We start from the raw sequence: 57671 nt of genomic DNA on the forward strand, positions 1-57671 counted from the left end.
ATCATCTAAAAAGGAGGACATATCATCGAAGTGCTGAATTAGAGACATAAAAAATCCGATATTATTTCTAATATCGGATTTTGAAGCTATGAAAAGATCAGTCAAGTGATCATAAAAATATTCTTAACTGATCAGCATTATGCAAAATTGCAGGTTTTTTATTTGCTTTAATGACCTCGTTTGAGGTTGAAAGTAGGTGTTATCAACTAAAATCAACCAAGGTAATATCAACAAGCATGGGGCTATGGCAGCCTTGTTGATGTTTTTCTTCAATAAATACGCTGTACACATCACGCGCCAGATGTGGAGGGATTAAAACTTCAAAGCGACTGCCTTTATTCATTAATTGCAATGCTTCTTGCAAGCCCACTATCGCCTCTGCAATTTCGTACTCTACAGCAGCGCCTTGCTTGCGAGTATCAAATAACACCCGACCATTTGTAAGGGTAACGCGTTGATGCACAGTCACAGTAGCATCCCAACTAGGTTTATCCCCCTGACCTTGCTCAATCACTCGATAACCAAGCCCTGTGGGTGTTTGGTAAAAACTGTGTTGCTCAGCGCTGTTATCTAAAAGCGACGGTAAAACATGCTCTTTAGCCGTCGCAAACACATTGTTGCTTAACATAGCCAACTCTTTATTGTGCGTTGATTAAACGAATACCATAGATACCACCGGCAACAGAGTCTTTGTCGGCAGCAAAACGTAAAGTAAGCGTTTTCGACTTTTTCATTGCTTCTGTTAATGAGTAATCAATGGTGTAGAACTCATCCGTTGGTTTACCTACAGGCAAACTAACTCCAGCTAATTGCTCACCATTTAAATTAATTGAGAAATGACGGTTCACATCGCCAATAAAATAGCGAATACGCAAAGCAACCGCTTTTTGTTCTGGGTTACTAAGCTGATACTCAAACCAACCTGTCGCATCGCGCCAATGATGACCATTATTAACACCTGCACGGGTTCCCTCACCTTTAAAGTCGTGTTCGACTTCAGGTTGTTGCTCACCCGGTGTAATTTGATCAACGGTTAATAAACGAAGCTGTTCTTTCGCTTGCTCAGCCGCTTTTGCATCGGCAACAAATTGCGTGAACTCAGCTTCGCTTTGCTGCGGCCAATACACTTGATAGCGACTATCGTGTAAGCGGAAGAACGGAATTAGCTCTGTGCTCTTTGTGTTATCGATACCTTGCTTGGCAATCGCCACATTTTTATCGGCGATAAATGCGAGCTCTTGGCCCGGTTTACGAGTGAGATCGGCAATAAACTTTTCTGGCTCACTCAGCATGATTGGCAGAGCTTCTGGCGGACAAGTCGGCCCTGCGGCAATGTGGCCCATGCGGCTATTGTCAGCAACAAAGTTAAGCTGCTCATTTGCAAATGCTTGTACTTTAGTGGCCATTACAACAGGTCCGTACATCACCGAATAATAATGCTGACCATCAGGTAGCTGTTCAGTATAAAGCTTAGGACTAAGCTCAAAGGCAAGCTTATCACCGCTTTGCCATGCATAGCTGATGCTGTAGTAACCGTCTTTTTCGGTTGCGCTTACAGCTTGTCCATTTAAAGTAAAGCTCAGCTCACCTTGCTGCCAAGACGGTTTACGAATATGAATTACCGGCTCAGTGCTTTGCCCCTCAGACAAACGATTCACGGTCAGTGAGACCTTGTTATCATCTGGGAATTGGCTGTCTTGCGTGATCTGTAAGCCCTGCTGTTGCCAGTTTAACGTGCTTGGAATAAACAAGTTTACCCATAGCTCTTTACCGGTATTACTATAAATCAGCTCACCATATTTGCTGTGATTCTCAATACCTGAGCCTACACAACACCACATTGAATCTTGCACTGACGAATACATGCGGTAATGCCCAGGGCGCATTGAGGTAAAGTAAACAAGACCACCATGCTCTGGGTGTTGTGAAGATAAAATATGGTTATATGTGGCGCGCTCATAATAGTCTAAATAACGCGTATCACCGGTTTTTAAGAATAATAACTTACTCAGTTTCATCATGTTGTAAGTGTTGCAGGTTTCTGGGCCTTCAACATCTTCAACCATCGGCGTAAAGTCACTTTTATCATGAAAATGCTCACGTACCGAGTTACCGCCAATTGATACTGAGCGCTCTTGGCTGACTGTTTTCCAGAAAAAGTCAGCACCTTGCTGCCATGCTTTGTCATCGCTGGCATTTGCGACCTTCAACATACCAATAATTTTTGGAATCTGCGTATTGGCATGCAGGCCCGTTAACTTATCTTCTTTGTGTAATAAGGGTTCAATAATGATGTTATGAGAGAACTGGCGGGCTAGTTTTAAGTAGCGCTCATCATCACTAATAAAGTACATATCAGCAAACACATCATTTAAGCCACCATGCTCTGAATACAGCATTTGTTGAACTTGTTCATCAGTTAGCTTAGCAGTGGTCGCTAAGAGCCATTCGCCTAACTTAAATAGCATTTGTTTGGCTTTATCACTACCGGCTACATCGTATGCATCACGCAAACCATGGAAGATTTTATCTATGTTATAAAGCGGTACCCAGCGGTCGTTTAAACTGAATAAGTCGGCTTTGATTTCACCCTTTTCAATCTGCTGCCACATTTCATCGCCATTTGGGATACCGCCTAAGTAACCACCTGTAGCTTGCTGGGCGCGATCCAACTCGCTTAGCATATAATCTAAACGCTGCTTTAATTCTTCGTCACCTGTGGCTGCCCATGCAAGGCTCAAGGCTGAAAGATAATGACCGCCAATATGCCCATCAAGGCCTGTGCTTTCCCAGTTGCCATAGTTAGGCGCTTTTGGCTCAAGGCCAGCTTCACGCAGATAAGGAGCAAGCAGCTGATCAGGATGAAGTGCTAATAAATAACGCACATTCGTTTGCTGCGCATGTAAAAACGGGCTGGCGCTTAAACTTACTTGGTTTAGGGCAAATAAATGTTGTTCGCTGGTATGTTCAGCATGCTCCACAGCAGCAGTTTGTTTACTGTCTGTTGGCAGCTCACTGCAACCGGTCACAGTTAAAATTGCAGCGCAAACGCTTGCTAAATAGCTAACTTTGAATGTGTTCATACTGTTGTCTCCCAGCGAATTGTTATTTTAAAGAGCAAAACGCACACACTTAGTTAGTGTGTGCGTTTAAAGGGTGGTTATTTTGGTAGGCGTTTATGAATAACCATATCCGTATAGTACTCATCGGTAATTTTGTATTTTTTCAAAATCAAACCAAGTAAGGCGTGGAATACACCCGGAATGATAGTTAGCATCAGTGCTAAGCCCATAAGGGTAAATTCAGTTTGCTCAACGTTAGGCTTGTACTCAAAGAATGCCAGTAATAAACCACCTGCTAAGCCAGCTAAACCGCCCCCTGCTTTTTGGCAGAATGAAATACCACCAAACGATAAGCCCGATGCACGAACGCCGTCTTTTATTTCACCGTAATCTACGGCTTCAGCAATGGCAGACCAGAACACTGGCGCATGTAAATCAACCACAAATGACAAGATGATATAAAGCACAAACGCCATCATTACATCACCAGGTTGCACCACAAAATACATTAGCAATGAGATGAATAGCACGGCGATTTGCGATTGACGGAATAGCTTCATTTTACAGTAACGCTGGGTGATCCACGTACTTGCCACCATAGAGACAATAGATGCTGCAATACCCGCACTGGTAAAGGCACCCGCTAAATCTGGTACACCTAAGTAATAGGTTGCGTAATACATAGCAACACTGCCACGAATCGCATAGCCAAGCGTACCAAGCACACATGCTGCACACAGGAGTAACCATTGGTCGTTTTTAATAAGTACTTTTAATTGTGTAAGTACACCTTCGGTTTGTGGCTCATGGGTAATACGTTCGCGAGTAGTAAAGAAGCAAAACAAAAATAGTGCTACGGCACATGCCGATACCAATGCCATTGCCAGTTTATAACCATACGACAAGCTGCCATCTCCCCAATATGAGGCAAGTAGCGGCACTGAAAATACGATCACTACATTGGCAATCTTAGCGAAGAACATACGGTAACCATTAGCTGACAAACGCTCTTTAGGATCGGCAGTTAATACACCAATGTAAGAGATATATGGAATAGCAACACCGGTAAACATCAAGGTCGCAAACAAGTATGTGGCATAAGCCCAAGCTAACTTCATGTTGTAGTCGAAATCAGGCGTGGTAAATAACAGTACGACCGACAAACCATATGGCACAGATAAAAATAAGAACCAGTGACGGAACTGACCCCAACGGGTTTTCACTTTATCGGTGATCACCCCCATTAAAGGGTCGGTAAAGGCATCAACAAAACGCGCCACTAAAAACAATACACCCATATCAACCGGATCAAGCCCGTAGATATCGGTGTAAAAGAAAGACATAAAATAGAATAACGCTGCAACCATGACATTTACTGCCATGTCGCCGGCACCAAAGCCGACCTTTTCTACAACGGATAACTTTTGAGATTCCATACAACAACACCCTAATTGGTCAATAATGAGCCGCCGCTCACTATTTCAAGCAATGCTAAAAAGTTTTCAACACTGCGTATCAAATAAATTTACAGCCTTAGATATTACACAGCTTGGCCATTGCGTTCGTTATTTTTGTAAATTTAATGCTAATCTAATTAATAGTATTATCATACTTATTAAATCGCAACTCTTTTCGACCGATGGTTTGGTTTATAAAAACCAATAAAAAACCCCAGCAAAGCCGGGGTTTTTAGGTCTATAAAAGAAATTTAGAAAGAATAACGTGCGCCTAGTGCGAATGTACGTGAGTAGATACCGTTACCAAAGTTAAATAGGTTGTCGTTACCTTCACCGTAGTAGCTTTGATATACGTCATCTAGGATGTTCGTTGCATCAAAGGTTACGACAAAGTCATCATTCACATTGTAGCTAAATTGGAAATCTAAGCTTTGCTCAGGACGATTCCAGAACTGAATTGGGTTAGCAAAGATTGCCGCTTCGTTACCTGTGTAGAACTCAGAACGCCATACATATGATAAACGCATGTCGAATGAATCACGCTCGTAGATACCTACGATGCTGTATGATTCATCAGAAACACCGGCCATTTGCGAATCAACATACCCAGAGATTTCACCTAGCTCATTGAATTCAGGTGTATCTTGTGATGAATCAAGCATCGTGTAGCTTGCTTGCACACCAAAACCGTTTAAGTACTCTGGTAAGTTTTCTGGGAAGTAAACTAAACCAACTTCTAAACCAGACAGTTCACCGTTTGAAGCATTCACTGGTGCACTTAATACATATGGACGTGTTACGCCATCATCGCCTTCGCGTACAACTTGCTTACGACCTGCAACAACTAAGCCTTCAATTTCACGCTTAAAGTAAGCTGCGTAAAGTGAGCTTGTATCTGCGAAATACCATTCAAGTGATACGTCGTAGTTCTTTGATTCTGTTGGTTTAAGATCTGGATTACCACCATTACCTGTACCGTAGGTAGCACCTTCTGTTAATGGATCATACCAGTATTGCAGCGCGTTTAAGTCAGCAAAGTTAGGCATACGTAATGTTTCTGTGTACGCGACACGACCCACTACATCATCTGTGATGTTCCAGTTAAGCACAAAGCTTGGTAGTAATGCGCTGCTATCAGCACTTGCTGAGCTTTCTTCAAATACATTTGAGTTCATGCCGCCAGACTCAGCAACAAAGTCCATATCTTGCTCATAGCTAACATAACGTAAACCAAACTCACCGCTGATATCTTCTGTTAAGAAGAAGTTAGTTGTTGCATATAGCGCGTATGAGTTTTCTTCGATATCAAATGTTTTGTAAACGTCTTCAGCTTCAATGCCATATATGCTACGAACAGCATCGCCATTATCTAGCATGTAACCACCGTCTGCAGTTACAAAGCTGTCGAATACGTCAGCACGGCCATCGAAATAGTCATCAACTTGGAACACAATGCCAGTACCATCGCCAGATGCACCCGCCGCTGCTAGCTGTTCAATTAAGCTTGCTACAGAGGTGTTAGCAATACCTGCATCTTGACCACGCGTGTATTCTTGCGCTGTTCGTTTTTCGTAACGACCACCGAATTTCACTTTATCAAAGTAAGTACCACCAATTAGGTATTCAGCATCAAATGTGAAGGTTAATGCGTCACCCGCGTTACCGCCGCCATTGTCATAAATAGTACCTGCATTCCAGTTTTCGATAGCAGCCATATCTGCTTCGTTCACCGCTGTGCTTGGATCATCCCAAAACGCGATACCTGGTACGCCGTCTTTATCGTTAAAGTCTACATCTAAGCCATATGCAGTGCGGTCAAAGCGCATTGCGAAGAAATCTGTTTCGTACTCACTGTCTTGGTAAACAACTTCTGTATTAATGGTTAGGTAATCGCTTGCTTGCCACTCGGCACCTAACGCATATAAGTAGCTATCTGTTTTACCATACGAGTAGTCACCACTTTGGAAACCGCCAGCGCCTATCGCTTGCTTTTCTTTAACTACGTTAGTGCCATCAAACACGGTTGGTGTTTCAATAAAGCCGTTACCGTTTTCGAATGTATTTGAGAACCACATCGCGTTTTGCGATTCGTTTTCGTAACCTGTATAGAAGCCTTCAGCTGTGATTTCTAACGTTTCATTAGGTGCCCACTGTAAAGAGACAGATGCCGCAGGGCGTTTACGAAGACCAGTGAATGAAGTACCGAAGATAGCATCACGCGCGATTAGGTACTCAGTTGGCTCACCATTTACGTCTAAAGTAGAACCTGCCGCAGTAGGTAGACCTAACTCAGTACCTTGAGTCCAGAATTCATTTGGTACACGTGAATACGGTGAGTAGTTGTACTGTGGTTTATTAGTAAAGAATGGGAATGCAGCACCCGCTGTGATGGTGTCATCGCGGTAATGTGTTTCAGCATAAGAAATATTGAAAAGTGCGCCAAACTCACCAGCGCCGTCAATTTCCCAACGGTTAGAAAGTAACGCACTGATATTTGGATCAACTTCATCTGGTTGATCTGAGTAAATCGCACGTGCCGCTAAAACAACTTTTTCGCCTTCGAAGTTGAAAGGACGGTGGGTTTTAATATCAATCGCACCTGCGATACCACGTTCGATTTGATCCGCCGAACGGGTTTTATAAACGGTTACACCCGAAAGTAAACTTGCAGGGATGTCTTGCAGCGCCACATCACGACCCGCACCTGTAAAGATAGCGCGGCCATTCACTGTGGTATTAACATCAGTAAGACCACGGATTGAAACCGCACTTACTTCACCTGCACCACGGCCGGTTGTTTGTACACCTGTCACACGTTGTAGTGCTTCAACTACGTTGTTATCAGGGAATTTACCAATATCTTCAGCAACAATTGCATCCACGATTTGAACGCTTGCACGTTTTTCATCTAGCGCTTTGTTTAAACTGCCGCGAATACCTGATACTTGAATAACCTCCATCTCATCGACGTTATTCTCAGGAGTGTTTGGTGCTTCCTCCTGTGCAAAAGCAAATTGACAGGTAAATGCCATAACTACAGCACTGGCTATGTGTGTTCTTTTAAACATAAGCGGTGTTCTCCAAATTATAGTTATATCGGTCCGCTGAACTTTCCCCATTCAGTTACCGAAGAGTGACCACTGCATTGTGCATCGTGTGTTGTCAAAACGGTGCGCGAGTGTGTCTACATTTTATTATGTTAATACATTGCTGCCTGAACTTTAATCATATTGTATGATTATTTAACAGTCAACTCAAAAAGCCAAATTAAAATTAGTGCCATAGTGTTTACAAAAAACGTTGTAATTATAACACGTTACAAACTAAAAAAGGGCTGCGTTTTTATCTTGGGAATTTATGTAGACCCATTATTATCAGTCACTTAGCGTTTATTTGTTTGCTTGTTTTATTTGTCTTTTGTTCATCCAGAGCAACAAAAAAGGGCTAACAAGTTATTTACCTGGCGTTTTTTGGTGCTACTATGATAAAAATACAATAATACAATATAGAGTTATTTTTTGCTGCACTTTTACTGGTTTGTTTCGATGTAAACAATCAGTTACTCAGTATAATCAGGCATACACTGTGTATTATCTGGTCATTCAGAGCGAGCTCTAAGTACAAAAGCTGCAGTTCGAACAACAATTATTAGTCACAGAGGACACTCATGAAGAAATTGAAAGCGTTAGCGCTGCCATTGCTTTTTTCGAGCAGCTTAGCCGTTGCACAAAACCCATTATTCACCGATGTATTTACTGCAGATCCAGCAGCACTTGTTCACAATGACACCGTATACCTTTATACAGGTCATGATGAAGCACCTAATAATGATGTGTTTTTTGAAATGCACGACTGGTTAGTCTTTTCATCAACAGACATGGTGAACTGGAAAAAACACGGCCCAATCATGAAAGCAACCGACTTTAAATGGGCTAAGGGCGAAGCATGGGCTTCACACATGATTGAGCGTGATGGCACTTTCTATTTCTTTACAACCGTTCGTCACAACGACACAAAACCAGGTTTTGCAATTGGTGTTGCGACGTCTAAATCACCAACAGGTCCATTTAAAGACGCGATTGGCCATGCATTGGTTACCGATGACATGACCAAGCATACGCCAAATGATTGGGACGACATCGACCCTGCTATTTATACAGAAGAAAACGGCGATACTTACATGTTCTTTGGTAACCTAATGCCAAAATACGTAAAGCTAAGCGACGACTTACTGTCTCTTGATGGTGAAATTAAAACGCTAGATTTACCAAACTTTACCGAAGCGTTATGGGTTCATAAGAAAAACGACAACTACTATGTATCGTACGCATGTGAGTTCCCTGAGAAGATCTGTTATGCCATGAGTAAAAGCATTCATGGGCCGTGGGAATATAAAGGTATTTTGAATGAAATCGCAGGTAACAGCGAAACCAACCACCAATCAATCATCGAGTACAAAGGTAAAGACTACTTTATTTACCATACTGGTGCTGTACCACCGATTGATGGCAAACCAAGTGGCGGTCGTTTTCGTCGCTCAGTGGCGATTGAGCCACTTTACTACAACGAAGATGGCACACTTAAACGTATTATCATGACCACTGAAGGTCTAAGTAAACAAGACAAGTAATATCAAAAAGGGCTCTTTAAGAGCCCTTTTTAATGTTCAAATGTAATACAAATAAACAAATTTAACGGAAAATCCTCTCTTTCAGATAAGTAAAAAACTTCCCTAATAGCGCAAAAATACCGAAAAAAACGCCAAAAATGACAACTTGAGAAAATTAAAATCACACTGTACATATTGTAAACACTGATACTTCATGTTTACATACCAATTACCTTTGCAAAATTATTTGCACATTTTAAATCATACTATAAAATTACAATACTACGTTCTTATTAGTTTGATATAGGCACGCGGCAATTTTATTGACAACAATCGAATAAAAAAAATGAATCCCAGTTTCAAGAGGACACATAAAATGAAATTAAATAAATTAGCCATGGTCATAGCCTGCTCTTTGGCTGTTACAGGTTGTGGCAAAGAAGATGGTACTAAGCTTGACACAGCACCAGCGGTTGCCGACCCGCAAAGTGCAAAACCGACAGTAAGCAGCAGTGTTGAATACACTGAATCAGGTAGCGTAATGGTTACCAATGTAAGCGTGCACGATCCTTCTGTCGTTAAAGTTGACGACACTTATTATATTTTTGGTTCACACCTTGCTGCCGCTAAATCAACTGATCTCTTGAACTGGGAAATGGTTTCCTCGCCTTCAGTAGTAAAAGTAGACGGGCAAGATGTATTACAGGTCAATGAAAGCCCGTTGTTTGATTACAATTACTTAGCAGAAATAGCCGAAGGCGTTGAGTGGACCGATGGTTACCCTAGTAACTGGGCAGCCGATGTAATTCAATCACCAAATGGTAAATTTTGGTTCTACTATAATAGCTGCGGACAAGACAATACCAAAACGACTGACATAACTAATGATCAAATTTGTTGGGATAGAGGTTATTTAGGATTAGCTGAAGCCGACAATATTGAAGGCCCTTATACAAACAAAGGCATTTTCTTACGTAGCGGCTATCGCAATGAAGCTGAGTTTGCTGCGTACCCTCTAGATAACGGGCAAACGACCTATGATGGTGGCATAGATCCGAATGTGATCGACCCAGCGGCATTCTATGATACAGACGGCAAACTTTGGATGGTGTACGGTTCTCATCATGGTGGTATTTTTATACTGGCTATGGACGAAGAAGCGGGCATGCCAGAAGCTGGTCAAGGCTATGGAAAACACCTTCTTGGTGGTGCTGGGCGCTTCATCGAAGGTGCTTTCGTAATGTACAGTCCAGAAAGTGAATATTACTACTTATTTTATTCTACTGGTGGCCTTGACTTAAACGGTGGTTACAATATCCGTGTAGCTCGTTCAAAAACACCGGATGGCCCTTACCTAGACAACGCAGGTAACGATATTTCAACATTAGGCGGCTTAGAAGTTGGTGAAAAACTAATGGGCGGCTTTGAGTACACGCAAGAACTTGGCGAAACAGCACCTGCATGGGGCTACCAATCACCGGGCCATAACTCTGCTTACTACGATGAAGCGACAGGACGTCATTTATTAATCACGCATACGCGTTTTCCACAAACGTCTACTGAGTTCCCTGAAAATACAGAAGCACACCAAGTTCGCGTACATGAAATGTTCATTAACTCATTAGGTTGGCCTATGGCTTCACCGCAGCGCTACGTACCGCTTGAAGGCGACAACATGGTTGTGGCAGATGAACTTTACGGTTATTACAAATTTATCAATCATGGCACTGATGTAAATACAGATGCTATTCGTTCAATGCATATTGCACTAAATGAAGATCACTCAGTAACAGGTGATGATCCAGGTATCTGGTACATGATTGATGACTCAAATATTAAGCTTGAGTTAGATTCTGGTACGTACTTTGGTGTCGCTAAATGGCAATGGGATGATGCAACTAAAACGATGGTTGTCACTGTATCAGCAACATCAAGCGAAGGTGCAACCATTTGGGCAAGTAAACGTGATGAAATTACCGCAACTACAAACGTGCTGAGCACTGTTCAAGAAGCACTAGATATCAAAACTGAATTATCAATTGCTGACGAAGGTTACTCATTACCAACTAAAGGTAAAGACGGTGCTGTAATTAACTGGGAAAGTAGCGATGAATACTACATCACCAGTGAAGGCTCAGTATTCATTCCAACGCCAGATCGCGGTGATAAAGCGGTTACTTTAACGGCTAATATCTCTTTAAACGGCGAGAGCACAACCAAGACATTTAATGTAAACCTTGAAGCACGCCCTGAGTTTAAAAATGCGATTGCTCACTATGCATTTGAAGACTCACTAAGTGATAGTCTGGATAATCTTGATGATGCGGGTGTAACAGATAACAACCTACTAAATGTAGGTGCTGGTACAGCTGCATACGCAGAAGGTCAAACAGGTAAAGCATTTAACTTTGACGGTGCAACCGGCGTACGCTTACCTGATGAAATTATTAACTCTGACAGTTTTACAGTTTCTTTTTGGTCAAAACCAGACACTCTCAATCCTTACACACCACTATTCTTTGCAGCAGAAAATGTCAATCGTTGGATTAGCTACATACCTGCTGGAGCTGCTCATTTTACCGAAAATCCATTAATTTGGAGTTTTTATCTTGGTGATAATGGTGAAGAGCTATGGAATCAAATAGTCCATACGCAAAAAGCGACTCTAAGCGCATGGACTCATGTGGCTATTAGCTATGATGAAGGGGTTATGAACTATTACTCGAATGGGGTATTAGTTGGCTCTATGCCTCGCCCCGATATGTTCAGCCATGAATCTAGTAACTTTGCGCTGGGTGTGAACTACGGTTGGGACTTACCTTTCCAAGGTCAAATTGATGAATTCATTGTATATGACTATGCCTTGAATAGTTTTAATATTAATGCTGCAGCAATGACAAACCAAACCAACCCAGATAACTTCCCTGCATTCATAAAGAGTGCGCTTGATTTAGGTGATGTATCTGCAGTACGTGATAACTTTGAATTACCACGAGTAGGTCCATTTGTATCTGGTATTAGCTGGACGTCAAACAACGAAGAGTACTTAAAACCAGTTAACGGCACGGCTGTTGTGACACAACCAAGTGCGTCTGCTGGCGACCAAGTAGTGACATTAACTGCAACTATTAAGTACAAAGACTTTACGGATACTAAGTCATTCGATGTAACCTTAAAATCACTTGCACCTGCTGAATACAGCTTTGAAGGTGACCTAAGTGCATTAAACGGCGCATACGCGGCGGGTAAATCAACGGGGGGGTTCATCAATAATACTGGCGGTAGCGTAAGCTATGTTGACGGTGTTATTGGTCAAGCTGTATTCCTAGAAGGTTCAGGTGTTCGTTTACCGGATAACCTAATCACAACTAATGACTACTCAGTATCTATGTGGCTTAAACCAGAAAGCTTCACAGATTACACAACAGCGTTCTTTGCCGGCGCAAGTGCAAACGCATGGTTAAGTTATGTACCATCGATGGCTGACACAGCGCTAACGCGTTTATGGGCAAATAACGGTGCCTTCTTCGATAATGCAGAACTAGATAGCCGTATTCCAGCAAAAGAATGGACACATGTTGCATTCACTGTTGATGGTACGAACGGTGATGTACTGAAGATGTATGTTAATGGTGAACTACAGCTAGAAACCGATGGCTTCCCACGTGTATTCACGGTTCCTGGTGAAACAAATGAGTTTGCTCTAGGTGTTAACTACTGGGATACGCCATACCACGGTGCTATCGATGAACTGAAAATTTTCAACGGTGCGATTAGCGCTGAAGAAATAAAAGCACTCTTTGATGCTGCACCTGCACAAGAGTAACAAAGTGAGGTGAGCTGCCTCACCTCAACTATTTGTTGTCTGGAAAGGCCGGGTGAAAACCCGGCTTTTTTCTAAAGCTTTAGTACCTTTTGCCGATACATACATATCATTCACTTTCATCGCTCTCATTATGGCTATTAACTCATTAGCAAGTGCGCTAACTATCTCAAACGCAGATACAGCAGTTAGTAATACCAACTCAAAAGTAGGCTACAAACTCAGCAACCAAGAGATGAATAAACTCTCTGGTCGTGAAGTAGAGCCCGCTCAAAAAGAAGAAGTATCTAGCGAACTCCCCGCACATATTCGCAAAATGGTTGAACAACTTGAAAAGCTCAAAGAACAACTCGAACTTGCCAAAGAGCAATTAGCCAAACTGCAAGCACTCAAAAACCAAGAAGATGAAACTGTAAAAGTGCAAGTTGAAACACAGACCAAGATGGTTATGGAAATCCAAACGCAAATAATGTCTCTTAGCCAATCAATTAGCGATGCGCTAAAAGAAGCTGGTATTAGCGATCCCGGAGTGCTAATGAGTGTGTTAGTTTGATGAAGGCTTTGAGCTTTAAGTCTCAAGATTTGCTCTTGCAACTTTCCCCTTGCTCACTCCTCATATAACACCCAAAAGCGAGTCAAAACCCAGTGAATATGCGGGCTCTGAAATATCGAGTGCGGAAATACGAAACTTCCTTTGCGGCTAAAATCAGTTATCTCATCTGTCATCTAGGCACACTACCACAATAGAGAAAAGTTAAACATTTAACTTTAAAATCAAAGCCATAACATTAAGAAAACAAAAGATTTAACCTTCTAATAAGTTCGAAATTAAAGCTCTCCTAGAATTAAATCAAAGCTTAACCTTATCAAAACCCCGCTGAGCAATACTTTATTAGTATAGAAATTAGCCAACTCAATCGTACTATGGACTCCCCCTATCAACGAAGTGAGGGCGTGTTATGCGTCAAATTTTATTACTTTCTGTAAATGGATTTACGCTACAAAGGTTTTTATTAATGGCATGTCTTTGGATGTGCTTTTTTGCCACAGCCGATGAAACAAACCCAATTCTTACCGCAAGATCATGGTTAACTTTAGTGGACAATGCTGAATATATAAAAAGCTGGGAACAAACTGATCCACAATTTAAAGCAAAGACTCCACAAAGAAAATGGCTTAAAGCATTAGATTACGCGCGAGTTCCTCTTGGTAGAGTGATGTCTAGAACTTACTTTTCCACTTCAGAGTATTCATCACTTTCGGGATTACCTGATGGCGAGTATTTAGTTATTAAATTTAAAACCGAATTCATTAATCAAGACAGTGCCATGGAAACAATCAGTTTGAGTAAAAATAATGGCCAGTGGCAACCTTTAGGTTATTTTATTAATTAGGAGTTTGTAAAGGTTGAGATGGATTATGTTGGGTTTCGCTTCGCTCAAACCAAGCTACCCGAAGAATGAGTAGGGCAAGTAATATGGTAGGCGTCACGCTTGCTTGGCACGTCATGAAAGCAATACCCTACGAGCAGACAAACATATCACCAACATACCCCACCGCTCAGCTAAAAACTGACAGCTGAAGGCTGACAGCCACAAAAAAGCCACTCATAAATGAAGTGGCTTTGGTTGAGTCGATTTTTTACTTATAACTTAATTTGGTTCACGCAAATGGAACACTTGGCACTTATTACCTAAATCAGGTTGTTGTGCGAAGTTAGTGTTTTCAGCTAAACCACAGTTACTTAAGCCAAGCGCTTGTTTTGTGTAGCGGTTGATAAGCATCACACCACCACCTTCTACTGGAGCAATGCGCCACTGTGCCGTTTTCGCTGAACAAGACGCCATCTCTACGTTGGCACCTGGTACTAAGGCGTTATCAGCCACCGCAGCACAGAAATCGCTGTCAGCGCTTTGTTTAAGGCTTACATAGCCTGTATCTGTTGGTGTGAAGAACCATTGTTGTGCATCTTTATGCGTGTAAGCTTGTTGCTCAACATTGGTACCTGCTTTAACCGTACCAGCCACGCTAAGTGCTTTACCACTTTGTTGGCTTAATACGACAACACTGCCCATAGGGCGTAATTGCCAATCACCACACGCTGTTGCGTCACTTTGCTGTAAAACCGCTTGGTTTTGTGCAGCAGAACAACCAGCAACCGCTAATGGTTTGCCTGTGTAACGGTTAGTAATAGATACATTACCATCTGTGCTTGGTGCTACTTTCCATTGCTGACAGAAGTTATTGCGCCATGCTGCAGATTGTACTTTAGCGTTATCTGCATCATTACAGCTTTCAAGCTCTAAGAACTTGCTGTCTTCACGGTTCGCTAAACGAACAAAACCATCTGTTGTTGCATCAATAACCCATTGACCATTGGTGCTTGCACACTGACGTTGTACTGCACGTGCATCTTGTGGATCAGCTGCGATATCTAAACATAAGCCGCTTGTTGCATTCACTATTTGATAGCGCTGACCTTGTACTCGCGTTACCAGTGGACCGTATTCACCTGATGGCGGAGCTACTTCAACGCCTGGTGTTAATGGTTTACCAAAGCTTGGCGTGCCATCGTCGTTCCAAGTAAATTTTTGCGCACGTAATGAACGCGTCGCACTACAACCGTGCTCTACCGAATCATTACCGTGATAAACTAACCAGTCTTCTGTACCGTCTGGCGATGTGAAAAAGCCGTTGTGACCTGGGCCAAACACTTCTTCTGTACGCTCAAATACTGGCTTGTCGTATTTTTTCCAGCTGCTCGCTTTAAGTGGGTCGTCACCAACAAGCTCAAGCATACCTAGTTTGTAATCAGGAGTATTACAGAAGCTTGCTGAGTACGTCATAAACGTACGGCCATTGTGCTGTAAAATTTCAGCGCCTTCAGTTACTTTGCGACCACTGATTTCCCAATCTAACTCAGGACGCGTGATCACCGTATGCGGTGAGTTCTTCTTCAGAGTCCATGGGTTTTCCATTTCAGCAATAATGTTTAATTGCTGATCACCCTGCCATTGTGAGTAGATCACATACAACTTATCTTTGTACGTTAGGTAGTTACCGTCGATGTTCCATACGTTAGGCATTAATGCGCCCTTGTATTCGTATGGACCCATAGGATCGTCACCAGCACTTTCTAATACGTTTAAGTGTTGGTTATCTAAAGTGCCATCAGTACCCGCTGTGTACATCATGTACCAACGGTAGCCGTTTGGCCCTTTTAGACGATGGAATTCAAACGCCCAGAAGTTACAGCAACGCTCAGGGTTCGAATCAGACCAAACATTGATAGGTGTTGCATCAGCAAGGCCCGCTAATGTTGGTGATTTACGCATCACTAACTCAGAAGTCCACGTTGTTGTAGTTAGGTAATAGTTACCATCCCAATACTCAAGCCATGGATCGGCGCCATTTGGGAAAAGTGGATTGGTAAAAATACCATTATCTTGGATTGGCGCTTTTGCTGTGGCTGCCACGTCAGTTTTTTTAGCTGTGTTGTCTTCAGCTGTAGTCTGACAGCCCGTCAGAGCGCTAAACGACAAGGCAAATAGGCTAGCTAAACCAGCCTTTTGCATTGCGTTTTTAAGCTTTGTTGTTTTCACGTTTGTGTTCCTTTATTTTGTACCAAATTCGTACACGATGCGTGTTGAATACACGTCACCTGGCAGTAATGTTGTACTTGGGAACGTTGGCTGATTAGGTGCATCAGGGAAATGCTGTGGCTCTAAACAAAAACCACTTCTGAAATTATGCACTAAGCCAGACGCTTGCTGAGTACTACCGTCTAAGAAGTTACCTGAATAAAACTGTACTGCAGGCTCTTCTGTGTAAACTGTTAACGTACGGCCTGAGTTTGCTTCGTAAACCGTCGCAGCTTCTACAAGCTCATTGCTTGGCGTGTCTTTAAGCACAAAGTTATGGTCATAACCTTTACCAAGTTTCAGTTGTTCATTGCTTGCTTTGATATCTTGACCGATTGCTTTAGCAGTACGGAAGTCAAACGGTGTGCCAGCCACATCCATCAACTCACCAGTTGGGATCAAGCCGCCATCCACAGGCGTAATTGCTTTTGCGTTAATTTGCATTTGGTGATCAAGAATGTCGCCTTTACCCGCTAGGTTAAAGTAGCTGTGCTGCGTCATATTGATGATGGTCGGCTTGCTTGTTGTAGCAATAAACTGCATATCTAGCGTGTTGTTGTTCGTTAGCGTGTAAGTCACTTCTGTCGTCACTTCACCCGGGTAACCTTGGTCACCATCAGGGCTCACTAAACTTAAGGTAACACCTGCGCTGTTTTGCGTCGTGAACGGTGTCATGTTCCATACTTTCTTATCAAAGCCTTGCACACCACCATGTAAGTGGTTGTCACCGTCGTTGGTTGCTAATTGGTATTCAGTGCCATTTAACGTAAATTTACCGTTTGCGATACGGTTACCAAAACGACCGATGATTGCACCGTAGTAAGTTGTCGCCTTTGTGTATGCTTCTAGGTTATCTAAACCCAGTACAATATTACCCATTTCGCCTTTTGCATCTGGCGTTTCAATACGCGTGATAATGCCGCCGTAGTTAATTACATCAACGCTAATACCATTGCTGTTAGTCAACGTTACTTGATTAACTGGGGTCTGATCAGCAAGTACGCCATAGGCCGTCATTGATGCTGAAGGGGAAGTCGTCATATTGTCTCCTTGATGAGCACACGCTGGTGTAAGGGCAATCCCACATGTCACCAACAATGCATAAAGCCCGCGCGACTTTTTCGTGTTCGAACTGGCTGTTTGATGAGTTGTTTTTAAACCTTGGAAAACACATTGCAATGACATATGAATAACCTTTTTGTAATTGTATTTATAGTTTTATAATACAAATATGGGTGTCATTGCAAATTTAATCGCTAAAGTTGGATTTTGCCGTCCTTCACCATGATGCAATCCATCCCAGCGCTTTTAGCGGCTTGGTAGCCAATTTGCGTGTCTTCAAACACCACACATTGACTTGGTTCAACACCTAAAAGTGCAGCTACTTTTAAGAATGTTTCTGGGTTTGGCTTGCCTTTACTAACATCACTGGCAGTCACTAAGGCACCAATTTTATTAATTAAATTGGTATCAGTAAGATGATCAATTGCATGTTCGCGGTCAGCCCCCGTCCCCACACCCATTGGCAATACACCATGGTACTTTTCAAGTACTGCGACGGTTTCGTCAATCACCAGTGGTTGGTGCTGTAAATCAACCCAAAACTGGTGTTTATCTTTTGCCACAACTAGAGGGTCGTGTTCTAAACCAAATTTTTCGTTAAGCATTTCAATTGTTTTAACGGTCGGAATGCCACCTAAGCTGTACATATAGTCGTAATCGAATGGGTAGCCATAGGCTTCGCAAGCTTTTTGCCATGCCTGTAAGTGACTGCCCATTGAGTCAATTAAGGTGCCATCCATATCAAAAATAATGCCTTGGTAGGCGCTTAAATCGATCATATCTACTCCTAAAAAGTTTCGCTTCACAATAGCATAAGCCAGCGAAGAGCGAGGCTCATCACTGGCTTAATCGACAACAAAATTTGGGATGAACGTGCTCACACACAGCACGTTCTAGTACATAAAGTACTAATTCTTACAGGCCACGTTTTAGCATGTAGTAAGCTGCGTTATGACGAAGCTCTGTTTTAAAACCACGGATCGTCGTATCGTTATCGATGATCATCGTTTCAACGCCAGCCATTTCAGCAAAATCGATAATCATATCGGTTGTTACTGCTTGGCTGTATGCAGTGTGGTGTGCACCACCGGCGTGGATCCATGCAGCTGATGCTACAGATAGATTTGGTTTTGGTTCCCAAAGCGCTGAAGCAACAGGTAAGTGAGGTAAATCAGCTGGCGGAGCCACTGTGTCTACTTCGTTGATTAAGATACGGAAACGGTTACCCATATCAATTGGTGATACGTTGATTGCAGCACCCGGTTTTGCAGTAAACAATAAACGACCTACATCACATTTCACACCGATAGTGTGTTGGTGAACTTCAAGGCGTGGTTTTTGTGCTGCAATTGAAGGACACACTTCTAACATGTGTGCGCCAAGTACTTGGTCAGTCTCACCCATGTTGTAAGTGTAATCTTCCATGAATGAACAACCGCCGTCACGGCCTTCACCCATTACTTTCATGATGCGAACCATAGCAGCTGTTTTCCAGTCACCCTCACCACCGTAACCATAGCCTTTCGACATTAGGCGCTGTGTAGCAAGACCCGGAAGACCAGAAAGACCTGATAAGTCTTCAAAACAGTTTGTGAATGCTTTAAAGCCGCCTTTCTCTAAGAAACGCTCCATACCAAGCTCTAAACGTGCTTCGTTGCGTAGCATTTTCACTGCGTAGTCATCTTGTAGAGTTTCGTCAGCAATTACGTAGTCTTGCTTATATAGCTCTAACTGTGCATCGATTTCGTCTTCTGTGATTGTATCAACCACTTTTACAAGCTCAGCGACACCAAAGGCGTGTACTTCATAACCAAAAGTAATTTGCGCTGAAACTTTGTTACCTTCAGTAACCGCAACTTGACGCATGTTGTCGCCAAAACGCGCAACTTTAAGTGTTTGGCTTTCTGCCCAACCTTTTGCCGCACGACACCAGTCATCTAACTGCTGTTGTACGTCAGCACGTTGCCAGTGACCTGCAACAACTTTACGCTCTTTACGCATTACAGTACCGATGAAACCGAACTCACGGTCACCGTGTGCACTTTGGTGCGTATTCATGTAGTTCATGTTGATTTCAGACCAAGGAAGGGCTGCATTGAACTGAGTATGAAGGTGTAACCAAGGCTTACGTAATTCGCTTAGGCCAGCAATCCACATTTTCGCAGGTGAGAAAGTGTGCATCCATAATACTAAGCCAACACAGTTAGGATCCGTATTTGCCGCTTGGCAAACAGCGTGAATTTCTTCAGGTGACTTAACGGTAGGCTTACATACCAAGTTTACTGGTAGATTAGCTTCGCTGTTTAAGCCCGCTACAATTGCTTCGCTGTCTTTGGCAACCGTTTCTAACACCTTAGGACCATAAAGATGTTGTGAGCCGGTAACAAACCAGACTTCTTTCGTCATCGTCGTCATGTCAATAATCCTCTAAATTCTTGCTATTTGCTCTGACCGTAATACGCGTTTTTACCGTGCTTACGTAGATAATGTTTATCCATCACAGCTTTTTTAAGTTCAGCTGCGTGTGGATCTAAAGTGCGTGTTAAATACGCCATGCGTGCAATCTCTTCGAGTAGCGCGGCATGGTATACAGACTGAGCGGCATCTTTACCCCACGTGAAAGGCGCATGACCCGCAACAATCACCATAGGTGCAGCTTTCGGATCGCGGTCTTGATACGCATCAGTAATTTGAATACCGGTTTCTAATTCATAATCGCCATTCACTTGCTCATCGGTTAGCTCACGAGTACAGGTGATATCACCGTGTACATAGTCAGCGTGAGTTGTGCCAAGGCAAGGAATGCTTTGTTTTGCTTGCGCCCATGCAGTTGCATAGGTCGAATGCGTGTGTGTTACACCGCCAATTGCATCGAAGTGGCGATATAAATGAACATGCGTTTTAGTGTCAGAAGACGGACGCATAGACCCTTCAACAATGTTGTTTTCAAGGTCGACGATCACCATGTCGTCGGCTTTCATTTGGTCGTACGATACACCACTTGGTTTAATCGCAATAACGCCTTTGTCGCGGTCGATTTGCGATACGTTACCAAAGGTATAAATTACTAAGCCACGACGTTGCAGCTCCATGTTCGCTTCATAGACTTCACGTTTTAGTTCAGTAAAACTCATGCTTTGTCTCCGTTTACATAGCTTGCAAGTGCTTGGTAGTTGGCATAAAGCTCGTCATACACAGCAACGCGCTCTGGGTTTGGTAAGTACTGATGACATACTGACGACGCCATTACTTTTTGAGCATCTGCTACTGTTGCGTGCTCACCCGCAGCAACCGCAGCCATAATTGCCGCACCCAATGCGCAGCTTTGCTCACTTTCTAAAACGTCGATTGGACAGTTCCAAACATCAGCACAAGTTTGCATTACGTAGTCTGATTTTTTAGAAATACCGCCGATAACGACCACTGACTCGATTGGCACGCCTTCGCTACGGAAACGCTCAGTGATAGCACGTGCGCCAAAGGCTGTTGCTTCAACAAGCGCTTTGAAGAACTTAGGTGCATCAGTGCCCATTTTTAAGCCTGTTAGTGCCATGGCAACGCTTTGGTCAGCATCTGGCGTACGACGACCATTTACCCAATCAAGCGCAGTTACATCGTTGCTTGTTACAGGCAGTGCTGCCGCCGCTTTTGATATATCAACTAAGATTGAATCTTCTAGCTTGTTAACTAACGCTTGTTCAGCGTCAGATAGATTTGTAAGTTGGCGAGTTGGCCAAAGTACTAGGTTTTTGAACCATGCGTATAAATCACCAAACGCAGATTGACCGGCTTCTAAGCCAACCATTCCAGGGATCACTGAGCCATCAACTTGACCACAAATACCTTTAACGCAAGTATCACCTAGTTGTTCTTTAGACGTTACTGTGATGTCACACGTTGAAGTACCCATTACTTTGGTTAGAACACCAGGGCGAACATTGGCTGCTACTGCGCCCATGTGACAGTCAAATGCACCGTAACCAACAACAATACCTTGTGGTAAACCAAGCTTCTCGGCCCACTCAGCAGTTAAGTTGCCAGCAACTTGGTCGCTTGGCTCTGTGGTTGCATTTAACGTATCAACAACACCATCTAATAGTGGATCGATATTGCTGAAGAAGCTGTTTGGTGGGAAGCCGCCCCACTGCTCGTTCCACATTTGTTTGTGGCCCGTTGCACAACGCCCTAGCTTTAATACTTCAGGGTGCGTTGTGCCGCACATTAGCGCGGTCATCCAATCGCAGTGCTCAACCCATGAATAAGTGGCTGCTTTTACACTGCTATCAACGCGGAAAATATGTAATGCTTTGGCCCAGTACCACTCAGAAGAGTAGATACCGCCCATGTGTGAAAGGTAGTTCACATCGTTGTTAGTGGCAGCTGCAGTAATTTCATTTGCTTCTTTAATAGACGTATGGTCTTTCCACAAAATGAACATTGCATTTGGGTTTTCTGCAAATTCTTCAGTTAATGCCAGTGGTGTACCTTGGCTATTAATTGCCACAGGCGTTGAGCCAGTTGTATCAAAGCTCATACCCACTACTTTGTCTGCAGTACCCGCTGGAACTTGTGACCATAGACCATTAACTACTTCTACAAGGCTATCAATATAGTCTTGTGGATGCTGACGAAACTGATCCTTACTTGGGTCACAATATAAGCCTTGTGCCCAGCGCGGGTAGTTTACTAAATGGCTGGCAAGTTCTTCACCAGTCGCAACATCAACGAGTAATGCTCTTACCGAGTCTGACCCGTAGTCTAATCCCAACGTATAACGAGACATAATTACCTTTCACTAATTGCTTACTAACATTGTTAGTCATTATCTTTATTTGTATGATAATATCAACAATACCAGATTGTAAAGGTATTATAAAAATATTATTAACAGGATTATTTGCTGCTGGCGGGCGATTTATTGCGCAGTATCTCTGGAAGATTAGATTGTTTTTTCAGCACAAATAATAAGTTAAAGCCACTACATTAACTTTTGTATGATAAGAATGGGATAACTATGTCTAGTCAATTAGAACAACTTAAAGCAGTAACAACCGTTGTTGCTGACACGGGTGATTTTGAAGCAATCAACGAATATAAACCGCAAGATGCAACAACAAACCCATCACTAATCTTAAACGCGATTCAAATTGAGAAATATCGCCCACTTGCTGCAGAAGCCGTATCATGGGCAAAAGCACAAAGCAGTGACGCAGCTGAAGTTGTAACAAAAGCAGCTGATAAGCTAGCGGTATTAATTGGCTCTAAATTAATGGAGCAAGTGCCAGGTTTAGTTTCAACAGAAGTTGATGCGCGTTTATCATTTGATACTCAAGCAACGGTTGATAAAGCACTTGAGCTTGTTGCTTTATATAAAGAGCAAGGTATCGACACATCGCGCGTGTTAATCAAAATTGCTTCAACATGGGAAGGTATTCAAGCAGCTAAGGTACTTGAAGCACAAGGTATCCGTTGCAACCTAACACTGGTATTTGCATTTGCTCAAGCACGTGCTTGTGCCGAGGTAGGTGCTTACCTAATTTCACCATTCGTTGGTCGTATTCTTGACTGGTACAAAGCACAAGATGCAAGCGCTGATTTCGACGGTGCTAACGATCCGGGCGTTAAGTCAGTAACGTATATCTACAACTACTTCAAAAAGCACGGCTACGACACGATTGTAATGGGCGCAAGCTTCCGTAACATCGGTGAAATCCAAGAATTAGCAGGTTGTGACCGCTTAACTATCAGCCCTAAGTTACTTGCTGAACTAGCCGCAACTGAGGCACCGTTAACTCAAAAGCTATTACCAGCAACAGAAAAAGCAGAAGCGCCAGCTGCTATGACTGAGCAAGCTTTCCGCTGGGAAATGAATGAAGATGCTATGGCAACTGAAAAGCTAAGCCAAGGTATTCGTCAGTTCGCAATTGACCAAGAGAAACTAGAGTCAATCTTAAGCGAATTAGTTTAAACCGATTGTTTAAGCAGCAAAAAGCCCGCAAACCAAAGTTTGCGGGCTTTTTTATTGTCTGCCTTTTAGTAAAAGCAGGCTTATCGTGTTGCGATTACGATAATTTTTTACCAGTCATTTTATTCAGCAAGTAATGCGTTTGCTTTTGCAACTAGATTTGCCACTGTGAAACCAAAGTGCTCAAGCAATACTGCGCCAGGCGCTGATTCACCAAATGTCTCCATGCCTAGTACATCACCATCTTGGCCAACATACTTGAACCAGAAGTCACGGTGTGCAGCTTCAACAGCAATCTTAGGTGTACCCGCTGGTAACACGCTTTGACGGTATGCTTTATCTTGGCTATCAAACTGATTCGTTGATGGCATAGATACCACGCGAACTTGTTTGCCTTGTGCTTTTAGCTCAGCAGCAGCATTCACAGCTAACTCTACCTCAGAACCTGTTGCAATAAGGATAAGCTCTGCAGCTTGTTCGCTATCAACAAGTACATAACCCCCTTTTGCAATATCAGCAACTTGCTGTGCATCACGTGCCATTGCTTTGGTACCCTGACGGCTGAAGATCAGTGAACTTGGGCCTGTTTCTTTTAATAACGCTTGGCGCCAAGCTACCGCTGTTTCAGTTTCATCACACGGACGCCATGCAGTCATGTTTGGTGTCATGCGAAGATTAGCGATTTGCTCGATTGGTTGGTGAGTAGGACCATCTTCACCTTGACCGATAGAGTCATGGGTATACACAAAAATGCTCTGCGCTTTCATTAATGCAGCCATACGTACGGCATTACGTGCGTATTCCATAAACATTAAGAAGGTTGCGCCAAATGGGATAAAGCCACCATGTAATGCAATACCATTCATGATTGCGCTCATACCAAACTCACGTACGCCATAGAATACGTAGTTACCATCAGCTGCATCTTGTAAACCTTTTGCTTCTGGCCATAAGGTTAAGTTAGAACCGGCAAGGTCAGCAGAGCCACCCATTAATTCTGGAAGCTGGTTAGCAAAGAAAGTGATCGCATTTTGTGATGCTTTACGTGTCGCAATGTTTTGCATGTCGGCTTGGCATTTAGCAATGTACTCATCAGCTAATTCAGCGAAGTTAGCTGGTAATGCTTTTTCAAGAACACGACGTGTGTATTCTTTTGCTAGTTCAGGGTGTGCTTTGCTATAAGCTGCAAACTTTTGCTGCCATGCACCTTCAAGCTCTTGGCCTTTCGCTTGATTATTCCACTCGTTATAAACCTCTTGTGGAACTTCAAATGCTGGGTGTGGCCAATTTAGCTGCTCACGTACTGCAGCGATTTCGTCGTGACCCAGTGGTGCACCGTGACAGTCGTGGCTACCTGATTTATTTGGCGAGCCAAAACCAATCACTGTTTTACAACAGATTAGTGTTGGTTGCGTAGTGTTGCTTTGTGCCGCTTCGATTGCACCCGCAATTGCATTCATATCGTGACCATCAACATCACGGATAACTTGCCAACCGTAAGATTCAAAACGTGCAGGTGTATCGTCGGTAAACCAACCTTCTACTTCACCATCGATAGAGATGCCATTGTCATCCCAAAATGCGATTAGCTTGCCTAGACCTAACGTACCCGCCAGCGAACATGCTTCGTGCGAGATACCTTCCATTAGACAGCCATCACCCATAAAGCAGTAAGTGAAGTGATCAACAATATCAAATTGTGGCTTATTGAATTGTGCCGCTAAGGTTTTTTCAGCGATTGCCATACCAACTGCGTTAGCAATACCAGAACCTAATGGGCCTGTCGTTGTTTCAACACCCGGTGTGTAACCATATTCTGGGTGACCCGGTGTTTTAGAGTGAAGCTGACGGAATTGCTTAATATCTTCAATACTTACGTCGTAACCGCTAAGGTGTAACAATGCATATTGCAGCATTGAACCATGGCCATTCGATAACACAAAGCGGTCACGGTTAGACCAGTCTGGGTTTAATGGGTTATGACGGTGAAAGTTTTGCCACAATACAGCTGCAATATCAGCCATACCCATCGGCGCACCAGGGTGGCCAGAGTTAGCTTGTTGAACGGCATCGACAGCAAGTATGCGAATAGCATTTGCAGATTGAGAACTAGGCAGAGTCATCTTATTAGCTTCCTGTTAATATTATAATATAAATAATATCGCAAAAACTCACCCAAATAGCAACTTAATAAAGCGCTATGCCAGTAATGACGTGTATTTAGGCCCATTTTGTACCGCTAAGCGCAGGTTTTAACACCATTTCATTGTTAATAACTTTTTCTAACTAAAGAAATGAAAACACCGCTCAAAATAACCAAGCAAAAGTAGTGAAATATGCTTTTTTATCAAGCAATTCCCTTAACTAATTTAGATTACAAGAGCCAGACCTTGCTACAATTTGGTACATTATTTCATTGTTCAAGCCATTAATAACAACTTAATGTTAACGAGATTTTTCATTTAGGTTGTTTATTTGTGACTGTTCTAGGTAGTTGCTCGCTTGGGCTACGAGTTTTATTTCTAATTAGTGCATTTTTCCTTTCACCAACGGCAAGTAGCACTGATTCTGCGTATTTAGCAGATGAAGGAGTAAGCCTTGGAGTAAGCTTAGGCTATGGTCAGCTCGCCAACCCAGTTTATAAAAAAGACGATATTCCTCTTTATGCCCTACCGCGTATTGAGGTATTTGCCGGTGACTTTTCATTTGCAAATACTCAGTTTGCTTGGACCCCCGTGTGGGGCGATAACTATCAAGTGTCGTTATTCACCCAACTTAATGAGGATGGCCTATATTTTACTAAGCATTCAGCTATATTAGCCGCGGTTAGAACAGCTAGCGGTCGCCCCTCAATGACGCCACCACCACCTGGTTCAGGTGTCGAAACACCAGTGGTGATAAAACGCCGCGGTGATATTACTAAAATATCAAAACGTAAACTGTCGGCCATGAGCGGTATTGAAGCAATCGTTGACTGGCAAAACTGGCGTTTTAGCGCGTATTGGTCAATGGAACTCACCAACTATCACAAAGGGTTACAAGGCGCATTGTCTGCACAGCGCTTGTTTTTATTTGATCAACATCTGGTTTTGCTCGGCGTAGAGTTACAGCATTTAAGTGCTGGTTTAGTGGATTACTACTATGGTAGTGCGTTGCAAGAAATGGGCGCTGGATTTAGCCCTTATTTAGGTCGCTCTAGTCAAAAATATAGCCTTAAAGCCAGTTACCAATATCAATTTAATCAACAATGGCAATTTATAAGCGATATAAAATACCAACGCTTATCATCAGGTTTCGCCGATAGCCCCCTTATCAATGACAGCAACTTACTGTCTTTTTATGCTGGCTTTGCATGGAATTTCTAATGATGTTACTTAGCAAGCTTCTCTCATTTTTACTCATCTGTAGCCTCGTATATATCGACAGCACATTCGCAAAAGCAGGCTACATTGAAGTATCACCAGAAAACTGTGTGACGGCAGAGCAAGACTGTGTGATGGATGTCTCGATTAATTGGTACACCGAAGTCAGCAAAACAGTGTGCATTCGCGTTACTGATCAACAAATTAGACTATTCTGCCATAAACCAAGCCAAGGACAGAACTTTGCAATCACAGTGCAAAACAATCGCAACATTGTGTTAGAACTACTCAGCGAACAGCTCGAACCCTTAGAAAGCACTGAAATTAGTTTATTCCACCAGCACGTAAAAAAACGTCGTCGTGATATCGCATGGAGTATTTTTTGATGAGCCAGCATACTATTTTATACATTGAAGATGATTTAAAACTTGCCCAGCTAGTCTCTAATTATTTAAGTAATCATGGTTATATCATTGAACATTTTGACAGTGGTTGCCATGCTTGTTACCAAGCAAGTAGTAAGAAATACGATTTAATTTTGCTAGATATCGGATTAGGTTCAGAAGATGGTTTTGAGGTATTTAAAGAGCTAAAACAAGCCCAAGATACACCCATTATTTTTATGACTGCAAGACAGAGCCAAGTCGATCATATCACGGGCCTTGAACTAGGCGCCGATGATTACCTAACCAAACCCGTTTCCCCGTCAATTTTATTAGCGCGAATTAACAATACCATTCGCCGCAGCCTAGCTGTAAAGCCAACAAGTACCACTCACAACGCCCATAACATTCGCTTTGGTTCTTTAAGCATTAATACCATTCAGCGCGAGGCTTACTTGTATAGCCAACCACTTGAACTAACCAGTGCAGAGTTCGAAATACTGATCCAACTAGCTCAATCAGCGGGTCAGTTGGTCAGTCGAGACCAATTATTTGATGGCACCATTGGCCGTAAATACGATGGTCAAAGCCGCACTATCGATGGCCGCATTAGCCGCTTACGCAAAAAGCTCGGTGACGAAGCTGTGCCAGCACAAAAAATTGTAACCGTTTGGGGCAAAGGATATATTTTTTCTCCACAAGCATGGGGGTAATGCAGTTTGCTACGCCTATTTTGCTATTTGTATTTAACGCTAGCAGTTTGTCTGGGGAGCGCCGCTTGGTTACTAGAAACCTATTTTCCAAGCCCACCGAGTTACAGTACAGAACAGCAATTAGCAGAAAGCATCTTAAGCCTTACGCCCAATAATCCTGCTATTAAACACACACCTCTTGCAAACTTTTACCTTGGCGAACAACTACAGGCATCACTTTTAGCAGGTCAAGTAATTAGTGTTAACGATGCCAATAGCAACCTTTACTTTCATAAGTTAGCTGATGAGAGGCACACCTTATTAAGCATTGGCCCCTACAGCCAGCCTGCTGATCAGGGTTATCAGTCTTTAGTGAGCCTACTGTTTTACTCTAGCCTTGCCTTAGCTGTGGTGATTTTTACAGGTCCACTGCTGTTTGACTTAAATAAGCTACGCAAAGCCAGTAGTAAAATATCTAACGCCGACTTTACAGCACAAGTGCACTTCACACGTTTTAGCCTGCTAAAGAGCATTGGCGATACCTTTGATAACATGGCATTAGCACTTCATAACCGGAATCAAAGCCAACGCGAATTGATCAATGCTGTTTCCCATGACTTTTTAACGCCTATATCACGGGCTAAATTCGCCCTCGAAGCAGTCGTTGATAACAACGCTTACCGACACAGTGTGTTGCAAGACATTATTGAACTTGAGCTATTAGTCGAAGAGTTTTTAACCTATGCCGAGCTTGAACAATGTGAACCCGCCTTGCTAGTGAAAGACTACTGCCCAGACGAACTATTACAGCCCTGCATTACTAAGTTCCAAAGCTATTGTCCTTTGGCTATTCGTCTTGACTGCGAATTAACAGCAATTTGCGTTGATAAACAAAGCTTTCAACGCTTATTGCAAAACTTACTCGGGAATGCGGTTCGCTTTGCTAAAACGCAAATTCTTATCAAGCTTTCACAATGCAAAAACGGCACTTTGTTAGTGATTGAAGATGATGGTCCGGGGATCCCAGAACACAAGCGCGTCAGCCTTATGCAGCCATTTTCAAAAACCGCTTCGGTGCACCAAACAGGCTACCAAGGTGTTGGCCTAGGCTTATCAATCGTTAAGCAACTGTGCCTATGGAATAACGCAAAATTTAGCTTAGATAACGCACAAACCTTAAGCGGAGCAAGAGCAAGTATCCTATTTAGGCCCGCCTCTCCTTTATAGAAATGTATCAATCTGTATCAAAGTGAACCATTTATTCACGTTTTATTGATGAAAACACATACATATTTAACCATTCAGCAAGGTTTTTAAGCGAAAAACCCAATGTTTATAGCTTTTCGCCAAAACCGCTCGTTTGTTGGCTAAAAAAGATTTGTTATACCATAACATTTAGTTTGTATTTCAATTCATATAACTACAAGCCAACTTGCTATTCCGCTAGGAATAGCCCCAAAAAAATAAAATCCATGGGAAGTTAGATCACATGTTCAATATGAAAAAAGTATCAGTGATGGTCGCATCTGCACTTTACTTAGGTGTAGGTACGTCTACTGCTGCGCTAAATGACCAAGTATGGCCAGAACAGCCGGTAGGCTATGCGCCAAAGCAAACCGTTAGCAATGAATTTGTGTGGGAAGACAAGGTTAACAACACAGTTAAAAAACAAAGCCGCGTTTTCACACCAGAGAAAAATGTTAGTGGTATTCAAACTTATATCGTGCAACTAGACGACGCACCAATTTCAACTTACCAAGGTGGTATTAAAGGGCTTACAAGCACAAAAGATGTAGTAATGCAGACGCAACAAGCAACTACGCGCTCAACGCTTAATATGGCGCAGCCTGCTATCGCAACTTACGCTAACCACCTGGCAAGTAAGCGCCAGTCAGTACTGAGTACTGCGATGAGTCAGCAAGGCTTAAACCTAAATGTTGAGCGCACATTCAATGTGACATTAAACGGTTTCACCACCCAAATGACACAAGATGAAGCGAAGCGCCTAGCTAAAGTGGCTGGCGTGAAGAAAATCACTCGCTCAAAAATCTACAGCCTAAATACCTTTAATACCATTGAGCAAACAGGTGCTTCTGCACTTTGGAGCACAAGTGCTAGCAATCCTAGCAGCAACAAAGGTGAAGGCACGGTTGTAGGTATCATTGATACGGGTATCAACACCGATCACCCATCATTCGCAGCAGTAGGCGGCGATGGCTACACTCACACCAACCCACTAGGCGACAAGTACCTAGGTGACTGTGCAACCGCTGAATTTGCTGATCTGTGTAACGACAAGCTAATTGGTGTTTATTCTTATCCTGAGATCACCGCAGCTTATGTGGATTCGGTATTTGAAGAGACTCGCCCAGAAAATGGTGAAGACTATCATAGCCATGGCTCACACGTTGCTGGTACAGCAGCGGGTAATATCCTATACGATATTCCTTACAAACTGACTGAGTATGAAAGCCAATCACCAGGTTTAGAAACCAATGTAACTTTCCCGCAAGTATCAGGTATGGCACCCCATGCCAATATCATTTCATATCAAGTATGTTGGCCGGGTAATTCTGGCGACCCTTATGCAGGTTGTCCAACAAGCGCTATTTTAGCCGCCGTTGAACAAGCTGCTATTGATAATGTTGATGTACTTAATGCTTCATTAGGCGGTCTTGAAGAAGATCCATGGAGCGATCCAATTGAGCAAGCGTTCATGAATGCAGCCGAAAGTGGTGTATTTGTCGCTGTAGCGGCAGGTAACAGCGGCCCTGAGTATTCAACAGCCGATCACTCTTCTCCTTGGGTTACCACTGTTGCAGCATATAGTCCTGCAAGCAAAGTTAACTTTGGCAATAAACAACTTAAAAACTTAACTGGTGGTGATAATTCAGCGCCTGGTCCTTTTGAAGGTGCTGGTGTCAACTTTAACGAGTTAACAGGTTTAATTGTTGCTGCGACTGATTTTGAAAATCCGAATGAAAGTTCTAGCTATGCACTTGCTAACTGTGACAAACCATTCCCTGAAGGTACATTTGATTTAGTTGATGATCCTGCAACCGCTATTGACGAAAGCGCACAAGATGTCATTGTGGTATGTAAGCGCAGCTCTTATCCGTTATATTCTAAATCATTAAATGTACAAGCGGGCGGTGCTGAAGGCCTCATCGTGTATAACCAAAGTGCCTTTTATGATCGCTATACTATTCCTTCTATTTCCTACCCAATCCCTACAATACATATAAAAAATGTTGATGGTACAAGCTTACTAGAATGGTTGAGCGTAGGCGACAGCCACGTAGGCACCATTGAAGCAACCGAGGGCACCGTAGACGCTGTGGATAAAGACCGCATTGCTTATTTCTCTGGTCGTGGTCCATCATACTTTGGCTTTGATACTTTACTCGTTGATGTAGCAGCCCCTGGGGTCGATATTTACGCACCATCATCAGACGATCAACCGTTTACAAATAATCCTGCAACTTCAGATTGGCAATCTATGTCTGGTACATCAATGGCGAGCCCACACGTTGCAGGCGCGGCAGCATTGTTAAAACAATCTCATCCTGACTGGTCGCCAATGCAAATTCAATCTGCATTGATGTTAACTGCAAATAATCAGCTAGGAGTTGCTCAATACTTAAACAACTATGCAGACGATGGCTTTGATGCGGCACTTGCTGAAATGGGTGCGGGTAAAATGCAAGTTGAGCGAGCAGATAAAACAGGCTTATTGCTTGATGAAAGCATTGCTAACATGGCTGCTGCAAACCCAAGTCTTGGTGGCCGCGAAAAAGCATTAAACACGGCTTACATGGTTGATAATGACTGCGGCTTTAAATGTACATTTATCAGAACCTTTACAGCAACTGAAGACGCAAGCTGGACTCTACATACCGAAAATTGGATTGGTAACAGCAAAATAACGGTGGAGCCAAGCAGCTTTGATATCAGGGCTGGCGAAACACAAAGTATCATTGTTACTGTGGAAGCAAGCCAACAAGCAACGCCGCAAGAGTTAATTGATTACACGGGCAATCAAGGTCAAGTCGTCATGACTTCTAATAACCATGAGTCACCGATTCTAGAGATGCCAGTGTGGACATTTGCCGGTGACACCGGTTTACCTGAATTTATTCAAATTGACGCACACCGACGCTCTGCGACAATGAAAGTAGGACCTTTCAATACGGGTGAAATCAGCAACCTAACCACACAATCGTACGGCTTAGTAAAAGGCCAAGTTGAAACCGTACACCTATTCAACGACACCACACCAGGCGACCCATTCGATAGCGTTGATGTCGACGGTGAAGCTGTAAACAACAACCACATTCAGTGGACCACTGTACCAGAAGACGCAAAAATGCTGAGCGCCAGTGTTATGAATGAACAATCTCGCGTATTGGTGTTTATGGGTAAAGATAGTAATGGTGATGGCATTGCTTCATTTGAAGAAACACTATGTATGTCAACCAGCTATACACTTACAAACTTCTGTAACATTGTAGACCCTGAAGCAGGTGAATATTTTACTCTGTATATGAACTTGCAAAACTACGATTACAATGAAGTAGATGAAGGAATAGAAGTTTCATTTGCAACCGCAATTACAACCTCTGACAATGGCTCACTTACTGTTACAGGACCAAGTAGCGTAGCAGGTTACGATAGCTTTGAGCTTGACCTTGCATACAATTTACCTGATATGGAAGTAGGAGATATCTACTTCGGTGGCTTTGATATCGGTAGTAATCCAGAAGATATTGGCAATCTTGGTTTTGTACCTGTGATTATCGAACAAGTTGATAAGGACGTTACTTTTACGGCGAGCAAAGAAAAAACATTTGTCGGTGATTTAGTCGACTTTGAAATTAGTGTCATTGCCAATAATGAGGATGAAGCACGTCAATTTGCGCTCAATACAGAATTCCCTAATGGGATCAATATTATACCTGATAGCCTTGTTGCAACACACTCAACGCCTGTTGAACCAGTGTTAGATAACAATATGCTTTCGTTAGTAGGCATACAAGAAACCACAAAAGATGTAGGCCGAAATTATAATATTACTACCAATATCACCGATGAAATGTGCTCATTAACCGCGGCTCATTCGCCTGATCCTCACTATTTAGAGCTAAGAGAACTTGGCTGGCGAACACTTGAGGGAGTTGAAGGTCAATATTACAATGAGTTTGAGTACTCGTTTAAAGAACTAATGAACACAGATCTAGATGTGTCATTTCCATTTTTTAATAAGTATCATTTTGATGCTATAAAGCTCAACCCCGCAGGCTTAGTCACATTTGGTTCGCAAGGTCGCACATCACCATTTCATGTTGACCTACCAGAAGGTTACACTCAGCCGCCTCCGCCGCCATACCTTATCGCTCCTTTCTGGGTTGGTGACAACATGATCCCAGAGCGTGTGGACGGTGGTTATGGTAATTATGATGCCAATGCGGGTATCACCCCTACTTACACAGTTTCACGTGAGTGGTTAGTACTTGAATGGGATAACATTCAACGCAGCAACACCGAAGGTCAACTTATTGATGTAGAGATGTTTATGCGAATGGGGATTGATTATGAACCAGGTGAGTATGAGCTACTATTTGCGTATGACAATATTAATCTAGCCGATGCTCAGGGCTCTATTGGCCTAAAAGCCGCTGATGGCAGAGCCTTCATAAGTGGTGACATACCCATCGATTTAAATATCGGTAACAAGCTAGGCTTTAATAATATGGATGAAGTTTTACACGACGACCTAGTTGTGTGTCTTGACTACACAGGCCCTGAAATCTCTAAGTTTGACGTAAAATTCCAGGCTTATATTGGTGAACAAGCAGCAAACCAAACTCACCAACTAACCTTAGTGAACGGCTTAGAAGGTGCAGATGATGAAACCATCACCCTTGAGCTTGAAGTTATCGGTAACCTAGAAATGGCAGGCTTAACTGATATGTCGGTCGCAGAGAACGAAACGATTAGTTTTGACGTGCTTTATGCTGACGAAAACCAAGTGAGCAACCAAATCGAGGTGTTAGGTGAAAACTTCACTTATGAAGTATCTGGTCACACTTCAGGTAGCACTGTGACTATTACACCTGCGGCGCACTTCCATGGTGATATTGATGTAACAGTAAAGGTTAGCGACAACGTTAACCCAACTGATGCAGCAATGAGCTCATTTGTATTATCAGTGATGTCTGATGGTGAAGAGCTTGGCTGTACTGACAGCTCAGCAACTAACTATGATGAAAGCGCCAATACTGACGATGGTAGCTGTACTTTCCCTGAGGCAGTGATTCCAGAAGCAGAGATTGAAAAAGACAAGAAATCATCAAGCGGTTCATTCGGCTGGTTACTACTAGCAGTTGCACCACTGATGGCACTTCGTCGTAAAAGATCTCAGATTAACTAAGGACGAGTTAATTAGGATAGTTAAGTAATGCCGATATGTTTAACATATCGGCATTTTTCGTTATAAATACTTTAACCAAGGCTTGTTAGCCTTACGCTTGTATTCACTAAACTTCTTGGTTGGCCAATATAGCCCTATTGCCAACAATAAAGTAATAAACCAAATACCGGATATATCACTGACTCCTAAATATTGTCCTTGATTTGCCCCCCAGATCAGCATGCCAATTTGATAAATAAATAGCAGTACATAGAGGTGGAAAATATAAAAGAACATAGGCACAGAGCCATATACACGTAGCGCATTAGTAAAGCGGTTGAGTGGTCTTTCAAATAACCACAAGCCTACAAACATGCCTGCTAACGTGATCAACAAAAAGCTCAGTGACGGTGGGTACTTAGTCACATTAAACACCGACATCACGGTTTCGGTTGTGGTGCTAAACGTTTGCCATGGCAAGGTTTCACCATAGATATTAAAACCACGCAGCAGCGCAAATAACCCCACACATAACAGCGCTAACAGCAGTAATGCTCGTTTACGTGAATCCGCCGATTGAGTATGCGCATATAAAGGACCTGCACAGTAACCCAACAAAATTACGCCAATCCAAGGCAGCACTGGGTAGCTAATTTTGACGTCGATTAAACCGCCTTGTGATAGATAGCCTCGGTCATGCAAAATCGTCCACAGCGAGTAACCAAACTCACCGGGCGTAAAGCTGATTGGCGTCAGTAAGTTATGGCCAAATACAATAACTAAACCAAGCACCAGCAATAGGTTGCGTGGCAGCTTAATCAATGCTGCTAACACCAGCATACAAAGGCCTATCGCCCACATCACTTGTAGCCAAATGGTGTGGTAGTAACCCATCCACGAAAAACAAATCAGTGTCACTTCGAGGGCGATTAAAAAAAGCCCTCGCTTGATTAAAAAGCTGCGTGCTGAACGCGCCACGCCACTTGCGGGATGACTATAAAGCCACGCCGACAAACCAGTTAAGAAGATAAAGGTTGGCGCACAAAAGTGTGCAGCAAAGCGGCTCCAAAAAAGCCCTGGCGAAGTGGTATCAACCACCATGGGATCGGCCACCTGCATGTGCAAGAAAAACCGCTCTCGCACATGATCAAGTAACATCAGCAGAATAACGACACCACGCATGATGTCGATACTATGAATACGGCTTTTAACTTGCTCAGAAGTCATAACTTACGCCAAGTTTAAATTGCGTCGGCGCACCCGGGTAGGCCCACAATGCATTGTAAGAACTGGCAATATACTGCTCATCAAACACGTTATCGACATTCAGTGATACTGTCGTACGTTCTGTCGCTCGCCATTTAGCAAATAAACCAACCGTTTGGTAACTCGGTAATCGGAAGGTGAGATCAGCTGGGTCGCCTAAACGGTCAGACACATATTGATAATGACCACCAATCTTTATTTCTTGTGCGAATACACTCAGATCATGGTTTAAGCCAATCGAAAGGTTATTCTTTGGTACGTTCACAAGTGGACTGCCCTTAGGAATTGGCACTAACCAATCAACATTTAGGCTGTCTGTTGCAGTCTCGGCATCCACATAGGCATAAGATAGGGTGTACTCGGTATTGTCACCCAATGAACCTGTTAAATCTAACTCAAAGCCTGTGCTATTTGCTTTACCTACAGGTGTTGAATAACCCACATTTACTGGATCTGCCACCAGCATGTTGCTCTTGCTCGCATCAAAATAAGCAAGCGTACCGCTGATATTGGCGTAGCTAAATTTAATACCCACTTCAAACGAGTCACTTTCTTCAAAACCGAATGGATTACCTTCGGCATCGGTGCCGCTCAGTGGTAAAAAGCCTTCTGAATAGCTTGAGTAAAGGTTAACGTCGTCATTAAATGCGTAAACCACACCAAAACGTGGACTAATGCGGTTTTCTTTGCTGTTTGATGCAACACCAGACTTAGTTTCAAAAATATCTTGTTCAATTTCATCAAAACGCAGGCCTAACATCACTTTTAAGTTATCGGTTAGATCGAGCTGATCTTGCAGATAAATACCGTACGCATTTTGCTGTTCGTTATTTTCGTACTGCATGCCCACTTCTGGGCCTTCAGTAGTGCTGTACTCTGGCTCATAAATATCAATGGTGTAAGTGCCATTACCACCACGGTAGCGATAAAGCCCAGTGCGCAGCTCATAGTCGTAACCATCAACACCAATCAGTACATGGTTAGTAATACCGGCAACATCAAAGTGACCGCTTAATTCAAAGCGCAACGATAAATCATCAGATTCATAGTCACGGTATCTGTGTTGGCGAGTTAAGGTTCTGCCATCATCAAATAATGACTGACGCGATGGTGAAAGCTCAGCATCTGACGAATAACCCGTTAGCGTAGCAGTACGGTAACTCGCACCTAATAACAAGCTCCAATCTTGGTTTAGATCGTTGCTGTAATTTAATTGATGGCCGCGCGAGTGCACCTTGGTTGGAGCATCATTTGGGTTACCTAAAAAGCGTGACTCAGGCACGGTATCAAAATCACCATTTAACACCACAATACCGCGGTCATACATTTGCTGTTGGTCAACATACTCAAACTCATAAGTCAGCGATGAGTTATCGTTGATTTGATAATAAAGCGAAGGCGTAATCACGAATTTGTCGTGGTGTACATAGTCTCTGAAGCTGTCGCTATCTTGCCATGCACCATTAATACGAAACGCTAAATCATCACTTAGACCGTTAGTGTAATCACCTTGAATACGCTTGTGATCATCGCTACCGAACTCAGCTTGAAGTTGCCCTTGCTGATAAAACTGTGGCTTTTTAGTAATAATGTTTACGGTACCGCCCGGCTCTGAGCGGCCATAGAGTGCTGAGCCAGGTCCTTTTAATACTTCAATGTATTCAATATTTGATACATCACGCGGACCTGCAAAACCGCGACCACCACTAAAGCCGTTAACTAAATACCCAGACGGCATATTTTCGTTACCTGATAAACCACGGATTGAATAGCTATCCCACAGCGCGCCACCATTATTCTTGCGAGTAATGCTGGCAGAAAAATCCAGTGCATCACGAAACTTAGTAATACCGTTATCAGTCATCATGTCTTTACTTAATGTGGTGATCGACTGCGGTAAATCTTTTGTTGGAATATCACCACGAAACGCCTGTTTGTGTTCAATGGTGATTGTTTCGATATCGCTGTTATCAGCTGCATGGGTATTCGCTGCAAACGTCGCAGCTAAAGCTAAACTTAGTGTTGAGTACTTCATAAGGTCTGATTGTAGAAATTAAGCAAAATGATTTGTTATAAAATAACATAAATAAAAAATAGGTTATAGTATAACAATGCATTTTATTGCTAATTTTTAACCCGTCATTTTGACTACTGCTTAACACACGACTTCGACAAAAGAGTGAAGCCATAGCCATGCGTGAAGAGCATTCAGAACAAGCCTGCGAGTAAACAATAAAATTGCCATGTAGATACTTGAGCCAATGCCAGCTATTGCCTACAATGGCGCACAATTTATTCAATGCAGATCGCGACTATGACTGATACACAAAAACCAGAATTACCAAACCAACTTTCTATCAACCCACGTAGTAAATTTTATGTGGAAGAAGTTTTCGAGCATGAAATTGGTGTAAAACTTAACGGCAAAGAGCGTTTTGACGTTGAAGAATACAATATCAGCGAAGGCTGGATCAAAATCGCTTCACCAAAAGCGCTTGATCGCCGTGGCCAACCTTTACTATTAAAAGTAAAAGGGACTGTAGAAGTATTCTACAAGTAAATCAGTTTTACTGAACAAGCGTGTTGGTCAAGAAACTATTGGCCGACATTCTTCCTCTTAATTGCAAGTGTAAATCTACTTCAAGTACGCCCCTCTTATACCTTTAAATTGATCAACTCACACTCTATAGGACTAATTTCCTATACAGATTGGGACCTTTGATCGATGTTTCTACTCCTAACAATGGTGAATAATTATTCATTCAAAATAATTATAAAATCAATCAGGAGTATCTATGCGGTTTTTTCTGTCTGCCACAGCACTTGCTGTGAGTATGAGTATGGTAGCGCCTGTTGCAGCAAAATGGGGGAATGACACCTCAACATTTGTAACCGCAACACAAAGCTCTGCCTCACATAAAACGGTTGTCGATCACAAAGGCAATATAATTGTTGGTTATTCAGATCCGAGCACTGGCTATGACTTTCTAATCAACAAATTGGATCGTCATGGTAATTTTGCTTGGGAGCAAGGTGCAAAAACACTTTACGACCGCGAGCAATCATTCATCCTAACATGGTCAATGATGCTTGATGACGAAGGAGCTATTTACACTGGGTTTGAAGATTTGAATGTCTACCCATATAGCACCATGGTGTTTAAAACCAATTCAGACGGCAGCGCAGGCTGGGAAGAACCATTTATACCAACTCCTGAAGATGCTGGCCGCACGCTCCCAATTCACCTAACCAGCGCAGATGATAAACTCTTTTACGCCTTAGACTACGATACAAAAAGTCGCTCAGCCAAAGTTGCCGTAGGCATGCTTGATAAAAATGGAAACGAGCTTTGGCAAATTGCAGAGCAAATGGGGTCAACGCGTTTTTCATCCTTTACTCCTGTAAAAGATGGGTTAGTCGTGGTGTTTAGTGGGAGTCGTGAAGACGGTGCAAACTCGTTGTTTGTGCAAAAGTACGATTTCGATGGTAACCCTCTGTGGGGCGAGTCACCACAAGCCATTATGTTTGGTGATATTAGCTTACCAGCACGCGCATCAACAACCGCCGCGATTGTGCCAGATGGTCAAGGTGGTGTGACCTTAGCATGGTCCCACCCCACACTGTTCAATCGTATTTTGATGTTTCAACACATTGATAACGATGGTCAATTACAATTTCCAAACTCGGGTTTACGCCTCTCTCATGGGGACGACTTAGAGTTTGATAATGCCGCCCATCCTGCCTTGTTAGCAACCGATGATGGCTACCTGGTTGCTTGGGCCGCTCAGTATTCAAAGAATAACTTTGGCAATTATGGCCTATTCATGCAACACATTGCACACGACGGTTCGCTGATGTTAGGCTCTGAGCCAGTGTCATTGGTACCAATTCTTTATGGTGACACACAAGACTCTGGCTATTATTCCGCAGGTTATTTAAGTCGTTATGACGAAACGTTTTCTTTCACCTATTTAAAGTCGGAAGATTATACCTCGCAAACAGAAAACCTTTACCGCGTTGATTTCAAAATAGATGGCTCACTAATAAACAACCAAGTGATCGCTAAAGTCGATAAAGTAATTAATGGCGAGAGCATTTCACACTCTCCATTCGGAGAAACCATCGCAAGTCTGCGTACTACAGTCGAAAGAGATGCTGCAGTTCAACTACAAAGCATTAAACAAAATGGTGAGGTAGGCAATGAAGAAGGGATCCGTCTTGCATGGCCGGATAAACCGTTAACCACGCATGAAGATCAACCTTTCTCAATACGCCTGCCCTTTGTTGATGAATTATCAAGTGATTACAGCATACGTATTGAAGGGACGAGTGAAAATGATAACTCAGATTACAGCGCCGAAATTGACAACAGCTCTGTATTAGTGCAGATCACGCCTTCACCAGAGTACGCAGGAAAACTCCCTTTTGTACTGACTCTAACTGATGATAAAGACAGTAGCCGTACTCGTAGCATGAACTACACGCTAAATGTCACTCAAATCAACGATACCCCCAGCATTTCAATGCCACAGCAGATAGCAGCTAGCGAAGATGAGGTTGTCGTCGTGTCTGCAGAGGTAACAGACCCTGATAACAGCTCACTGAATATTGAGTGGCTACAAACGAGCGGTCCAACAGTAGATTTTGACCCAACAGCGATGGAGCTTAGCTTCACCAGCCCAGTTGTTAATAAAGCAGTCGATTTAGTGTTCTCACTCAATGTTAATGACGGCGAGTCAGCAACCACTGCCAGCACAAAAGTCACTATCGCCAACGATAAAAAGCCAACCTTATCGGGCCCGTCAAACATAAATGTAGAGGAAGGCAACAGATTCAATATCGATTTATTATTAAGTGCAGCAAAAGGCCCTTCGTCTATTTCTTGGCAGCAATTAAGTGGTCCTGCCATCACATTAAGCCACCCACAATCATTAGCCACTCAAGGTAGTGCTCCTTTTATTGCTAATAAAGAAGAGCAAGCAACGCTGGCTGTTAGTGTGACAGATGCACATGGTGAAACAACAACACATCAAGTAAATGTCATCATAACCAATAACAAATCGAGTGGCTCGTTTGGCCTTAGCCTCATGGCGCTTTTTGGCATGCTGTTGTGCCGTCGCTCACGCCATATGAAGTAAAAACTAAAGAGAATTATTATGAAGAAGTCATTAATCGCCATGAGTATGGCAGTGAGCTGTGTTGCCAATGCATCTACGGTACCCGCTCTATTTAGTAAACCATTTTCGTTTGAAGACAAAGTAAATACAGTACTCAATAAAGAGCACGAAGGCGCAACAAACCGCTATTTTGTTCATCTTCGTGGCCTGCCTCTAGCATTTGCAGCGCAAAACGAGCCAAGCTTTAAAGGCAAACTCGATACACAAACGCAATTTGCTCAGCAATTTAAAGCACAAGTAAAAACCGAACAACAAGTGTTTATGCAGGCAGCAAATCGTGTGTTGGGTGAAAAAAAGGAAGTGTTATACAGCTACGACACCGTGTTCAACGGTATCGCGATGGAATTAACCGAGCAGCAAGCTGAAAAGCTATTAAGTCTACCGAATGTTTTGAAGGTAGAACGTCAGATTGCCTATGAAATGCACACGGATGTTGGTCCTGAATTCATTGGTGCCAACCCAATTTGGAACGCTCAAACAATTCAAGCTATAAAAGCAAAAGGTGAAGGCGTTGTTGTTGGGATTATCGATTCAGGTATTAATACCGATCACCCATCTTTTGCAGCAGTAGGCGGCGATGGTTACACGCACACAAACCCACTCGGCAGTGGTAACTACCTAGGTGACTGTGTTGAGAACAACACCCTGTGTAATGACAAACTCATCGGTGTTTTTAGCTACGACAGTATCACCGACAGCTTCGGTGATATACGGCCACATGTAGGTGAGGACTATAACGGCCACGGCAGTCATGTGGCATCAACGGCTGCGGGTAACATTCTATATGATATCCCGGCATACCAAGTTGGCAGCTCAGAGCAAAGCGATGGTATACCGATAGAAGGGTCTAACTTCAGGCAAATTTCTGGGGTTGCTCCCCATGCAAACATTGTGTCTTTTCAAGTATGTATGCCAGTTTCTGGTTGTGACATGGGGGCGATGGTTAAAGCAGTAGAAGATGCAATTGATGCCGGTGTTGATGTAATAAACATGTCTATTGGTCCAAGCGCAGAGGGCCCTCAACCTTGGAATTCAGCAATTGATCTGGCGTTTTTATCAGCAACACAAGCGGGCATTTTTGTATCTTTATCTGCAGGAAACTCGGGGTCAGGTAGCAATACTGTAGGCCACCTAGCGCCATGGACAACCCAAGTCGCAAATGCAAGTCATGACCGCGTAGTTGAGAAAACTATCAACCCAGGAGAAGGTGTCACAACAACTTTTACTGAAATTAAAGGCCTTGGCGGATTCAGTAAAGCCATAAGTGCAGAACTTGTTTATGCAGGTGATATAGATAACTTACGCAAGCAATGTAACTTTTTTACCTGGAGTGATTACCCTGAACTTAAAGATAAAATTGTTCTATGTGACCGCGGTGGTATTAGTCTTTATGATAAAGTTGACCGAGTCCGTCAACTGGGCGGTGTGGGTGTTGTGATCCGCGATGTAGAAGGCAGCAACAATGAGCAGTACTCAATTCCTTACCCTATTGCTGGCATGCAGGTGTCACAATCTGAAGGAGAACAGTTGTTAACATGGGCTAGAACTGAAGCCTCTCCAAAAATCACTCTCAGCACTGGTAACGCAACTCGCCAAAGCAGTAAAGGTAACATCGTTAATACCTCATCGTCTCGTGGGCCAACAAGCTTCTTACCTGAACTATTATCGCCCCATGTAGCAGCACCAGGCACGGACATTTATGCAGCCTATTCAGATGAGCAACCGTTTAGTGCTAATCCAGCACCAAGCGATTATAGCTTTTTATCAGGTACATCAATGGCATCCCCTCATGTTGCAGGGGCTGCAGCATTATTGAAACAGCTCAAACCCCAGTGGAGTGCAGCGGAAATCCAATCCGCATTAATGATGACCGCAAATAGTCAAATGACACGTGCTGAAGACGGTCAAGAAGCCAACCTTTGGGATCGTGGCGCCGGTATGATCCAAGTGGATAAAGCAGCTAACATAGGCTTAGTGATGCCAGCCACAACAGAAGCTTTCTTAGCGGCAAACCCTGATATTCAGGGTGATGTAAAAGCACTGAACATGCCTTATCTGATCGACAGCAACTGCCCTGGAACCTGTACGTGGGAGCGAACTTTCAAAGCAACACAAGCGGGAACTTATCATTTCAGTCAAAAAGGTAACAACTACGACCTCAATAATCTAAGCTTCACACCTGCAGAAGTCGCCCTAGCAGCGGGTGAAGAGATCTCTGTCACTATCAGCGCTACGATTAATGAATGGGCTGGTGACGAGTGGATTGACAGTAATGTACGCATCACCTCAGAGCAAACTCAGCAACCAGAACTAACGCTGCCAGTGCGCATTAAACCATTAGTTGCTCGCGTTCCCATTTCGCATGCACAGGAATACTATTGGCAAAAAGCAGGTTTCGATATTACTAGCTATGCGTTTCGCCGCCCCGAGCAAATCTATGTGACTCATAGCCCACTGGTGAAAGGCTTAACAACTGAATTGAAAGTATCAGCAGATGATAATAACACGCCATTCGACAGTTTTGAGGCTGGCGCGGGATTCTTTATGTTGGAGGTAAGCGAAGGTGAGCCGCTAGACATTGTCATTGGTCGTTCACAAGCCATTGATGCTGACTTATTTGTTGGCTTAGATACCAATGGTGATGGTCAACCCCAAGCCGTTGAACGTGTGTGCGTTGCAGCTTCAACGCGAAATGTCGGTGAGCAATGTTCGCTCTCTGGCTATGCTCCTGGTCAGTATTGGGTGTTGGCATGGAATTATGAAGGTTCAGGCAAAGAGCTAGACACTATTGCAATTGATGTGGTGCGTAACACACCTGAAAATCGTGTTTCAATGAATGTATTACCAGATACCAACAGCACAGCCTTTGACAGCATGCCATTCAACATTATGTGGGATAAAAAGCTTGATACCAAAAGCAATTACTACGGCAGCATTGAAGTGTTTGAACAAGACAAATATACCGGCACGTCGGTGTCACACGGTAAGACGAGCTTGATCATTAATCAGTTAACCGACGCTATGGCTTTAACCGCTGAACATAATGAAGTGACAACTGGGATACCCACAACATTAAGCCTAACTTTAGCGCCTAACCCACTAAACGAAGATGTGAGCTATCAGGCGAAAATTAAACTCGCTGAGGGCTTTACAGCCAGCTCAGATGACATCAATACTGAAGTAACTGGCAACACAATCACTCTAAATGCTTTGCAAGCTGCACAGACCGCAGAGCCAATGACCATTCCAGTGACGGTGGCACTCACAACGCCACTAGAAGGTGAATTCATCCATCAGTTTGAGTTAACTAACTCAAAAGGCGATATGCAAACCGGTAACATTACTCATGTAAACCCAAATCACGCTCCAATTGCGACAATTGCAAACACCTTGATTACGGTTGATGAAGGTCAAAGCTTCACACTAGATGCTAGCCCAAGCTCAGATCCAGACGCTGATGAGCTGCAAGTTGTGTGGCAGCAATTGCAAGGCCCAGCCGCAATGACAGGCACCACATCAACGAGCCAAGTAACACTTGAAACCCCTGACGTTGAGCGCGATACGACGCTTGTTTTCCAAGTATCTGTAAGTGATGGCGAGTTCGTCTCTAAATCGACAGTGACCGTAGATGTGGTTAATCGTTCATCTTCAGGTAGTCTCATTTGGTTGCTAATTTTGCTGCTGCCATTCATAGTTAAACGCAAGTTAAATTAACCTTTTTAAAGCTCCCTACGGGGAGCTTATTGCATTATGTCTTTGCGTATTTTAGTTTTGTTTTTCTTTTGGCTTTGTAATGCTCAAGCAATAGAGCAGCTTTCTCCCTATGCCGCTCACTGGGACACAACCAAAGGCCTAGTTCATAACAGCGTTTATGATATTGAAAAAGATATGTTCGGTCGACTCTGGCTGGCCTCCCCTGGTGGCGTGAGTATCGTTGATGGTCTTGGCGTAATCCAATTAAAAAAAAGTAATCACCAAGGTCAAGGACTGCGCTTTAACCCTGTAACACAAATTCATGCATTGAATAAAAAAATGTGGGTACTTGGGCTTGGAGGTATAGAAATTGTTGATCCTAAAAGTCTCAATGCAACATCATTCCCTGATCCGAACAAAGAACTGCAACGTGTTACCAACATGCTGTTTATTGATGAATCATTGGCTTACGTAGTTGCAAATCGACAACTAATAAAACTTAACCTAAAAACAAATACAATTAGCGTCGTCAAACACAAACTTTATGAAGATGCTCAAGTAAATTCGTTCGCACGTTATGATCAAAACCATATTCTTCTGATGACCTCTAGTGGCTTAGTCTTATTTAATTGGCAATCAGGTAAGCACCGACTATTTAATTTAGAAAACTTAGCGAGAGGTAAAGAAGATATTCGAGCAATGGCTGTCGACTTACATAATCAAAATGTCTGGCTAAGCATCTTCAATAAAGGCATCTATGTTTATGATAATAACAACCGCCTCAAAGCTCACCTGAATGAAAAAACGAGCGCCTTTCCATCAAATATGATCTCTAATTTAGATGTTAAAGGTGATGATGTATATGCTGTGACACAACGTGGTATTGTTGTCTTAGATAGTAAAACAGCGACAATGATCAAGCTGATTTCCCCCTCAAGTATCAATGATAACTTCCGACAAGCAAGTATGGCATTATCGGCTGAGATCGATATTAATAATGAACTATTCATAGGAACTACCAATGGTTTTTACTATGTTTCACCTCTAGCTTACGAATTTAAATCTCTCAAAGTAGCAAACCCTCAATTTACTCCACCGATTCTCACGCAATATATTCACCAAGATGAGCTAGTTATAGTTACACCAACACAGAATTTTCGATTCTCAGACAAGCACGGTTGGAGAAAACAACAAAGCCACCTTGCTTCTCAAGGTTTACGTTATTTCACCGAGCAAACAATCGCTGTTAGGAATTTTCAGGAAATAGCACGGCTAGAAAACAAACAATATCAATACTACCCAGTACAAGGACGGCCCGATCCAAATGCTCCAATCTCCTACGTAAAAGAACTCTCAGAGCAGAACCTTTTTATAATAATTGACGACAAATACATACACCTTTCCAAGCTACAAAGTGACTCGCTAATCGTTCAACAAAGCTTTCCTTTAGAGCTGGCTTCAGTTATTGATACAGCATTCGCTAACGGTGTTTTATATATTTCTAGCCAACGCCATGGCGTAATGACCTTAAACTTACATCAATGGGTTAACGGTAGAGATATTAAATTACAGGCTCTAAGCGGGCCCAAAGCAGCCACTAACTTATTTTTGGCAAGCAACAATGTTTTGTGGATCACCACGCTTGATGAAGGGGTTTATACTCTTGATACAAAAATGCCGCATGCAGAAATATCATTACTGACAATTGCCAATAAAGAATTCACCCCTCCTGGAAATTGTATAACAGAAGACAAAGCAAAACGTATTTGGATTAGCTCCCGTCAAGGCGTAAGTGTTTATGATCCTAAACAACAATACATCCATAGCTTTACAGGTAGTAATGGATTAGGTGCTATTCCTGCTACAGAAAATTGCGGCCGAGTAGACAAGTTTATTTATTTATCAAACAGGGAAGATCTACTAATTGTCGACCCAGAAAAACTACTTAAAGAACAAGAAAATACATCTTTGTCATTGACAAACCTCAGCATAGACGGTGCTTCACAAGAATTGCAAGATGGGGCCGAATTCACTGATCCTAGCGTAATAGAATTTGCTTTGAGCGCAACACTTCCACCCGCCAGCGGCGATAGCCTACTCTACCGATTAGTAGGCGCCCAAGCACAGCCCCCCCAATGGTTAACCAGTCGCTCACGTTATATAACCTTAATCAAGCCCAAGCCTGGGCAGTACACGTTGCAAGCCAAATTAATCAACTATGATGGGTTACAAAAAGCATACGTTGAATCGCACTTTAAAGTACAACCCCCTTTGTACCTGCGCCCATCAATGATAGCTCTTTATATTGCATTTATTATTATTGCAATAGCCTTAGGTTTTACATTTAAGTTACGTTTAAAAAATGCTGAATTAGCGATTTCTGAACTTAAACATCAAGAACAAAAATCCTACGCTTTGGAGCTTGCTAAACAAGTTGAAGCAAAAACTCAGCTCTATAAAGAACAACAGCAAATTGCAGTTAAAGCCAACTTAGATAAAACACGTTTTATTGCGTCTGCAAGTCATGACTTACGAGCACCTTTAAATGCCATTCGTTTAAAGCTACTAGAGATTTTACCTAAAAGCACATCGATACGAGAAACAATACTGGGTGAAATCACATTACTTGATCGGCTAGTAGATTCAATTGTTAGCTTATCTAAATTTGATGCAAAAATGATTAAGCCGTCCAAAGTAGATGTAAACCTTTGCGAACTGAGCATGCAAAGTATTCAGCGCTTTAAGGATATGGCAAAACAAAAATCTCAGCATTTAACATTCAACTCTCAATGCGACGAAATTTGGTTATTCACCGATCCATTTTTACTCGCCCGTGTAATAAATAACCTGATTGATAACGCAATCAAAAATACACCAGAACATGGGCTAATAGAGGTATTAATAACCAAAACAGATAATAATGGCTTAACATTTGCGATAAAAGATTCGGGCAAAGGCATCGACAATAATATTAGAGATAAAATATTCAACAGCTTTGTACGTGGAACACATCGCTATGCAGGGAGTGGTTTAGGGCTGACGATTGTACACCAAATTTGCCTTATTCTAGAGCTAAATATTAGTCTGCAGAGCACCATTAAAGGCTGTACGTTTAGTCTTTCATTTCCTAGTAAGCTAATCAGCTCTAAGCCTTCACAGATTGCGATATCACCGACAACGGTACTCATCATTGACGATGATCCAGCTTATGCAAACGATGTTGCCTCCATGGTCAAAAGACGTGGTTTTACACCCAAAGTAATGACAAGTGCAGTTCAAGCGCTTATCTATGAAGGCCCGACACCTGCACTTATTATCAGTGACTTACACCTTGATAATGGTGCAATAGGCTTTGATATAGCCACACAACTTGCCGATCGATTCTCATTAGCACAGAATAACATCATTATTATGTCTGAAGACGTTCGCGTCAGAGATCAAGTAAAGTCTAATTTTGGCTATCGATTTCTCAGTAAACCCATAAAATACAGCCGATTATCATGGTTGATACAACAAATCAAAGATAAACAAAAAGATGAATAAAATACTCATTGCAGATGATCATCCCCTTTTTTTAGAAGGCTTAAAAAGCGCCTTGCAAAACCGCTTACACAATACTTTTATTGATCATGCTAATAGCTATCTTACTTTATTTTCTAAAATACAAAATGATGATGGGGAGCTTGATGTTGTAATCATGGATCTTAATATGCCTGGCGCTGCAAATGTAAGCGGCCTTTATTTCTTGCGCCAAACCTATCAAGAAATACCTATTCTTGTATTAAGTGCACATGATTCACAAGAAACGCGCGCAGAATGCTTACTCGCGGGTGCTTCTGAGTTTATCTCAAAATCCATTTATATTGACGAATTAGTGTCAGTTCTTCATGATATTTTTAATGGTGACTATCAATTTCCAAATACAAACAGCTTATCAACATTACCCGAATCTCTAAGCAAACATTTCCAGCAATTATCAAACCTTACTCCATCACAATTTAAAGTACTCCACTTAATTGCTAACGGAGATACCAATAAATCAATCGCAATCAGCCTAAACATTTCGGAGAAAACGGTAAAAAACCATATCTCAGCCATTTTCACAAAGCTTGGAGTAAGTAATCGAACTCAGGCATGTAATTTATTCTTAAAACATAAAACAACAATTTAATAGCAATCACTTATTGGCCGACAAGCTTGTATGTAGGGCCTGCTTATAAGCTTCTATTGCGGGAATAAAGGCGGTGATCACCGCTGCAATCGTTATCACCAGCACTAATTCAAGTATCTGCCAATTAAAAAGCTCTCCAATTAAAGTCATCAGTTAAACACTCATTACTCAATTTTATTCTGCAACCTATCGCTATTCGCTAGGACAAGGGCAGTGTTCATCTACTTTTTTATTACATAAGCGAAAGTTAAGCCAATGCCCTGCAATTACAAATAACGACCCTAATAAGGTCAGCACTTTCTCACCAGCTTCACCAATGATATTTTCGCCTAATACTACAGCTGACAATAATAGAGCAAGACCCACAATACCCAGTATAAATAATTGATATCGTTTATGTTTTTTACACCCTACAAATAGCGCTAATAAGCTACTTGGCAACACTGCTGCCAACATCCAAAAATGAAATTGCTCGTTACCTAAACCCAGTGCAGCGGCACTTGGTAATAAAACTAATAATACTGGCACAGCTAAGCAGTGAATCGCACACATAGCTGATAAACCTATGGCAAACTTATCCATCATTAATTGTAATTTCACTGAAAAATTCCTAAAAAATAGAACACATGAATTATTAAAAGTGCATCAAGCAAGTTTAGCTTGGCACTCATTACATACTCCCATCATTTCAAATTGCTTTGTTTGTGAGGTAAAGCCCACATCAGCAAAGTGAGGGAAAAGCTTTGCAACATCACTTTGTGAAACCGCTAAAGTCTCAACTTTTTGGCAATGACGGCAAATCAAAAACAAAGAAATCTCACGCTTAAAAACCTCACTGTCGGTACCGTAAGCAATATATTTGTTAGCACTATTAAGCCTGCGAACAAGGTTTATCGACTCCAAAAAGTTCAAGATTCGATAAACAGACATAACAGATACACTAGAGCTTGTGCGCAGCTTGTAGCAACTGGCCAACTCGTATGCTGATAGCGGCACGTCTGTGGTTAGTAATATTTGCAGTATCTGCTTGCGCTGAATGGTGAATTTTCTGCCATGCTCAAGGCAAACCTGCTTTGCTTTATTAAGTGCGCTGGTTAATCGCTGTTTATTCATAGCGGCCACTCAATATAAGGTTTTGTTGCTGTCAGCTCTGCTATCCCTTGCGCTTGCTCTGTGATCCACTGTGCTTCGATAACAGATATGGCTTCAGCCCATGCAAATAAAGTCACAGTGACTTTAGAGACGGGCTTATCACAGTTAAACGAGTATTCAACTTCTAAGTCTTGATGTGCATGATGAGTGTGATGCTCAAATGGGTTTTCAAATTTAGCATGAATAAGCTTACATTCGCCGTTAAATGTCACTAGCTGCTGTGAATTTTCTAATTTGGCTAATGTTTTTTTAATGACCTGCTTTTGTTCAGCTGTTTCGGGTTGATGTTCAAAGCCAAAAATATCTCCAGCCGGTAAAATGAACTTAACCTGCCATTTGTCTTGATCATGAACCACAAAAAGCACTCCCTCACCATGTGAATGATGATGGTGTTGATGCCCTTGAGCTGAAAAAACACATCCAATCATAAAGCACAGCACTGCTAATTTTGCTGCTTTCATAACCCGAACCACTCCATTTACCTCGCTATAAATATGCTGTTACAAAAAAGAATAAAACTCATTCATCGATTCACTCTTGATACATTATAACAATTAAAGCACAATTGATACATTATAACGTACTAAAGAGTGGTAACTAATGAATAACATATCAAAAATAGCTGTCGTCATAGCGACGTTATTACCAGCCAGTGTCTTGGCGCAATCAATCAAAGGCGTTGTGTTAAATAACCAAGGTAAAGCGGTTGCAAATGCCACAGTTGACCTTGAAGGGTCTGATCAAAAAGTAACAACTAACGACAAAGGTGAGTTTGAAATCAGCGGCTTAAATAACGGCTTAAAAGAGCTGCATATTTCAGCGCCAGGTTATGCTCACTTACACCGTGATATCACGCTTGCCAATGACCAAGACCACAGCGCAACCTTTAATCTGAAGCGCTCACCGATTGAAGTGATTGATGTTGAAGCAACGCCGATTCATATGTCAGCGATGGAATCTGCCTCACCAGTTAGTGTGTTATCAGGCGAACAATTAAGACGCCAACAAGCATCAACGCTTGGCGATAGCCTCGAAAAACTACCGGGCGTTAACACAAACTTTCATGCCAAGGTTGCCAGTACCCCTGTGATCCGAGGTTTAAGCGGCCCACGTGTTTTAATTACGCAAAATGGCTTAGATGTCAGTGATGTGTCACGTGTTGGTCCTGACCACTCAGTGGCATCTGAAGCATCAACGGCACAGCAAATTGAAGTATTACGTGGCCCAGCAACTCTATTTTATGGCAGCGGTGCAATTGGTGGTGTCGTCAACGTAGTTGATAGTCGCGTACCAACAGACAGCACAACACGTGGTGAATGGAACCTAGAACATAACTCTGTAGATGAGCAAAAAGTTGCTTCGTTTAATGCCACCACAGGAACAGAGTCATTTGCCTTTTATGCTGATGCATTCTGGCGTGAATCAGACGATTACGAAGTACCTGTTGCCGCCGATATTGACGAAACAGAGCACAGCTCAAAGTACATAGTAGAAAACAGTAATGAAGACTCAGATGGCTTTACTGTTGGTACTAGCTACTTATTTGAGCAAGGTTACCTTGGTGTTGCGGTTGAGCAATTTAACCGCCAATACGGTATTCCTGGCCATACTCATGGTGAAGAAGAAGAGCATGAAGGACATGACCATGAAGAGGAGCACAGCGAAGAAGAAGCCGTTTTTGCTGATCTTGAACAAACCAAAGTTCAGCTGCTTGGTGAATACAATATCGACAGTGAATGGCTAAGCAAAATTAACTTACGTGCGGGCCACACTGACTACGAACACGCTGAAATCGAACACGGCGCAGTAGGCACAACTTTCAAAAATGAAACCAATGAGCTGCGCGTTGACATTCTGCATAGCCAATTTGATGAGTGGAATGGTGGCGTTAGCTTTCATTACAAAAAAAGTGATGTAGAAGCACAAGGCTCTGAAGCCTTCACTCCTCCGTCGGTTACTGAAAGTATTGCTTTTGCAATTATGGAAGAAAAGCATTTTGGCGATTTTTTAGTGCAATTAGGGGGCCGTGTTGAGCGAGTTACTATTGATGCTAACAATGTGCTTTTACCAGACATTGGCGCCCATGCACATGATGAAGACGGTGATGAGCACGACCACGGTCATGATCATGGACACGAAGAATCAAACTACACACGTGTATTTGATGTTGCCCAAGAGTTTACACCGGTAAGCTTATCAACAGGTGTGGTATGGGATTTTACACCGGGTTATAACCTAGGTTTATCGGTATCGCGTTCTGAACGTGCTCCATCTGCTTCTGAGCTGTTATCTTTTGGCCCACACATTGGTACTGCAACTTATGAAGTTGGTGCGCTATTCGACACTCATGATGGTCATTTTGAGCTATCAGAAGAGGCTATCGACTTAGAAACAGCAAATAATATCGACCTGACATTCCGTAAAACCGAGGGTGATATTGGCTTTATCTTCAATGCGTTTTACAACCAAGTAGATAACTATTATTACCAGGTCAACACTGGCCTATACGCTGAAAGCGGTCATGATCACGACCATGGCGATGAACATGCTCACGAAGATGAGCACGATCATTCATCTGAGCTACCTGTTTATTTATTTAAAACAGATGACGTGGTTTTACATGGTTTTGAAGCGCAAGTTGCTTGGCAGCTAACCGACGAATTTAAAGTCGACTTATTCTCAGATTATGTACGCGCTCGCCTAAAAGACGGCGGAGATTTACCGCGTACTCCACCACTGCGTTTTGGTACTGAGTTTAGCTATCAAACAGAGAATCTAACGGCAAATATTCACGTTACGCGCTACCAAGAGCAAGACCGCATAGCACAACAAGAAACCACAACAGACGGCTACACCCTTGTTGATGCCAGTATTTCTTATGACTTATCGGTATTGAACCAAGACCTATCGCTTTATTTAAAAGGCACAAATTTAACGGACACAGAAGCCCGCGTTCATAGCTCATTCTTAAAAGATATTGCACCACGTCCTGGGCGCAGTTTTGCGCTTGGTGTTCGCGGCTACTTCTAAAACAAAATTACAAATAAAGGAAACCTACATGACACACTTATTTAGATTAAAACTATTGGCACTGGCAATTAGTAGCACCCTGATCACCGCATGTGGTGATGCAGAAACAAATATTGTTGAGAAAGATCCTATTGAGGTTCCAGACGACGGTGGTGATGACCATGATCATGACGATGGCTATACCATTGACTCAATGGGCCGTTTAGCGGTTTTATCAGCAGATAGCAACGAAGCGAATATCTTTGATTTAGATGACGACTCGTTACTAGAAACGTTTTCGCTTACTCATGAATCAAGCTCACTAAATGTTTCACCAAGCTACCGTTATGCGGTTATTGCTAACCGTAACCAAGATTACTTAGGTTTTATCGATGGCGGTTTATGGCGTGAAGATCATGGCGAACATTTACATGATTATAAACAAGGCCCAGCATTTAGTGACTACGAGCTAACAACGGGCAGCCGCCCTACTCACATCGTTAAACATGATGGCCAAATGGCCGTGTTTTACGATGGTAATGCCGACGCAGGTACAGTTGCCTCAGTAGAAGTGTTAACTGATAACGATATTACAAACGAAACAGAGACGCTTGCAGGTATTCAGTACGACATCAATATGCACGGTGTTGCAGAGCCTCGTGGCGAGCACCTAGTTGCAACATTGCGTCGTGCTGATAGCGAAAGCACTTCAAACGCTAAAATCCTGCCGGATCAAGTGGGTGTTTTCCACCTTCATGACGGTGAATATGAGCTTGAACAAACATTTGAAGTTACTTGCCCAGATTTACACGGTGCAGCGCAAAACCATGATTATGTAGCATTTGGTTGTGGTGACGGTGTACTGGTAGCCCACCAGCATGATGATGAATATCATGCAGAAAAAATCGCCAATATAGATGCGCTAGGTGATACACGTATTGGCACATTATATGGCCATGAAGGTAGTGAAAGCTTTATTGCAATTGCATCGGGTGTATTTGTAAGTATCAACCCAAGTGAAGCTGAAATGGAAGTACTTGAGTGGCAACTTGATGAAGGCGCAAGTGCTGTATCTTACTCATTCTCAGCAAGCGGTGAGCACTTTTTAGTACTTGATAGCTTAGGCTTTTTAAACGTGCTTGAAGCCCATGAGCACGACGGCCACATGCACTGGGAACTTGCCGGTAAAGTAGATATCACTGAAGAAGACGTAACAACGATGCCAGAAGGCATGAACTTCAGCATGACTGTGTCACAAAATAGTGAGTTTGCTTACGTTGCTGACCCTATCGCTCAGCACGTACTAAAAGTACATATCGAAGATCTTGAAATTGAAGGTGATCTTGAACTGACTTTTGCACCTAGCGCCATCACTTGGTTAGGCATTGCAGAAGAAAGTGACGATCACGACCACTAAGAAGTTATGTTTTATGGTATGACATAGCTCGCAAAGGTTGGCATTTACTGCCAACCTTTTTTTATTCATATTTTGTAACAGACTTTCATCGCATCAGCATCGCTATTTAAAACTGAATAGTTATGATGTAACAGTTCCCAAAATAGGATGTAATCCCATGAAAAAACTAACAACGTTGGCACTGGCCATGGCTGCGACACTAGCACCTTGGGCATCAGCTTACGAAACTAAAGACACGCGCTTACTGCGCTTTCCAGATATTCATAACCAAAACGTTACCTTTGTGTACGGTGGCGATATTTACATTGCTAATACGCAAACTGGCGAGAGCAAACGCTTAACTGACCATATTGGCTTTGAAACCTTCCCTAAGTTTTCACCTGACGGTAAACGCATTGCCTTTGCAGCCGAGTACAATGGCAGCCGCCAAATTTATGTCATTAACAGCGATGGTTCTGGCTTAAAACAACTGACTTACTACAACGATGTTGGCCCAATGCCACCACGCGGCGGTTTTGATTATCGTGTTCTCGATTGGACACCTGATGGCAAAAATGTGGTATTTCGTGCTAACCGTACACCGTGGGGTAAACGTATGGGTCGTCCATACATGGTGCCTGCTGACGGTGGCCTTGAGCAACCTCTGGCTATTCCAGAAACCGGTGGCGGCATGCTTTCGCCAGATGGTAGTAAATATGTTTACACGCCAATTGACCGTGAATTTCGTACTTGGAAGCGCACCCGTGGCGGTCGTGCACAAGATGTCTGGGTTTACGATCTAAAAAACAATACCTCAGAGCAGCTAACCAGTAACCGCGCTACCGATCAGCAACCAACTTGGGTTGGCGACAACATTTACTTTGTATCTGACCGTGATTACACCCTTAACTTGTATCAATACCAAAAAGGCGCTGAGCCTAAGAAGCTGACCAACCATAAAGACTTTGACGTACTGTGGCCATCAGCTGGCCCAAATGCCGTTGTTTATGAAAACGGTGGTTACCTTTACCGCTTTGATCCAAAAACTCAAAAAAGCAGCAAGCTGAGCATTAACATTGCTGGTGTGCGTCAATACGCAATGCCGTACACAAAAAATGTGAGTGACTTTATCGACTCAATGTCGATTTCTCATGATGGTAAGCGTGCACTCTTTACTGCCCGCGGTGAGCTATTTAGCGTACCGGTTAAACAAGGCCCAACACGTAACCTATCTTACACAGCAAAAGGCCGCGAAATTGACGCAAGTTGGTCGCCAAATGGCCGTTATATTGCTTATATGAGCGATGAAAGTGGCGAATACGAAATTTACTTAAAAGACCGCAGTAAAAATAATGCCACCAAGCAGCTAACCAGCAACGGCACTATTTGGCGTTTTACACCTATTTGGTCACCAGATAGCTCAAAACTGTTATTTGCAGATAAAAACCACACACTCTGGTGGATAGATGCAAAGTCAGGAAAACAACACAAAATTGATACCAGCATCTACGATGAAGAAGGCATTCGCCAATATACTTGGTCGCCAAATAGCGAAGACATTGTGTATGTGAAAAACAATGAAAACCGCTATGCCTCACTGTGGCACTACAATGTTGATAAAAAGAAAGTGACTCGCTTAACGGATGAAATGACCAATGAGCAAAACCCAACTTTCTCTCCTGATGGTCAATACCTGTATTTTAGTTCTGAGCGCGACTTTAACTTAGCCTTTAGCAGCTACGAGTTTGACTACATGTTTAATCGTGCAACGCGTATTTATGCCGCAGCCGTAAATGACAGCATCAAACCACTTATCGCATTACAAAGTGATGAAACAGCGATCGTCAGCGATAAACAAAAAGATGACGACAAGAAAGCGAAAAATACCCTGCAAAGCAGTGACTTTATGCAGCGTGTAACCGCTTTAAATGCGCCAGCTGGAGATTATCGTGGTTTAACGGCAGTAAAAGGTGGCGTGCTAACACTGGCTAATGGTGGCCTACAATTGATAGGCACAGCTCACGACAGCGAGCTTGAAACCGTGGCTAAAGGGGTTCGTAGTTATACTATTTCGAGCAACGGTGAACACCTGTTAGTACATGCGGGTAACGATTACAGCTTAATTGAGCCTAAAGCAAAACAAGACCTAGCAGCGAATAAGCTAGATCTTAGTAACATGACCTTAAAAATTGAGCCACAAATTGAATGGCAGCAAATGTATGTTGAAGGCTGGCGTACATTACGTGATTGGTTCTACGATGAAAACCATCACGGCCAAGATTGGGACGCAATTTTAGCCAAGTATCAACCTATGGCTGATGCAATCTCACACCGTAGTGACCTAGATTACATTCTCAGTGAAATCGCAGGTGAAATTAACTCAGGCCACATTTATGTGCAGTCGGGTGATATGCCAAAAGCAGAGCGTAAAAAGCACGGCTTATTGGGTGCAAAACTTGCCAGCGATCCATCTGGATACGTAAAAATTGAGCAAATCTTCCAAGGTGAAAACTGGCATGAAGACTTCCGCTCACCACTTGGCACAACAGGGGTAAAAGCACATAACGGCGACTACATCATTGCCGTAAATGGCCGCTCAGTAAAAGACGTCGCTAACTTCTACGAACTACTAGAGAACACTCAAGGTGAGCAAGTTGAGTTAGTTCTTAACAGTAAGCCGCGCAGCAAAGGTGCATGGCAAGTTACCGTTAAGCCTGTCTCCAGCGAGCAAGGTTTGCGTTATTTAGACTGGGTTAACTCTCGTGCAGCCTACGTTGATAAGCTATCAAATGGCCGTATTGGTTATGTTCACTTACCAAATACAGCCTACGAAGGTAACCGCGCCATGTTCAAAAACTACATGCCGCAAACCACCAAAGACGCCATGATTATTGATGACCGATACAATGGCGGTGGCTTTATTCCTGAGCACATGATCACTTGGCTTGCTCGTAAACCGCTTAACTACTGGAAGCGCCGCGGTGTTGAGCCAACGAAAACACCACAATTTGCTCATGATGGTCCAAAAGCCATGCTGATCAATGGTTACTCAAGTTCAGGCGGTGACGCTATTCCTTACTACTTCCGCCAAGCAGGGTTAGGTAAGCTTATTGGTACCCGTACTTGGGGTGGATTAATTGGTATTTCAGGTAACCCAAGCCTAGTAGATGGCGGCCAAGTTATCGCGGCAACATTCCGCATTTTAGATAACGATGGCAACTGGATCATCGAAAACGAAGGTGTCACTCCAGATATCAAGGTTGTTGACCGCCCAGAGTTAATCTACCAAGGTAAAGATCCATCGATTGAACGTGCCGTAGAAGAGCTATTAAAAGAGCTAAA

General features: G+C 42.7%; 35 protein-coding genes (1 of these 35 running past the window's edge). 18 read left to right on the forward strand and 17 right to left on the reverse strand.

Annotation, left to right across the window (positions count from 1 at the left end):
• Positions 1-202: 202 nt before the first annotated feature.
• The 4 genes from JIG37_RS01310 to JIG37_RS01325 form a co-directional block, all read right to left on the reverse strand.
• A complete protein-coding gene (locus tag JIG37_RS01310) occupies positions 203-628 on the reverse strand; it encodes an FKBP-type peptidyl-prolyl cis-trans isomerase (protein ID WP_199528447.1) in 426 nt (141 codons plus the stop codon).
• Between the two features lie 10 nt (positions 629-638).
• Complete coding sequence (locus JIG37_RS01315; RefSeq protein WP_199528449.1) at positions 639-3083, reverse strand: glycoside hydrolase family 127 protein; 2445 nt, start codon at positions 3081-3083, stop codon at positions 639-641.
• A 77-nt stretch (positions 3084-3160) separates the two neighbouring features.
• A complete protein-coding gene (locus JIG37_RS01320) occupies positions 3161-4498 on the reverse strand; it encodes an MFS transporter (protein ID WP_054552279.1) in 1338 nt (445 codons plus the stop codon).
• A 272-nt stretch (positions 4499-4770) separates the two neighbouring features.
• Positions 4771-7587: a TonB-dependent receptor gene (locus tag JIG37_RS01325; protein WP_199528450.1), complete on the reverse strand. Its 2817-nt coding sequence runs from the start codon at positions 7585-7587 to the stop codon at positions 4771-4773.
• Between the two features lie 599 nt (positions 7588-8186).
• Here JIG37_RS01325 and JIG37_RS01330 point away from each other — a divergent pair.
• The 4 genes from JIG37_RS01330 to JIG37_RS01345 all read left to right on the forward strand — a co-directional run bounded on the left by JIG37_RS01330 (position 8187) and on the right by JIG37_RS01345 (position 14345).
• Positions 8187-9149 (forward strand): glycoside hydrolase family 43 protein, encoded by a 963-nt coding sequence (locus JIG37_RS01330; protein WP_138599117.1) that lies wholly within the window; start codon positions 8187-8189, stop codon positions 9147-9149.
• Between the two features lie 355 nt (positions 9150-9504).
• Entirely contained in the window at positions 9505-12954 is a 3450-nt protein-coding gene (locus JIG37_RS01335) for a LamG-like jellyroll fold domain-containing protein (RefSeq protein WP_199528452.1), read from the forward strand.
• Between the two features lie 52 nt (positions 12955-13006).
• A complete protein-coding gene (locus JIG37_RS01340) occupies positions 13007-13504 on the forward strand; it encodes a hypothetical protein (protein WP_348535065.1) in 498 nt (165 codons plus the stop codon).
• A 406-nt stretch (positions 13505-13910) separates the two neighbouring features.
• Positions 13911-14345 (forward strand): DUF4019 domain-containing protein, encoded by a 435-nt coding sequence (locus JIG37_RS01345; RefSeq protein WP_244664331.1) that lies wholly within the window; start codon positions 13911-13913, stop codon positions 14343-14345.
• A 258-nt stretch (positions 14346-14603) separates the two neighbouring features.
• Here the strand turns inward: JIG37_RS01345 and JIG37_RS01350 are convergent, their stop codons facing one another.
• From JIG37_RS01350 to JIG37_RS01375, 6 genes are all read right to left on the reverse strand, one after another.
• Complete coding sequence (locus tag JIG37_RS01350; protein WP_294410871.1) at positions 14604-16553, reverse strand: family 43 glycosylhydrolase; 1950 nt, start codon at positions 16551-16553, stop codon at positions 14604-14606.
• A gap of 12 nt (positions 16554-16565) precedes the next feature.
• Positions 16566-17777 carry an aldose epimerase family protein gene (locus JIG37_RS01355; RefSeq protein WP_063700834.1) on the reverse strand — a complete coding sequence of 404 codons (1212 nt, stop codon included), beginning with the start codon at positions 17775-17777 and terminating at the stop codon, positions 16566-16568.
• A gap of 71 nt (positions 17778-17848) precedes the next feature.
• Complete coding sequence (locus tag JIG37_RS01360) at positions 17849-18433, reverse strand: beta-phosphoglucomutase family hydrolase (RefSeq protein WP_187490515.1); 585 nt, start codon at positions 18431-18433, stop codon at positions 17849-17851.
• A 136-nt stretch (positions 18434-18569) separates the two neighbouring features.
• A complete protein-coding gene (araA, locus tag JIG37_RS01365) occupies positions 18570-20069 on the reverse strand; it encodes an L-arabinose isomerase (RefSeq protein WP_199528454.1) in 1500 nt (499 codons plus the stop codon).
• 23 nt (positions 20070-20092) lie between these two features.
• Positions 20093-20788: an L-ribulose-5-phosphate 4-epimerase gene (locus tag JIG37_RS01370; protein WP_054552270.1), complete on the reverse strand. Its 696-nt coding sequence runs from the start codon at positions 20786-20788 to the stop codon at positions 20093-20095.
• On the reverse strand, positions 20785-22437 hold the full coding sequence (locus tag JIG37_RS01375) for a ribulokinase (protein ID WP_166341267.1): 1653 nt from the start codon (positions 22435-22437) through the stop codon (positions 20785-20787). Before JIG37_RS01375 ends, JIG37_RS01370 begins: the two co-directional genes overlap by 4 nt.
• 231 nt (positions 22438-22668) lie before the next feature.
• Between JIG37_RS01375 and tal the strand changes: the two genes are divergently transcribed.
• Positions 22669-23622, forward strand: a complete 954-nt coding sequence (gene tal / locus JIG37_RS01380) for a transaldolase (protein ID WP_166341269.1) — start codon at positions 22669-22671, stop codon at positions 23620-23622.
• A gap of 119 nt (positions 23623-23741) precedes the next feature.
• On the opposite strand, the gene tkt is transcribed toward tal, so the two are convergent.
• Positions 23742-25742 carry a transketolase gene (gene tkt / locus JIG37_RS01385; protein WP_199528456.1) on the reverse strand — a complete coding sequence of 667 codons (2001 nt, stop codon included), beginning with the start codon at positions 25740-25742 and terminating at the stop codon, positions 23742-23744.
• 354 nt (positions 25743-26096) lie between these two features.
• Here tkt and JIG37_RS01390 point away from each other — a divergent pair, with 354 nt between their 5' ends.
• The 5 genes from JIG37_RS01390 (at position 26097) to JIG37_RS22820 (ending at position 34486) form a co-directional block, all read left to right on the forward strand.
• The gene (locus tag JIG37_RS01390; protein ID WP_199528458.1) at positions 26097-26984 is read left to right on the forward strand and encodes a MipA/OmpV family protein; all 888 of its coding nucleotides are present in this window, start codon (positions 26097-26099) and stop codon (positions 26982-26984) included.
• The gene (locus JIG37_RS01395) at positions 26984-27367 is read left to right on the forward strand and encodes a DUF3019 domain-containing protein (protein WP_171043862.1); all 384 of its coding nucleotides are present in this window, start codon (positions 26984-26986) and stop codon (positions 27365-27367) included. The genes JIG37_RS01390 and JIG37_RS01395 overlap by 1 nt, the downstream gene beginning before the upstream one ends.
• Positions 27367-28077, forward strand: coding sequence for a response regulator transcription factor (locus JIG37_RS01400; RefSeq protein ID WP_054552263.1), 711 nt, complete (start codon positions 27367-27369; stop codon positions 28075-28077). Before JIG37_RS01395 ends, JIG37_RS01400 begins: the two co-directional genes overlap by 1 nt.
• A 6-nt stretch (positions 28078-28083) precedes the next feature.
• Entirely contained in the window at positions 28084-29283 is a 1200-nt protein-coding gene (locus JIG37_RS01405; protein ID WP_199528460.1) for an ATP-binding protein, read from the forward strand.
• A gap of 262 nt (positions 29284-29545) precedes the next feature.
• Positions 29546-34486 carry a S8 family serine peptidase gene (locus JIG37_RS22820; protein ID WP_199528461.1) on the forward strand — a complete coding sequence of 1647 codons (4941 nt, stop codon included), beginning with the start codon at positions 29546-29548 and terminating at the stop codon, positions 34484-34486.
• A 60-nt stretch (positions 34487-34546) separates the two neighbouring features.
• On the opposite strand, the gene JIG37_RS01415 is transcribed toward JIG37_RS22820, so the two are convergent.
• Positions 34547-35692, reverse strand: a complete 1146-nt coding sequence (locus JIG37_RS01415; RefSeq protein ID WP_199528463.1) for a heparan-alpha-glucosaminide N-acetyltransferase domain-containing protein — start codon at positions 35690-35692, stop codon at positions 34547-34549.
• A complete protein-coding gene (locus tag JIG37_RS01420) occupies positions 35682-37766 on the reverse strand; it encodes a TonB-dependent siderophore receptor (RefSeq protein ID WP_199528465.1) in 2085 nt (694 codons plus the stop codon). Before JIG37_RS01420 ends, JIG37_RS01415 begins: the two co-directional genes overlap by 11 nt.
• A gap of 279 nt (positions 37767-38045) precedes the next feature.
• On the opposite strand from JIG37_RS01420, the gene JIG37_RS01425 reads away from it, so the two are divergent.
• The 5 genes from JIG37_RS01425 (at position 38046) to JIG37_RS01445 (ending at position 48772) form a co-directional block, all read left to right on the forward strand.
• On the forward strand, positions 38046-38291 hold the full coding sequence (locus tag JIG37_RS01425; RefSeq protein ID WP_171040424.1) for a DUF3297 family protein: 246 nt from the start codon (positions 38046-38048) through the stop codon (positions 38289-38291).
• 235 nt (positions 38292-38526) lie between these two features.
• Entirely contained in the window at positions 38527-40869 is a 2343-nt protein-coding gene (locus JIG37_RS01430) for a hypothetical protein (RefSeq protein WP_199528467.1), read from the forward strand.
• A gap of 18 nt (positions 40870-40887) precedes the next feature.
• Complete coding sequence (locus JIG37_RS22825; protein ID WP_199528469.1) at positions 40888-44622, forward strand: S8 family peptidase; 3735 nt, start codon at positions 40888-40890, stop codon at positions 44620-44622.
• Between the two features lie 36 nt (positions 44623-44658).
• Complete coding sequence (locus JIG37_RS01440; protein WP_199528471.1) at positions 44659-48144, forward strand: ATP-binding protein; 3486 nt, start codon at positions 44659-44661, stop codon at positions 48142-48144.
• On the forward strand, positions 48137-48772 hold the full coding sequence (locus tag JIG37_RS01445) for a response regulator transcription factor (RefSeq protein WP_199528473.1): 636 nt from the start codon (positions 48137-48139) through the stop codon (positions 48770-48772). The genes JIG37_RS01440 and JIG37_RS01445 overlap by 8 nt, the downstream gene beginning before the upstream one ends.
• Before the next feature lie 6 nt (positions 48773-48778).
• On the opposite strand, the gene JIG37_RS01450 is transcribed toward JIG37_RS01445, so the two are convergent.
• Genes JIG37_RS01450 through JIG37_RS01465 form a run of 4 tightly spaced genes read right to left on the reverse strand, consistent with a single transcriptional unit; the run spans position 48779 to position 50385 of the window.
• Complete coding sequence (locus JIG37_RS01450; RefSeq protein WP_199528475.1) at positions 48779-48922, reverse strand: hypothetical protein; 144 nt, start codon at positions 48920-48922, stop codon at positions 48779-48781.
• A gap of 42 nt (positions 48923-48964) precedes the next feature.
• Positions 48965-49372, reverse strand: a complete 408-nt coding sequence (locus tag JIG37_RS01455; protein WP_348535067.1) for a MerC domain-containing protein — start codon at positions 49370-49372, stop codon at positions 48965-48967.
• Positions 49373-49417: 45 nt separating this feature from the next.
• Positions 49418-49885: a transcriptional repressor gene (locus JIG37_RS01460; protein ID WP_199528477.1), complete on the reverse strand. Its 468-nt coding sequence runs from the start codon at positions 49883-49885 to the stop codon at positions 49418-49420.
• Positions 49882-50385: a DUF2796 domain-containing protein gene (locus JIG37_RS01465; protein WP_199528478.1), complete on the reverse strand. Its 504-nt coding sequence runs from the start codon at positions 50383-50385 to the stop codon at positions 49882-49884. Before JIG37_RS01465 ends, JIG37_RS01460 begins: the two co-directional genes overlap by 4 nt.
• Positions 50386-50524: 139 nt before the next feature.
• On the opposite strand from JIG37_RS01465, the gene JIG37_RS01470 reads away from it, so the two are divergent.
• The 3 genes from JIG37_RS01470 to JIG37_RS01480 form a co-directional block, all read left to right on the forward strand.
• The gene (locus tag JIG37_RS01470) at positions 50525-52954 is read left to right on the forward strand and encodes a TonB-dependent receptor (RefSeq protein WP_199528480.1); all 2430 of its coding nucleotides are present in this window, start codon (positions 50525-50527) and stop codon (positions 52952-52954) included.
• A 28-nt stretch (positions 52955-52982) separates the two neighbouring features.
• A complete protein-coding gene (locus JIG37_RS01475) occupies positions 52983-54350 on the forward strand; it encodes a 5-methyltetrahydrofolate--homocysteine methyltransferase (RefSeq protein WP_166341290.1) in 1368 nt (455 codons plus the stop codon).
• 157 nt (positions 54351-54507) lie between these two features.
• Positions 54508-57671: the 5' portion of a S41 family peptidase gene (locus tag JIG37_RS01480; RefSeq protein ID WP_199528482.1), read on the forward strand. 52 nt of this gene lie beyond the right edge of the window; the window shows 3164 of its 3216 coding nt (coding positions 1-3164); its start codon is at positions 54508-54510; its stop codon lies off the right edge, out of view.

Origin of the sequence: Pseudoalteromonas sp. bablab_jr010, assembly GCF_016464105.1 — a bacterium.
Lineage (GTDB): Bacteria > Pseudomonadota > Gammaproteobacteria > Enterobacterales > Alteromonadaceae > Pseudoalteromonas > Pseudoalteromonas simplex.

Coding starts and splice junctions, on each gene's coding strand:
- JIG37_RS01415 (WP_199528463.1), bottom strand. CDS start 35,692: ATGACTTCTGAGCAAGTTAAAAGCCGTATTCATAGTATCGACATCATG.
- JIG37_RS01370 (WP_054552270.1), bottom strand. CDS start 20,788: ATGAGTTTTACTGAACTAAAACGTGAAGTCTATGAAGCGAACATGGAG.
- JIG37_RS01450 (WP_199528475.1), bottom strand. CDS start 48,922: ATGACTTTAATTGGAGAGCTTTTTAATTGGCAGATACTTGAATTAGTG.
- JIG37_RS01315 (WP_199528449.1), bottom strand. CDS start 3,083: ATGAACACATTCAAAGTTAGCTATTTAGCAAGCGTTTGCGCTGCAATT.
- JIG37_RS01420 (WP_199528465.1), bottom strand. CDS start 37,766: ATGAAGTACTCAACACTAAGTTTAGCTTTAGCTGCGACGTTTGCAGCG.
- JIG37_RS01345 (WP_244664331.1), top strand. CDS start 13,911: ATGCGTCAAATTTTATTACTTTCTGTAAATGGATTTACGCTACAAAGG.
- JIG37_RS01445 (WP_199528473.1), top strand. CDS start 48,137: ATGAATAAAATACTCATTGCAGATGATCATCCCCTTTTTTTAGAAGGC.
- JIG37_RS01430 (WP_199528467.1), top strand. CDS start 38,527: ATGCGGTTTTTTCTGTCTGCCACAGCACTTGCTGTGAGTATGAGTATG.
- tal (WP_166341269.1), top strand. CDS start 22,669: ATGTCTAGTCAATTAGAACAACTTAAAGCAGTAACAACCGTTGTTGCT.
- JIG37_RS01325 (WP_199528450.1), bottom strand. CDS start 7,587: ATGTTTAAAAGAACACACATAGCCAGTGCTGTAGTTATGGCATTTACC.
- JIG37_RS01375 (WP_166341267.1), bottom strand. CDS start 22,437: ATGTCTCGTTATACGTTGGGATTAGACTACGGGTCAGACTCGGTAAGA.
- tkt (WP_199528456.1), bottom strand. CDS start 25,742: ATGACTCTGCCTAGTTCTCAATCTGCAAATGCTATTCGCATACTTGCT.
- araA (WP_199528454.1), bottom strand. CDS start 20,069: ATGACGACGATGACGAAAGAAGTCTGGTTTGTTACCGGCTCACAACAT.
- JIG37_RS01400 (WP_054552263.1), top strand. CDS start 27,367: ATGAGCCAGCATACTATTTTATACATTGAAGATGATTTAAAACTTGCC.
- JIG37_RS01465 (WP_199528478.1), bottom strand. CDS start 50,385: ATGAAAGCAGCAAAATTAGCAGTGCTGTGCTTTATGATTGGATGTGTT.
- JIG37_RS01310 (WP_199528447.1), bottom strand. CDS start 628: ATGTTAAGCAACAATGTGTTTGCGACGGCTAAAGAGCATGTTTTACCG.
- JIG37_RS01395 (WP_171043862.1), top strand. CDS start 26,984: ATGATGTTACTTAGCAAGCTTCTCTCATTTTTACTCATCTGTAGCCTC.
- JIG37_RS22825 (WP_199528469.1), top strand. CDS start 40,888: ATGAAGAAGTCATTAATCGCCATGAGTATGGCAGTGAGCTGTGTTGCC.
- JIG37_RS01335 (WP_199528452.1), top strand. CDS start 9,505: ATGAAATTAAATAAATTAGCCATGGTCATAGCCTGCTCTTTGGCTGTT.
- JIG37_RS01470 (WP_199528480.1), top strand. CDS start 50,525: ATGAATAACATATCAAAAATAGCTGTCGTCATAGCGACGTTATTACCA.
- JIG37_RS01330 (WP_138599117.1), top strand. CDS start 8,187: ATGAAGAAATTGAAAGCGTTAGCGCTGCCATTGCTTTTTTCGAGCAGC.
- JIG37_RS01355 (WP_063700834.1), bottom strand. CDS start 17,777: ATGTCATTGCAATGTGTTTTCCAAGGTTTAAAAACAACTCATCAAACA.
- JIG37_RS01320 (WP_054552279.1), bottom strand. CDS start 4,498: ATGGAATCTCAAAAGTTATCCGTTGTAGAAAAGGTCGGCTTTGGTGCC.
- JIG37_RS01360 (WP_187490515.1), bottom strand. CDS start 18,433: ATGATCGATTTAAGCGCCTACCAAGGCATTATTTTTGATATGGATGGC.
- JIG37_RS22820 (WP_199528461.1), top strand. CDS start 29,546: ATGTTCAATATGAAAAAAGTATCAGTGATGGTCGCATCTGCACTTTAC.
- JIG37_RS01460 (WP_199528477.1), bottom strand. CDS start 49,885: ATGAATAAACAGCGATTAACCAGCGCACTTAATAAAGCAAAGCAGGTT.
- JIG37_RS01440 (WP_199528471.1), top strand. CDS start 44,659: ATGTCTTTGCGTATTTTAGTTTTGTTTTTCTTTTGGCTTTGTAATGCT.
- JIG37_RS01425 (WP_171040424.1), top strand. CDS start 38,046: ATGACTGATACACAAAAACCAGAATTACCAAACCAACTTTCTATCAAC.
- JIG37_RS01475 (WP_166341290.1), top strand. CDS start 52,983: ATGACACACTTATTTAGATTAAAACTATTGGCACTGGCAATTAGTAGC.